General features: G+C 70.3%; 43 protein-coding genes, 1 tRNA gene and 11 pseudogenes (1 of these 55 running past the window's edge). 38 read left to right on the top strand and 17 right to left on the bottom strand.

Annotated elements, in window-relative coordinates:
• From LIU39_RS14620 to LIU39_RS14595, 6 genes are all read left to right on the top strand, one after another.
• Positions 1 to 384 carry the end of a lanthionine synthetase C family protein gene (locus tag LIU39_RS14620; RefSeq protein WP_227047129.1) on the top strand. The gene continues 834 nt to the left of window position 1, outside the view, so the window shows 384 of its 1,218 coding nt (coding positions 835-1,218); its start codon lies off the left edge, out of view; its stop codon occupies positions 382 to 384.
• Between the two features lie 400 nt (positions 385 to 784).
• The gene (locus tag LIU39_RS14615) at positions 785 to 2,407 is read left to right on the top strand and encodes a BCCT family transporter (protein ID WP_227047128.1); all 1,623 of its coding nucleotides are present in this window, start codon (positions 785 to 787) and stop codon (positions 2,405 to 2,407) included.
• A 372-nt stretch (positions 2,408 to 2,779) separates the two neighbouring features.
• Complete coding sequence (locus tag LIU39_RS14610; protein ID WP_227047127.1) at positions 2,780 to 3,763, top strand: ABC transporter permease; 984 nt, start codon at positions 2,780 to 2,782, stop codon at positions 3,761 to 3,763.
• Between the two features lies 1 nt (position 3,764).
• Positions 3,765 to 4,718, top strand: a complete 954-nt coding sequence (locus tag LIU39_RS14605; protein WP_227047126.1) for an ABC transporter permease — start codon at positions 3,765 to 3,767, stop codon at positions 4,716 to 4,718.
• A complete protein-coding gene (locus tag LIU39_RS14600) occupies positions 4,715 to 6,802 on the top strand; it encodes a dipeptide ABC transporter ATP-binding protein (protein WP_227047125.1) in 2,088 nt (695 codons plus the stop codon). The genes LIU39_RS14605 and LIU39_RS14600 overlap by 4 nt, the downstream gene beginning before the upstream one ends.
• A 92-nt stretch (positions 6,803 to 6,894) precedes the next feature.
• Complete coding sequence (locus LIU39_RS14595; RefSeq protein WP_264482776.1) at positions 6,895 to 8,568, top strand: ABC transporter family substrate-binding protein; 1,674 nt, start codon at positions 6,895 to 6,897, stop codon at positions 8,566 to 8,568.
• A 199-nt stretch (positions 8,569 to 8,767) separates the two neighbouring features.
• Here LIU39_RS14595 and LIU39_RS14590 read toward each other — a convergent pair.
• A pseudogene (locus LIU39_RS14590) lies at positions 8,768 to 9,597 on the bottom strand (IS5 family transposase).
• Between LIU39_RS14590 and LIU39_RS35570 the strand changes: the two are divergent.
• A pseudogene (locus LIU39_RS35570) lies at positions 9,586 to 9,819 on the top strand (helix-turn-helix domain-containing protein); the annotation flags it as partial. The pseudogenes LIU39_RS14590 and LIU39_RS35570 sit on opposite strands and share 12 nt — an antisense overlap.
• A 738-nt stretch (positions 9,820 to 10,557) precedes the next feature.
• Here LIU39_RS35570 and LIU39_RS14580 read toward each other — a convergent pair.
• From LIU39_RS14580 to LIU39_RS14565, 4 genes and pseudogenes are all read right to left on the bottom strand, one after another.
• Positions 10,558 to 11,125, bottom strand: a pseudogene (locus tag LIU39_RS14580) (IS630 family transposase); the annotation flags it as partial.
• A gap of 33 nt (positions 11,126 to 11,158) precedes the next feature.
• A pseudogene (locus LIU39_RS14575) lies at positions 11,159 to 11,560 on the bottom strand (integrase core domain-containing protein); the annotation flags it as partial.
• Positions 11,561 to 11,616: 56 nt separating this feature from the next.
• Positions 11,617 to 11,751, bottom strand: a pseudogene (locus LIU39_RS14570) (IS630 family transposase); the annotation flags it as partial.
• 68 nt (positions 11,752 to 11,819) lie between these two features.
• On the bottom strand, positions 11,820 to 12,560 hold the full coding sequence (locus LIU39_RS14565) for a hypothetical protein (protein ID WP_227047124.1): 741 nt from the start codon (positions 12,558 to 12,560) through the stop codon (positions 11,820 to 11,822).
• Positions 12,561 to 12,862: 302 nt separating this feature from the next.
• Here LIU39_RS14565 and LIU39_RS35565 point away from each other — a divergent pair.
• From LIU39_RS35565 to LIU39_RS14550, 3 pseudogenes are all read left to right on the top strand, one after another.
• Positions 12,863 to 13,271, top strand: a pseudogene (locus tag LIU39_RS35565) (transposase); the annotation flags it as partial.
• 267 nt (positions 13,272 to 13,538) lie between these two features.
• Positions 13,539 to 13,888, top strand: a pseudogene (locus LIU39_RS14555) (transposase); the annotation flags it as partial.
• Positions 13,889 to 13,978: 90 nt separating this feature from the next.
• A pseudogene (locus tag LIU39_RS14550) lies at positions 13,979 to 15,244 on the top strand (IS701 family transposase).
• A 409-nt stretch (positions 15,245 to 15,653) separates the two neighbouring features.
• Here the strand turns inward: LIU39_RS14550 and LIU39_RS14545 are convergent.
• Complete coding sequence (locus tag LIU39_RS14545; RefSeq protein ID WP_227047123.1) at positions 15,654 to 16,010, bottom strand: transposase; 357 nt, start codon at positions 16,008 to 16,010, stop codon at positions 15,654 to 15,656.
• Between the two features lie 367 nt (positions 16,011 to 16,377).
• Between LIU39_RS14545 and LIU39_RS14540 the strand changes: the two are divergent.
• Positions 16,378 to 16,988 (top strand): annotated as a pseudogene (locus LIU39_RS14540) (transposase); the annotation flags it as partial.
• Between the two features lie 523 nt (positions 16,989 to 17,511).
• On the opposite strand, the gene LIU39_RS14530 reads toward LIU39_RS14540, so the two are convergent.
• Positions 17,512 to 17,585: transfer RNA gene (locus LIU39_RS14530), tRNA-Gly, on the bottom strand.
• A gap of 577 nt (positions 17,586 to 18,162) precedes the next feature.
• Here LIU39_RS14530 and dcd point away from each other — a divergent pair.
• The 3 genes from dcd to LIU39_RS14515 all read left to right on the top strand — a co-directional run bounded on the left by dcd (position 18,163) and on the right by LIU39_RS14515 (position 21,085).
• Positions 18,163 to 18,738 carry a dCTP deaminase gene (gene dcd / locus LIU39_RS14525; protein WP_227047122.1) on the top strand — a complete coding sequence of 192 codons (576 nt, stop codon included), beginning with the start codon at positions 18,163 to 18,165 and terminating at the stop codon, positions 18,736 to 18,738.
• Between the two features lie 123 nt (positions 18,739 to 18,861).
• Positions 18,862 to 19,359, top strand: coding sequence for a phosphoribosyltransferase (locus tag LIU39_RS14520; RefSeq protein WP_227047121.1), 498 nt, complete (start codon positions 18,862 to 18,864; stop codon positions 19,357 to 19,359).
• Positions 19,360 to 19,513: 154 nt separating this feature from the next.
• The gene (locus LIU39_RS14515; protein WP_227047120.1) at positions 19,514 to 21,085 is read left to right on the top strand and encodes a ricin-type beta-trefoil lectin domain protein; all 1,572 of its coding nucleotides are present in this window, start codon (positions 19,514 to 19,516) and stop codon (positions 21,083 to 21,085) included.
• A 74-nt stretch (positions 21,086 to 21,159) separates the two neighbouring features.
• On the opposite strand, the gene LIU39_RS14510 is transcribed toward LIU39_RS14515, so the two are convergent.
• The 3 genes from LIU39_RS14510 to LIU39_RS14500 all read right to left on the bottom strand — a co-directional run bounded on the left by LIU39_RS14510 (position 21,160) and on the right by LIU39_RS14500 (position 25,146).
• Complete coding sequence (locus LIU39_RS14510; RefSeq protein WP_227047119.1) at positions 21,160 to 22,095, bottom strand: Yip1 family protein; 936 nt, start codon at positions 22,093 to 22,095, stop codon at positions 21,160 to 21,162.
• Between the two features lie 143 nt (positions 22,096 to 22,238).
• Entirely contained in the window at positions 22,239 to 22,706 is a 468-nt protein-coding gene (locus tag LIU39_RS14505; protein WP_227047118.1) for a GNAT family N-acetyltransferase, read from the bottom strand.
• Positions 22,707 to 22,863: 157 nt separating this feature from the next.
• Positions 22,864 to 25,146 (bottom strand): (Fe-S)-binding protein, encoded by a 2,283-nt coding sequence (locus tag LIU39_RS14500; RefSeq protein WP_227047117.1) that lies wholly within the window; start codon positions 25,144 to 25,146, stop codon positions 22,864 to 22,866.
• 333 nt (positions 25,147 to 25,479) lie between these two features.
• On the opposite strand from LIU39_RS14500, the gene dnaK reads away from it, so the two are divergent.
• From dnaK to LIU39_RS14480, 4 genes are read left to right on the top strand one after another with little or no spacing between them, the layout of a single operon-like run.
• Entirely contained in the window at positions 25,480 to 27,336 is a 1,857-nt protein-coding gene (gene dnaK, locus LIU39_RS14495) for a molecular chaperone DnaK (RefSeq protein WP_227047116.1), read from the top strand.
• A complete protein-coding gene (gene grpE, locus LIU39_RS14490; protein ID WP_227047115.1) occupies positions 27,333 to 28,010 on the top strand; it encodes a nucleotide exchange factor GrpE in 678 nt (225 codons plus the stop codon). The genes dnaK and grpE overlap by 4 nt, the downstream gene beginning before the upstream one ends.
• 45 nt (positions 28,011 to 28,055) lie before the next feature.
• Positions 28,056 to 29,243 carry a molecular chaperone DnaJ gene (gene dnaJ / locus LIU39_RS14485; RefSeq protein ID WP_227047114.1) on the top strand — a complete coding sequence of 396 codons (1,188 nt, stop codon included), beginning with the start codon at positions 28,056 to 28,058 and terminating at the stop codon, positions 29,241 to 29,243.
• A 1-nt stretch (position 29,244) separates the two neighbouring features.
• The gene (locus tag LIU39_RS14480) at positions 29,245 to 29,697 is read left to right on the top strand and encodes a heat shock protein transcriptional repressor HspR (protein ID WP_227047113.1); all 453 of its coding nucleotides are present in this window, start codon (positions 29,245 to 29,247) and stop codon (positions 29,695 to 29,697) included.
• Between the two features lie 74 nt (positions 29,698 to 29,771).
• On the opposite strand, the gene LIU39_RS14475 is transcribed toward LIU39_RS14480, so the two are convergent.
• The 3 genes from LIU39_RS14475 to LIU39_RS14465 are packed head-to-tail and all read right to left on the bottom strand — an operon-like array spanning position 29,772 to position 31,262.
• On the bottom strand, positions 29,772 to 30,176 hold the full coding sequence (locus LIU39_RS14475; RefSeq protein WP_227047112.1) for a hypothetical protein: 405 nt from the start codon (positions 30,174 to 30,176) through the stop codon (positions 29,772 to 29,774).
• A 59-nt stretch (positions 30,177 to 30,235) separates the two neighbouring features.
• A complete protein-coding gene (locus LIU39_RS14470) occupies positions 30,236 to 30,640 on the bottom strand; it encodes a TIGR03618 family F420-dependent PPOX class oxidoreductase (protein ID WP_227047111.1) in 405 nt (134 codons plus the stop codon).
• 49 nt (positions 30,641 to 30,689) lie between these two features.
• Complete coding sequence (locus LIU39_RS14465) at positions 30,690 to 31,262, bottom strand: Uma2 family endonuclease (protein WP_227047110.1); 573 nt, start codon at positions 31,260 to 31,262, stop codon at positions 30,690 to 30,692.
• Between the two features lie 238 nt (positions 31,263 to 31,500).
• Here LIU39_RS14465 and clpB point away from each other — a divergent pair, with 238 nt between their 5' ends.
• A complete protein-coding gene (gene clpB, locus LIU39_RS14460; RefSeq protein ID WP_227047109.1) occupies positions 31,501 to 34,152 on the top strand; it encodes an ATP-dependent chaperone ClpB in 2,652 nt (883 codons plus the stop codon).
• Between the two features lie 92 nt (positions 34,153 to 34,244).
• Entirely contained in the window at positions 34,245 to 34,775 is a 531-nt protein-coding gene (locus LIU39_RS14455; RefSeq protein WP_227047108.1) for a YbjN domain-containing protein, read from the top strand.
• A 72-nt stretch (positions 34,776 to 34,847) separates the two neighbouring features.
• Here the strand turns inward: LIU39_RS14455 and LIU39_RS14450 are convergent, their stop codons facing one another.
• Positions 34,848 to 36,032 (bottom strand): pyridoxal phosphate-dependent aminotransferase, encoded by a 1,185-nt coding sequence (locus LIU39_RS14450; protein WP_227047107.1) that lies wholly within the window; start codon positions 36,030 to 36,032, stop codon positions 34,848 to 34,850.
• A 168-nt stretch (positions 36,033 to 36,200) separates the two neighbouring features.
• On the opposite strand from LIU39_RS14450, the gene LIU39_RS14445 reads away from it, so the two are divergent.
• The 16 genes from LIU39_RS14445 (at position 36,201) to LIU39_RS14370 (ending at position 53,496) form a co-directional block, all read left to right on the top strand.
• Positions 36,201 to 36,431, top strand: coding sequence for a hypothetical protein (locus tag LIU39_RS14445; RefSeq protein ID WP_227047106.1), 231 nt, complete (start codon positions 36,201 to 36,203; stop codon positions 36,429 to 36,431).
• Positions 36,432 to 36,814: 383 nt separating this feature from the next.
• Entirely contained in the window at positions 36,815 to 37,333 is a 519-nt protein-coding gene (locus LIU39_RS14440; RefSeq protein ID WP_227047105.1) for a DUF2617 family protein, read from the top strand.
• A 146-nt stretch (positions 37,334 to 37,479) separates the two neighbouring features.
• Positions 37,480 to 39,186 (top strand): polyamine aminopropyltransferase, encoded by a 1,707-nt coding sequence (locus LIU39_RS14435; RefSeq protein WP_227047104.1) that lies wholly within the window; start codon positions 37,480 to 37,482, stop codon positions 39,184 to 39,186.
• 90 nt (positions 39,187 to 39,276) lie between these two features.
• Entirely contained in the window at positions 39,277 to 40,182 is a 906-nt protein-coding gene (locus tag LIU39_RS14430) for an SRPBCC domain-containing protein (protein ID WP_227047103.1), read from the top strand.
• 79 nt (positions 40,183 to 40,261) lie between these two features.
• Positions 40,262 to 41,176 carry an aldose epimerase family protein gene (locus LIU39_RS14425; RefSeq protein WP_227047102.1) on the top strand — a complete coding sequence of 305 codons (915 nt, stop codon included), beginning with the start codon at positions 40,262 to 40,264 and terminating at the stop codon, positions 41,174 to 41,176.
• Positions 41,177 to 41,263: 87 nt separating this feature from the next.
• The gene (pyrE, locus tag LIU39_RS14420) at positions 41,264 to 41,806 is read left to right on the top strand and encodes an orotate phosphoribosyltransferase (protein WP_227047101.1); all 543 of its coding nucleotides are present in this window, start codon (positions 41,264 to 41,266) and stop codon (positions 41,804 to 41,806) included.
• A 179-nt stretch (positions 41,807 to 41,985) separates the two neighbouring features.
• Positions 41,986 to 43,008 (top strand): class II fructose-bisphosphate aldolase, encoded by a 1,023-nt coding sequence (gene fbaA / locus LIU39_RS14415; protein WP_227047100.1) that lies wholly within the window; start codon positions 41,986 to 41,988, stop codon positions 43,006 to 43,008.
• 133 nt (positions 43,009 to 43,141) lie between these two features.
• Positions 43,142 to 44,863: a maltose/glucose-specific PTS transporter subunit IIBC gene (gene malX / locus LIU39_RS14410; RefSeq protein WP_227047099.1), complete on the top strand. Its 1,722-nt coding sequence runs from the start codon at positions 43,142 to 43,144 to the stop codon at positions 44,861 to 44,863.
• 1 nt (position 44,864) lies between these two features.
• A complete protein-coding gene (locus LIU39_RS14405) occupies positions 44,865 to 46,049 on the top strand; it encodes a MalY/PatB family protein (protein ID WP_227047098.1) in 1,185 nt (394 codons plus the stop codon).
• A gap of 62 nt (positions 46,050 to 46,111) precedes the next feature.
• Complete coding sequence (locus LIU39_RS14400; protein ID WP_227047097.1) at positions 46,112 to 47,644, top strand: MFS transporter; 1,533 nt, start codon at positions 46,112 to 46,114, stop codon at positions 47,642 to 47,644.
• Positions 47,645 to 47,716: 72 nt separating this feature from the next.
• Positions 47,717 to 48,130 (top strand): DUF3151 domain-containing protein, encoded by a 414-nt coding sequence (locus tag LIU39_RS14395; protein ID WP_227047096.1) that lies wholly within the window; start codon positions 47,717 to 47,719, stop codon positions 48,128 to 48,130.
• 266 nt (positions 48,131 to 48,396) lie between these two features.
• The gene (locus LIU39_RS14390) at positions 48,397 to 49,332 is read left to right on the top strand and encodes a tryptophan 2,3-dioxygenase family protein (protein WP_227047095.1); all 936 of its coding nucleotides are present in this window, start codon (positions 48,397 to 48,399) and stop codon (positions 49,330 to 49,332) included.
• Positions 49,325 to 50,539, top strand: coding sequence for a kynureninase (kynU, locus tag LIU39_RS14385; protein ID WP_227047094.1), 1,215 nt, complete (start codon positions 49,325 to 49,327; stop codon positions 50,537 to 50,539). The genes LIU39_RS14390 and kynU overlap by 8 nt, the downstream gene beginning before the upstream one ends.
• Complete coding sequence (locus tag LIU39_RS14380; RefSeq protein WP_227047093.1) at positions 50,536 to 51,375, top strand: alpha/beta hydrolase family protein; 840 nt, start codon at positions 50,536 to 50,538, stop codon at positions 51,373 to 51,375. Before kynU ends, LIU39_RS14380 begins: the two co-directional genes overlap by 4 nt.
• A gap of 127 nt (positions 51,376 to 51,502) precedes the next feature.
• Positions 51,503 to 52,843, top strand: a complete 1,341-nt coding sequence (locus tag LIU39_RS14375; protein WP_227047092.1) for a sensor histidine kinase — start codon at positions 51,503 to 51,505, stop codon at positions 52,841 to 52,843.
• Positions 52,840 to 53,496 carry a response regulator gene (locus LIU39_RS14370; protein ID WP_227047091.1) on the top strand — a complete coding sequence of 219 codons (657 nt, stop codon included), beginning with the start codon at positions 52,840 to 52,842 and terminating at the stop codon, positions 53,494 to 53,496. The genes LIU39_RS14375 and LIU39_RS14370 overlap by 4 nt, the downstream gene beginning before the upstream one ends.
• 153 nt (positions 53,497 to 53,649) lie before the next feature.
• Here LIU39_RS14370 and LIU39_RS35560 read toward each other — a convergent pair.
• Positions 53,650 to 53,757 (bottom strand): annotated as a pseudogene (locus LIU39_RS35560) (ABC transporter); the annotation flags it as partial.
• A 94-nt stretch (positions 53,758 to 53,851) separates the two neighbouring features.
• On the opposite strand from LIU39_RS35560, the gene LIU39_RS14365 reads away from it, so the two are divergent.
• Positions 53,852 to 54,364 (top strand): GbsR/MarR family transcriptional regulator, encoded by a 513-nt coding sequence (locus LIU39_RS14365; protein WP_227047090.1) that lies wholly within the window; start codon positions 53,852 to 53,854, stop codon positions 54,362 to 54,364.
• Positions 54,365 to 54,390: 26 nt separating this feature from the next.
• Here LIU39_RS14365 and LIU39_RS14360 read toward each other — a convergent pair whose 3' ends face one another.
• Positions 54,391 to 55,323 (bottom strand): hypothetical protein, encoded by a 933-nt coding sequence (locus tag LIU39_RS14360; RefSeq protein ID WP_227047089.1) that lies wholly within the window; start codon positions 55,321 to 55,323, stop codon positions 54,391 to 54,393.
• Between the two features lie 236 nt (positions 55,324 to 55,559).
• Between LIU39_RS14360 and LIU39_RS14355 the strand changes: the two genes are divergently transcribed.
• Entirely contained in the window at positions 55,560 to 56,846 is a 1,287-nt protein-coding gene (locus LIU39_RS14355) for an adenylosuccinate synthase (RefSeq protein ID WP_227047088.1), read from the top strand.
• 113 nt (positions 56,847 to 56,959) lie between these two features.
• On the opposite strand, the pseudogene LIU39_RS14350 reads toward LIU39_RS14355, so the two are convergent.
• A pseudogene (locus LIU39_RS14350) lies at positions 56,960 to 57,671 on the bottom strand (serine/threonine-protein kinase); the annotation flags it as partial.

The raw sequence follows: 57,671 nt of genomic DNA, 5'->3' as shown, positions 1-57,671 counted from the left end.
GCCTGGTGCTACGGCACCCCCGGCACCGCCTGCGCCCTTTACCGCGCAGGCCAGGCCCTCCAGCGCCCCGACCTCCAGCAGACCGCGGTCGACGCCCTCGCCACCGACCTCGACCACCCCCGCCGCGTGACGGACAACCCCCTCTGCCACGGCCGCGCCGGCCTCCTCCTCATCACCCACACCCTCGCCACCTCCAGCCACGACCCCCGCCTGACCACCCACCGCGACACCCTCGCCACCCAACTCCTCACCGACCACGCCCACCGCCCCGCCGACAGCCCCGGCCTCCTCACCGGCACCGCAGGCATCGCCCTGGCCCTCCACGCCTTCGCCACCGACAAGCCCCCCGCCAGCGGCTGGGACAGCGCACTCCTTCTGCGCTGACCGTCGCGCCGGCCCGTCCGCCCGTACGTCCGGCAAGATCCCCTGTCTCGGGGGAGAGACCTCTGTGGTGGGGCCGTCTGCAGCTCCTCGCCCGGAACGATCCGGCCCGCATTCTCCTCGCGGATTTCCCCGGACTGCCGGACGGGCCGTGCTCGGCGAGACGGAGTGATCCTCGTCAAGCGCCGCGCCCTTTTCATGGCGCAGATCCGCAGGTCGGAGTGGCCGTCGAGGGGTTTGGGGTGACTGTCCGGAATTTGACCACATCGCCCCATGGGTAGCAGCCTTCCCTGCGACCCGCGCACCGAGCGGTCCTGCGTCCCGTGAGCGCGTGCGTCCTTGCGGTGCGTCATGCCCGCTGCGCGATCGACCCCGCGCGAATGCCCCCTGAGCAAGGAACCTCATGCCGACTTCCCCTGCCCGAATCGCCACCGACGCGGCCGCCCCCACCGGGAGGGAGCCGGCCGCGGACAGCGGCGACGGGTGCCATACGGCGGCCACGCCGCCTCCCGGAGACCGCGGACGCACCGACATCCCGGTGCTCGCCGTCAGCGGCGGGCTGCTCATCGCCTTCGTCCTGGCCGCGCTGATCGCGCCCACGGCCACGGGCGACGCGGTGGCCGCCGTCTTCGCCTTCGTCGCGCGCTGGTTCGGCCCGCTGTGGCAGGTGCTGCTGCTCGGCACGTTCGGCGTCGCGCTGTGGCTGGGTTTCTCCCGGTACGGGAAGGTGCGGCTGGGCGGTGCCGGGGCGCGCCCGGAGTACGGCAGGTTCCAGTGGGTCGCGATGATCATGTCGACGCTGCTCGCGGGCGGCGGCGTCTTCTTCGCCGCCGGCGAGCCCGTGCAGCACTACGTCGAGACGCCCCCGTTCTACGACGGCGTCAAGAGCGGCACCCAGCAGGCGGCGAATGCGGCGCTCTCCCAGAGCTTCGCGCACTGGGGCTTCCTCGCCTGGGCCGTACTCGGCACCCTCGCCTCGATCGTGATGATGCGGGGCCAGGAGCGCGGCATGCCGCTGCGCCCGAGGACGCTGCTGTACCCCTTCCTCGGTGAGCGGATCCGGCACTCCCGGCTGGGAGCCGCTGTCGACATCGTCTGCGTCATCGCCGTGGTGGCCGGGACCGTCGGGCCGATCGGCTTCCTCGGACTCCAGGTCTCCTACGGCCTCTCCAAGGTGTTCGGCATTTCCGGCGGCTACCCGGTGCAGCTCGGCGTCATCGTCCTGCTGACCGTCGTCGCCGTCCTGTCCGTCGCCAGTGGCGTCAACCGCGGCATCCAGTTCTTCAGCAAGGCCAACATCTGGCTCGCGGTCGCCCTGATGGCCGTCTTCCTGGTGCTCGGCTCGCTCGGCTTCGTGCTCGATTCCTTCCTCGGCGGATTCGGCCAGTACGTGCGGGACTTCGTGCCGCTGGCGCTCAACCGGGGCGACCACGCGTGGCTCGGCTCCTGGACGGTCTTCTTCTTCGGCTGGTTCCTCGGCTACGGGCCCCTGATGTCCATCTTCGTGGCGCGCATCTCCAAGGGCCGTACGGTGCGTGACCTCGTGGTCTCCACCGCGGTCATCCCGCCGCTGGCCACCATGTTCTGGTTCACCGTGTTCGGGGGCACCGGCATCTTCCTGGAACAGCAGAGCCCCGGCGTCATCTCGGGCCCGCTCAAGGCCGTCGGCATGGACGCCGCCGTCATCTCCATGGCCGAGCAGCTCCCGATGGGCGCTGTGGTCGCGGTCGCGCTGCTCCTGCTGACCATCACGTTCGTGGTGACCACCACCGACTCGATGTCGTACAGCATCGCCGCCGCCGGAACGAAGTTCGGCGAACCCACCCGTGCGGTCCGCGCCTTCTGGGCCCTGCTCATGGGCGCGGCGGCCGCGGTGCTCATCCTCGTCGGCGACGGCGGCATCACCGCGCTGCAGTCGTTCATCGTCATCACGGCCGTGCCCGTCGGCTTCATCATGCTCCCGACGCTGTGGACCGCTCCGCGCATGGCCAAGGAGATGGCCCGGGAACAGGGCATCATCCCGTAGTGAATTCAGCACACCCATAAGGGAGTTGATGGGAGTTGAGTGACGAGGCAATGTGTGGGGCGGATCGGAATATTCTCCGATAGCGCGGCGGCCTAAAGCCGGGGCTGGATCCGGCACGGCTTCTCTCCTGCAATGCAGGCACGCGTCGTCCGAGGTCAGGTCGGGGAACTGACTATTTGCTACAGCGGCATGTCAGTCTCGTGGCGGAAATGGCCGAGATCTGGTGCCGTCACCGGAGTGCGGACCAGACTGAAGATCGCACGTTTGTGCTGGTATTCCGTCTCTCCAGAAAGCTCCGCGGCGCATGCATACGTCCCTCAGACCCGGCGCCTCCTCGGCGCGCCCCGTGCGTGGAAAGAGGAGGTGCCGGGCGTGCTGCGCTATGTGACGCGCAAGGCGACAGGGTGGCTCCTGATGATCGTGGTCGCGACGAACGCGACCTACTTTCTGGCCAGTTGGTTCCTGGACCCGCGGTCGAATTTCAAGGAGCTGCGGCCCGTACGGAGCGAGATCCAGATCGACCGGGCTCTCGCTCCGTACAACCTGGACCCGCAGGTGCCGATCGTGCGGCGGTGGTGGGACTGGCTCACCTCTGTCGTCCTCGACTTCGACTGGGGAAAATCCCCCACCGGCGTCTCCGTCAACGGGGAAATCGGCTACCGGTCCCTCGTCAGCGCGGAGTTGGTCGTCATCGCGACGATTCTGTCCGTGGTGATCGGCGTCATGCTGGGTGTCTACACGGCATCGCGGCAATACGGCTGGGCCGACCGGATTTCCCAGGCCGTTTCCATCGCGGTGTTCAACATTCCGACGTCCGTCGCCGCGCTCGCCGTGGTCTTCGTCGCCATCTGGCTGAACCAGCACGCCGGGCTGCACTTCCTCTACGTCGCCGGGGAGAACTCACCGAACGTCGAAGGGCTGCTCCCGACGATCGGGGACCGCCTCCTGCACCTGATCCTCCCGACCCTGACGCTGACCCTGATGGGGTACGTCGGATATCACCTGACGCAGCGTTCCCTCCTGCTCGACACGATCAACGCCGACTTCGTCCGCACCGCCCGCGCCACCGGGCTCACCCGGGCCCAGGCGATCCGCAGGCACGCGCTGCGGACCGCGCTCATTCCGACGGCGACATCCGTGGCGTTCAGCGTCCCGGCCCTCTTCACCGGCGCCGTCATCACCGAGACGATCTTCGGCTGGAACGGCATGGGCCGCTACTTCATCCAGACCATCAGCAAGAACGACGTGCACGGCACGGTCGCGACAGCCGCCTTCGCGGCCGCCCTGACCGCGGTCGGCGCGATTCTCGCGGACATCGCCACGGTCTTCCTCGACCCGAGAGTGAGAGTGAGCTGACGTGGCGACAGACGTGACCTACGGCGCCCCGTCCGGCGCGGCGGCCGACCGACCGCCGGAAGCGGCGCCCCCTGCGTGGAAGAACGGCCGGAACCTCGGCCTCGGCCGGCTCTACCTGCGGCGCTTCCTGCGCAACCGCCTCGCGGTCGCCGGCGTGGTGATCTTCGTCCTGCTGGTGCTGTTCAGCGCGTTCGGCGGCCTGTTCACGCCGTACACCCACTCCGACGCGGACTTCGCCGCACTCACTCAACCGCCGAGCGCCGCCCACTGGTTCGGCACCAACCAGGGCGGCAACGACGTCTACGCCTCCGCCGTGCACGGACTCCAGCGCTCCCTGGTGATCGCCGTGAGCGTCTCCGTCCTGACCATCGTCGTCGCCGCGGTCATCGGCTCCGGCGCCGCGTACTTCGGAGGCCGGGTCGAGCGGGCGACGCTCGCCGTCATCCACTTCCTGCTCGTCGTCCCCTCGTTCCTCATCCTCGCCCTGGTCTCCCACCGCCTGGCCGGCGACTGGCGGGTCCTCATCGTCGTCCTGACGGTGTTCGGCTGGATGTCCACGGCCCGGGTGATCTGGTCCGTCTCGACCTCACTGCGCGAACGGGACTACGTGACGGCCGCCGAGTTCATGGGCGTCGGCGCGCTGCGCATCATCCTGCGCCATCTCATCCCCAACCTCGGCTCGCTCCTGATCGTCAACCTGACGCTGGGTGTCGTCGCGACCGTACTGAGCGAAACCGCCCTGTCCTTCCTCGGATTCGGCGTCCAGACCCCGGACGTCTCCCTCGGCACGATGCTCGCGGACGGCGCGAGCACCGTCACGAGCGCCCCCTGGCTCTTCGCCTTCCCCGCGGGCCTGGTCGTCCTGCTGACCGTGTCGATGACCTTCATCGGCGACGGACTGCGCGACGCCCTGGACCCCACATCCGTGACCGGCGCCGCTGGAGGCCGACGATGACCCGTGCGACGACCCGGCCCAGGACATCCCTGCCGACCGGCACCCCCGCCCCCGTGCTCTCGGTGCGGGACCTGCGGATCTCCTTCCCCTCCGAGTCCGGGCCCGTCGAGGCGGTGCGCGGCGTCAGCTTCGACCTGCTGCCGGGCCGCACCCTCGGCGTCGTCGGCGAGTCCGGCTCGGGCAAGTCGGCCACCGCGATGGGCATCATGGGCCTGCTGCCGCCCTCCGCCGGCCTGCGGGGCCAGGTGCTGCTCGGCGGACGCGACCTGGCCGGCCTCGGCGACAAGGCGCTCTCCGACGTACGCGGCAAGTCCATCGGCATGGTCTTCCAGGACCCGCTGTCCGCACTCACGCCGATCTTCTCCGTGGGCAGACTGCTCGCCGACACCCTGCGGATCCACCAGGACCTGACGAAACGGGCAGCCTGGGAACAGGCCGTCGAACTGCTCGATCTCGTCGGCATCCCCGACCCGCGCAACCGGGCCGGATCCTTCCCGCACGAGTTCTCCGGCGGCATGCGCCAGCGCGTCGTGATCGCCCTGGCCATCGCCAACAAGCCGTCCGTTCTCGTCGCCGACGAGCCCACCACCGCCCTCGACGTCACCGTGCAGGCCCAGATCCTCGACGTCCTGCGACTGGCGCAGAAGGAGACGGGCGCCGGTCTCGTCCTCATCACCCACGACCTCGGGGTCGTCGCGGGACACGCGGACGACATCGCCGTCATGTACGCGGGCCGCTTCGTGGAACGGGCCGGTGTGGACGAACTGTTCCGCCGGCCGGTCATGCCGTACACCGCGCGGCTGCTCGCCGCCGTGCCGACCGTGGACAGCGGTGTCCACCGGCCGCTGGCCCCGATCGGCGGGGAGCCGCCCGCGCTCGTGGACCTCCCGGCCGGCTGCCCCTTCGCGAGCCGGTGCGCCGTCGCGCTCGACGCGTGCCGGGCCGCCGAACCCGAGCTGCGCGGGATCACCGGGCACGGCGATGTGGCCTGCCTGCGCGCCGACGAGATAGCCGACGGATCGCTGGATCCGGCCGGGACCGTCACAGGCGATGCCCAGGAGCCCCACTCCGGCCGCGCCGCGACCGGCGACGTGGTGCTCCGTGTCGAGGACCTCGTCAAGACCTTCCCCGTCACCAAGGGCGCCGTCCTCAAGCGCCGGGTCGGGACGCTGCACGCCGTCAACCGGGTGAGCTTCGAGCTGCGGGCCGGGGAGACCCTGGGCCTGGTCGGCGAGTCGGGCAGCGGCAAGACCACGACACTGCTGGAGATCCTCCGGCTCAAGCAGCCCGAGGGCGGCCGGATCGAGATCGCCGGCACCGACGTCGGTGCGGTCGGATCGGCCGCGCGGATACGGGAGTTGCGGCGGGACGTACAGATCGTCATGCAGGACCCGCTGGACGCCCTGGACCCGCGGCTGCCCGTCTTCCAGCTGCTCGCCGAACCCCTGCAGGCCATCGGGCGGGACCGCGAGTCGATCCGCTCCCGTATCCGTGAACTGCTGGCCCTGGTCGGCCTGGACGAGGCGGTGAGCGACCGCTTCCCGGCCGCTCTCTCCGGCGGCCAGCGCCAGCGGGTCGGCATCGCCCGCGCCCTCGCGACGGAGCCCAGACTGCTCGTCCTCGACGAACCGCTCTCGGCCCTCGACGTGTCGGTGCAGGCCGGGGTGATCAACCTCCTGGCCCGGCTCAAGCGCGAACTCGCCCTCGCCTACCTCGTGGTCGCCCACGACCTGGCCGTGGTCCGGTACATCTCCGACCGCATCGCGGTGATGTACCTGGGCCACATCGTCGAGACCGGCGACACCGAAACGCTCTTCTCCGATCCGAAGCACCCGTACACCCGCGCGCTGCTGTCCGCGATCCCGGTGCCCGATCCGCAGCGCGAACGCGCCCGGGAACGCGTCGTCCTGGAGGGCGAGCAGCCGAGCGCGACCCGGGTGCCCGCGGGGTGCGTCTTCGTGGACCGCTGCCCGCTCCACCGCCTCGCCGACGAGGAAGTGCGCCGGCGCTGCCGCACGGAACGCCCCGCGCCGGTCGACGTGGCCGGGCAGCCCGGCCACCAGTACGCCTGCCACGCCGTCTGAGACCACTCCGGCCTTCCGCGGTCCGGACATCCCGGCCCGCCACCAAGCTGCTTCCCTCCCCGCTCCACCGAACCAGAAGGAACCCTTTCGCCATGCGCGCACGGCTGGTCCTCCCCGTTGCCCTCGTCGCCGCCATCTCCGTCGCCGCCACCGCGTGCCAGTCCCCCGGCAAGGACGCGGCAGGGCCGGACAAGAACCCCAAGGCCGCATCCGCCGCCGTCGACTACAACCCCCAGCCGTACGACAAGATCAAGGACGGTGGCACCTACACCACCGCCGGGACCTTCGACGACCAGGGCAACCCGTTCAACGTCAATGCCACGCTGACCGCGTCCCGGGTCTGGGGCTGGTACAACGCCGACGCGATCACGTACGCGCCGACCGGCGAGGTGCAGTACAACCCCGACTACTACAGCGACGTGAAGGTCACCGTCGAAGGCGGCGACCAGAAGGTCACCCTGACGATCAACCCGAAGGCCACCTTCAACGACGGCACCCCGATCGACTGGACGGCGATCAAGGCCACCTGGAAGGCCAACAACGGCTCGGACAAGGACTTCGCCGCCTCGTCCACGGACGGCTACGACCGGATCACCTCGGTCGAGAAGGGCGCCGACGCCAAGCAGGCCGTCATCAACTTCAAGGGCGTCAACGCCTCCTGGCCGACCCTGTTCACCACCTTCCTGCACCCCAAGGCCGCCACCGTCGGCAACTTCAACAAGGCGTACGTCAAGAAGGCCCACCCGGAGTGGGGCGCGGGCCCGTACACGGTCGGCACGTGGGACACGCACTCCGGCAACATCACCTTCGTCCGCAACCCGAAGTGGTGGGGCAAGAAGGGCAAGCTCGACAAGCGCGTGTACGTCAACCTGGAGTCGACGGCGGCGGTCAACGCCTTCAAGAACGGCCAGCTCGACTACACCTCAGCCGTCGACGCGGAGAGCCTCAAGCAGATCAAGGGCCTCAAGGGCACGGAGATCCGCAGCGGCGGCAGCCCCTTCGAGTACTCGCTCCACCTCAACACGAAATCCTCGATCCTCTCGGAGACGGCCGTCCGCAAGGCCATCGTGGAGAGCATCGACCGCCCGCAGATCGCGAGAATCCAGTTCCAGGGACTCGACTACAAGGAGCCGCTGCCCGGCTCCGCCGTCCTCTTCAGCTTCCAGAAGGGCTACGAGGACAACGTGTCGGCCGTGCTGAAGCACGCGCCGGACGAGGCCGCCAAGACGCTCGACGCGGCGGGCTGGAAGCCCGGGGCGGACGGCATCCGCGTCAAGAACGGCAAGAAGCTCGAAGTCGGCTACACGCTCCTCGGCGACGACCCGCTGGGCAAGGCCACCGCCGGCGCCTTCGCCGCCATGCTGAAGCCCGTCGGCATCCACCTCGTCATCAAGAAGGGCGACGACGCGGACTTCGCCAAGATCATCAGTGACCGCAGGTTCGACCTCTTCCTCTCGGGCAACCGCTCCATGGACCCGTTCGGCGCCCGCTACCTGTGCGACTTCTACTGCTCGGACCGCGACGCCAACATCACCGGCTCCGGCACACCGGCCCTGGACAAGGAAGTCCGCGCCACCACCGAGATCGCCGACCTCGGCAAGCAGGCCGCAGCCGTCAACAAGGTCGAACAGAAGGCACTCCAGCAGTACGCCTTCCTGCCGCTCTACAGCGGCCCCTCGACCTACGGCGTCAAAAAGGGCCTCGCCAACGTCGGCGCAACCATCTTCTACACCCCCCTCCCGGAAACGGTCGGCTGGCAGAAGTAACCCACCCGGCCCGGGGCACACACGAACCCCGGCCCGCCCCCACACCACGGGAGCGGGCCGGGGGCTCCGGCATCGACTCACCTCCCGACCAGCAACAAAGCACCGGACCACAGAGGCGAATTCAAGGGGTCGTGGCAACACCGCGTCCGTAGGGAGTTGCAGTGGACTTCGAGCGCGGCCTAGGAGTTGTCTTCAAATGTCACGCCCACATCAGGAGCGATGCGAGGGTGATGGCTGCTTGGTAGGACTCGGCGGTCTTGTCGTAGCGGGTGGCGATTCCGCGCCATTGCTTCAGGCGGTTGAAGCAGCGTTCGATCACGTTGCGCTGCTTGTAGAGCTGTTTGTTGAAGGCCGGCGGGCGCCCGCCGTGGCTGCCGCGCCGGATCCGGTTGCGGATCTGATCGGCGCGTTCGGGGATGGTGTGGGCGATGCCTCGGCGTCGGAGCCAGGTGCGGATGGCCTTGGAGCTGTAGCCCTTGTCGCCCAGGACGTGGGCCGGCCTGATTCGGGGCCGTCCTGGGCCGGTGCGGGGCACTCGTATCGCCTCCATCACGGCAGTGAACTGGGTGCAGTCGTTGGAATTGCCGCCGGTGACGGTGAACGCCAGCGGGCGGCCACGTGCATCGCAGGCCAGGTGAATCTTGCTGGTCAGGCCGCCTCGGGACCGTCCGAGTCCGGGACTTTGGAGCCCCCTTTTCGGGCCCCTGCGGCGTGCTGGTGGGCGCGGACCACGGTGGAGTTGACCGACACGAGCCAGTCGATGTCCCCGGCAGCATCCGACCTCGCCTGGGCCGCCCGCAGCATCCGCTCGAACGTGCCGTCCAACGCCCACCGACGAAACCGGGTGTGCAGCGTGGCCCAGGGACCGTACCGCTCGGGAACATCCCGCCAGGCCGTACCGGTCCGGAACTTCCACACGATCCCGTTGAGCACGACGCGGTCATCCAACCGCTTCCTGCCCCGCAACGACACCGGCAACAACGGCCGGACGAACTCCCACTCAGCATCAGACAGTTCATGGCGACGTATCACCCCACCATGATCCACCACGCGAGATCATTTGAAGACACCGCCCAGGCCGCGGCCCGTGCCGTCAGAACGGCGAAGACGCGGTTGATCGAGGTCCGCGGCGACTCCCGGTATCTCGGCGAGGACGAGCGGATACACATCGCCGACCGGCTGCGGGAGAAAGCCACCGTCCGTGCGATCGCGGCCGAGCTTGGCCGCAGCCCGTCCACCATCAGCCGGGAGATCCGCCGCAACCAGCACCCCGTGAACGGCCAGTACCGGCCGCACGTAGCGCACGCCCGCGCACGGACCCGGCGGCCCCGTCCCAAGAGCGGGAAGATCGCAGCGTGTCTGCTGCTGCGTGACACCATCCAGTCGTGGCTGGGGCTGAAGTGGAGTCCCGAGCAGATCAGCCGGAGCCTGCGCCTGCACTTCCCCGACCAGCCGGAGATGCACGTGTCGCACGAGACGATCTACCAGGCCCTCTACGTCCAGGGGCGAGGCGAACTCCGCCGCGAACTCACCAAGGCCCTGCGGACGGGCCGCACCCTCCGCAAGCCTCAACGCCGTCCTGACCAGCGCGTTCCGCGATACCCGGCACCGATGCTTGGACCTGGGCCTTCTCGTCGACGCATAACACCACGGCCTTCTCAGGCGGGTGGTGATACAGGCCGACGACATCGGCGACTTTTGCGACGAACCTGCACCGACGCTAAGCCAGCCATTTCCTGGCCTCCACCGGCATTGCCTGCGCCTTCATCTGCTACTGGGGACTAACTAATTGAGATGAATTGTAAACCCGCGTCAGCGGCACGATGATAAAGAATCGGTGTAGGCGATGAGGGAAAGGCGAGGATATACCTATGATATCGAATAATCCGGGATCTTTCCCTGGTGAAAGGCCCTGGCAGTCCCCTCATGTGGCCACGAAAGAGGTACGCACGCTTGTTACTGAGGTTGAACTCGTTATATCGCCTGTGTTCAGGGGTTTATGGTCAGGCTGGTCTCAGCGAGGCAGCCGTTTATGAGGTCGGCGTGGTACTTGATGTGTCGTAGGCCGCGTCGGATGCGCTGGGTGAGGTGCTCGGGGGTGGTGAAGGCGACATTGGATAGCCACCCGCGCCGCAGCAGGGACCAGATCCCTTCGACGGGGGTTGAGGTCGGGCGCGTAGGGCGGCAGGTAGTGGACGGTCAGCCAGTCCCGGGATGCGGCGAACTCCCGCAGCCCGGCAGCTTTGTGGACATTGAGGTTGTCCGAGACGAGTACGATCGGGCCGCCGAGTTGTTGGTGTGCGGCGATCAGCAGGTCTCGGTAGTCGCGCCAGGAGAAGCTTTTGCGTTCGTCGCGTCGTCCGTCGTCCCTGCGCGGCCGGTAGATCAGCCGGGATCCGCGGCCGGGTTTGTAACAGGTCAGCGCGGCGATAGATATCCGTCTGCGCGAGCGGCCGCGCACCCTCACGACCGGCGTCCGGCCCCGCTGCGACCAGGTCTTGGCGTGCGGCGGTGTCATGGAGAAGCCGGCCTCATCTTCGAAGACGAGCCAGGCCTCAGGGCCTTGGCCCTTGATCGTGGACACCGATTGTCATGCGGCAGTGGCTGGCGTAAGTGATCGTTGCTCGAAGGCGATCGGGCTGATCTGGCCGAGTCGGGAGTGCCTTCTTCGGGTGTTGTAGCGGGTTGCCCAGCGGAAGACCGCGAGCCGGGCCTCGCGCGCCCCGGTCCACCGCTTCTTCCCCCGCAGCGTCTCCCGTTTCAGGGATGCGTGCAGCGATTCCGCGGCGGCGTTGTCCGCGCTGGTGCCCACCGCACCGCGTGACCTGTCCACACCGAGGTCCTCGCAGACCTGGGCGAACCGGTCTTGACCCGAGACAGCGTCCACCATTGAGCCTCCCAACCGTGCGCGGCCGGTCCCTTGGCCAGCTCCGCCGCCAGCTGCGCGAACTGCTTCTCGCTCAGCCTCGGCAGTGATACCGGCCCCTGCGATCGCAGAGCCCGCGGACCGCCCTCGTCCCACGCCTGCTGCCATCGCTGCACCGACCGGACACTGACGCGTAGTTCCCTCGCGGTCAGCCAGCTCGCCTCGCCCCGGGCGAACCGCTCGGCTGCCTGGAGCCGTAACTCCTCGCGGAACTGCAGCCGTTCGGCGGTCAGCCTGCCTCCTTGTGGATACCGCATGTCCGTGGTGATATCGCAGGAGCCACGAGCCATCAGCCCCTACGACATCACGAGTTCAAACTAAGTAACTACTCGGAGAACCTGATACGAACAGGTTTAGGCACCGGTTCACCCTTCTGAAGGCGCAGCGTCTTCACCGGTTTGTTTGCGACCCATGCGTTCCAAGCCTTGATGTAGATGCCCACATGGGCTCTTGTGTTTGTTCTGCGTTGCGACCTCTGTCCTCGCATTTGCTGCATGGCCTTGATGAATGCGAGCCTGGGGTCGACGGGGCCGAGATTTGCGCCAGAATATAGGCCATCCAGCCATTCTCCAGTTGGAGTCTCTGGTGCCGCCTCTCGTGTTAGAAAGTAAGCCGTAGCTCCGGCGGTCGGAATCATAGTAGTGCAATTTCCAAGATTCCTTCCGGTTCGCACGGCATCACGAAATCCGTCAGGGTTCTCACGGAAGATTTCCATGAGCTCATTGTTGGTGATACGGGACTTAGAGCCAGCCCATGCCCCAGAAGGCATCGTACGCAGCAAGTGTACGTGGCGGATCGTGGCGGCCAGGAGCATCGTGTCCTTCTCACCTGCCAGGGTGAGGACGTCCCCGCCGCTTCTCCGCTTTCCTGTGTCCAGAACAGTGAATGTCTCGGGTGGCACATCTTCAAACACGAACATCTCGACCGGAACCTCGGCGCGGATAATCGCTAGGAGGCGATGCTGGCCATCCAAGAGTTTTCCATCCTCGATGGTTCCATCCAGCGCGATACCTTGATGCGTGAGCTGAAAATCTCCGTTCGAGATCTGTTGCGTGATCATATTCACGACTCCGCTGTCCGGAGTTCGGTTTCGATCATTCCGGCGCAAGATCTCCTGTGCAAGTTCTGGAGTTATCAGAACCACTCGAGCGCGCGGGACTAGAGGGAGAGTGTCCTTATTCATTACCTCAGAGCTTCTACTAAGCAGCCGCCAAGGGCCAGCTCGCGACACCTGCTTAGCCCGAATGAGTGAAGCGAAGGATCGTCAGGTGACGCCGAAGGCTCACCAGATGCCCTCATCGACTCTTTGAATGCTCCGTTACTCATGCCGCGCACGTGTATTCGGCCATCCGGTGCTTCCAAGCCTGGGGTCGTCCGTGGCGAGATCACCGGCAGGCGATCAAAAGGGTGCCGTGGCGCCTGAGGGCGGGTGCGCCGTGGTGCGATCTGCCCGAACGGTATGGGCCGTGGCAGACGGTCCATGAGTGGTTCGTCTGTTGGGAGGAGGATGGGACCTAGGCCCGGCTGCTGGAGCGGATCCAGGTGCGGGACGACAGCGTCGTTGCGCTGGGGTGGACTGTGTCGTTCAGCTCCGCCGTCATCCGCGCACACAGCAGGCTGCCAGGGCTTCGCAAAGAGGGGGGACTGTGCGGGGGATGAACTGGAAGATCCAGCACGCGCGGCGTCTGGTGAGGCGCTCGGCAGGTCCCGGGGCGGGCTAACCACCGAGGGCCTAGTCTGCGAGGGCCGGGGATCTCCAAGGTCTACGACCACGACCACCTGCGTCGGTGGCTCCGTGGGCGAGGCATCGGCCATCGCGTCGTGCGTATAGAGGTCGACTGGTCCGTCTCCTGGCTGAGTGGGAGCCGCCGCTTCGCCAAATGAACATCTTAGTTAGTACTGCAACGACACTTCGTGGCGTTTTGGCTGTCACGTCGTTGATTGTTGCGTGGGTGAAGAGATAACTGACGGCTGGTCAGGTGCGTTCGATGACTTCGTGGCGAGGTTCGCGGGCCAGTTCGGCCGGGTGGAGCCTCGGCGATGGATGGTGTCCTACCTGCGGGGACTGCTCAGTGAGACGGAGCGGAAGAACGGCTGGACCCTGGCGGAGGCTGCCGGGGACGACGGCCCTCAGGGCATGCAGCGTCTGCTGAACCACTGCCTATGGGACGTGGACGCTATGCGTGATGACGTCCGCGACGCAGTGGTGGAGCACCTCGGGGATCCCGAGCGGGGAATCCTTATTCTCGATGAGACGGGATTCCTTAAAAAAAGGGGGTCCGGTCGACGGGCGTGGCCCGGCAGTATTCAGGAACGGCCGGGCGGATCGAGAATTCTCAGGTGGGCGTCTTCCTGGCGTATGGATCAGGGAAGGGTCGGGCGCTGATCGACCGCTTCTGCCCGGCCGGGACTCCACTAGTAGGGCTTGGTCAGGTTCATGGGCTGGTGGCGTGTCTTCTTGATGGGTTGTGTCGTTGTTCGGGTGTGCTGGGTGGGGAGTTGGCTGCGGTCCGGTGTGATCTGGAGGACTTCGCGGCGGAGATGTTCGAGGCGTTCGCGCGGGTGGATCAGCGTCGGTGGGGCGGGGTCTATCTGCGGGGGCTGTTGCAGGAGGGGCGTCGCAAGTCGGTGGAGCCGATGGCGGCACGGCTGGGCGAGGACGGCAACCGGTAGGCCCTGGCCCACTTCATCACCTCCAGTCCGTGGGACGCGGCGCATGTGCGGGCCCGTCTGGCCTGGCGGATGCAGCCGGTGATCAGGCCAACGGCGCTGGTCATTGACGACATCGGGTTCCTCAAGGACGGGGATGCGTCGGCGTGTGTGACCCGGCAGTACACCGGCACCGCGGGCAAGGTCACCAACTGCCAGGCCGGGGTCTCGCTGCACCTGGCGTCCGACGGTGCCTCGGCGGCGGTGAACTGGCGGCTGTTCCTGCCTGGCAGCTGGGATCCCGCCTCGCCGAAGGCCGATCCGGCCAAGGTTGCCCGACGCAAGCAGTGTGCGATCCCTGCCGAGGTGGGCCATGTCGAGAAGTGGCAGCTGGCCCTGGACATGATCGACGAGACGCGGTCCTGGGGCCTCGACGTGCCCCAGGTCATCGCCGACGGCGGCTACGGGGACACCGCTGCCTTCCGGCTCGGACTGGAAGAGCGCGGTCTCGACTACGTGGTGGGCATCTCGACCACGATCACCGCCCAGCCCGAGCGGGCACGGCCGTGCACCCCGCCCCGCAGCGGCCGGGGACGACAACCGGTGCCGGCCTACCCGGAGCCGGCGCAGAGGGTGAAGAGCCTGGTCATCGCGTCCGGCAAGTCCTCTGCGCGGTCGGTGCAGTGGCGCGAGGGCTCACGGCCCGGCTCCGGCCGCAGCGGCCACAAGCGGATGTATTCCCGCTTCGTGGCCCTGCGGATCCGGCCCGCTGGACGCGAGGTCCGCAAAGCCGCGGACGGAGCCGGGCTTCCGGTGCGCTGGCTGCTGGCCGAATGGCCCGCCGACCAGGACGAGCCCGTGCAGTTCTGGCTCTCCAACCTGCCCGAGACCACCCCGCTGCCTGTCCTCGTGCGCACCGCGAAACTCCGCTGGCGCATCGAGCACGACTACCGCGAGATGAAACAGGCCCTGGGCCTGGCCCACTTCGAAGGCCGCACCTGGCCAGGCTGGCACCACCACGTCACCCTCGTCTCGGCCGCCCACGCCTTCTGCACCCTGCAACGGCTGACCCGGTCCCCAAAAGAGACGGCGCCGGCCTGAGCCTCCACCGAGTCACCCGAGAACCGCAGTTACTTCTCGCAGCCTGGACCGGCGCCTGCCCCACCTGCCACCACAACATCCCCGACCCCGCACCAACCCGACCAAGCACTACTAGAAGAACTCGCGCAAATCGCGGGATGGTCGAGGAATGTTTCCAGACCGCGAAGAACGAGACCGGACTTGACCACTATCAGATCCGCGACTACACCGCATGGTACCGACACATAACCCGCAGCCGTCGCGGTCCGCACGGGGAGCGGATGGCGGGGATGCCGAGGACCAGGCTTGAACGCCTGGCTGTCGTGCAGGTTCGCACCGGACACTGCGACGGCCAGCGGCAGGCCCTGGGCCTCGGACAATACCTGTAGTTTGCTGCCCTTCTTGCCGCGACCAACCGGGTTCGGGCCGGTCAGAGTGCCCCCCTCGCCCGCACCGACGCGGCATCGACAATCGCGGACGTCCAGTCCAGCTCACCTCTGACACCGAGCTCATCCAGCACTGCCCGGTGCAGCCGCCGCCACAGCCCCGCCTCGCCCCACGCAGTGAACCGGCGGTGCGCGGTGGCCGGCGAGATACCGAACGACTCCGGCAGATACCGCCACGCACACCTGCTCGCCAGCACGTACACCACAGCCGTGAACACCGCCCGCTCATCCACCGGAGCAGTACCTCCGCCCTGCGGACGGGATGCGAACCTCGGCAACAACGGAGCCGTCAACTCCCATAGGCCGTCCGGAACAAGCCGACGCGACAGATCAACCCTCACGATGCAGCATCATGCCGCACCAGCGAACCACCACGTGAGACCCTCTCAGCCACGACTTACTCCGCCTTGAAGACGCAGGAATGTCGCTACGTGGTGAGGGGGCGAGGGGTAGCCGGTGAGACGTGCGAGAAGTTGGCCGCCTTGGACTCGGTGGATGCGGTAGTCGTCAAAGGGGGCGCCGCCGGTGTCAACTGCTATGGGCTTAGGGGTGATAGAGAGCACCACGAACCCTGGCGTTCGAAGCGGCTGACGTGGAGGGAAGTGTACTGGCGACGCAGGCGGGGCGGACGTTGACGGTGTGGGCGCATAGTGGACAGAGGATGGGTGTGCGGTCGCGTTGTCGTCGGTCGGCCCGGTGATGGCCGGCTGGTGCCTGCCGCTGGCGAAACGGGTGTTGCTAGCGGCCGTGTATTACCGTACGAACCTCACCCTTCGGCATCTGGCGCCGCTGTTCGGGATCTCGCCGGCAATGGTGTGCCGGGTGATCCAGCGGCTGCGTCCTCTCCTCGCCCTCGAGCCTGCTTCCCGTCCCTCCACTACGCCGGACTGCTTGTGGATCGTGGACGGCACTTTGATCCCGATCCGTGACCGCAAGGTGGGCGTCCCCTCACGAAACCACCGGTTCTCGGCGAACGTGCAGGTCATCATCGGCTTCGATGCACTCCTGGTCGTTGCCGCCGCCCGGCCGGCCCGGGAAAGCGGGCCGATGTCCAGGTCTGGCGGAACTCCGGCCTTACCTAATACAGCGAAGGCGTCACTATTCTCGAGGACGAGGCCTATATCAATACCGGCCTCGTCGTCCCGCACTGCAAACGCCCCGGACGTCGCTTGCTGCCCAAGAGGTTGACAACGCCGTACACCGCAGGTGTGAACCCGCGCCGAGCACACCTTCGCCCGTATGAAGCACTACAAGATCCTCCGCGGCTGCGCCAGCGCGGCAGCGGTCACCGCCACGTCGTCCAGGCCGTGGCCCACATGCCCTTACGCCCCAGTTCATGCACTTGGAAGGCACGCCCGGCCAGCGCATCGGCGTCTACACCGCCGCACCGGGCACGCCAGACCGCGACGCCCTGCTCCTACTCGGCATGACTGCACCTAAGCCGAATTCGCCCACCGAGCCGTCGAACTCAGGAACGTCCAACTCGCGGCCCTGGCACCACGAACACTCGGATATTCCGCAGCTTCTGACAGTCGGGCTTACCGACAGCTGAAGTGTCCTGAGAACAGGGGCGACGAGAGGGTGGCCCTGCCCTCGCCGTACCTGTCCAGGCCATCGCGACGCCAGGTGGGATTCGCAAGCGCGTCGGCGCTGCCCGCCTAGCGCAATATGTCGCAGCTCACAGGGAATTCATCTCGCGATTCGAGGTGACGGGTAATCAACTCACCTGGGGAGGGGTCTCGAGGGCTAACTCGGCCCGGTAGTCGTTCCGTTGTGGCACGCGACCCAAAATCGGTCCAGACAACAAACAAGCCCCAGGCCACCGACCTGGGGCTTCACATATGGAGCGGGTGACGGGAATCGAACCCGCGCTCTGAGCTTGGGAAGCTCATGTTCTACCATTAAACTACACCCGCGTAGGACCGCCCGAATTGAGGGCGATGCAGCTTCCCACACTCTACCCCATGACTCGATCGCGGTGTGTCCGGCCCGTGCAGAGGCGGGTGTGGTGCGGGGGGTGAGGGGGTGGCCTCGGGGGTGGGATGTGGCTGCGGGGCGCGGGAGTTGGGGCGTACGGTGGGGCGGCGGAGTGCCGCGTGAAAGGGCGCCCGGTTCATCCCCTAATGTGGCTTTCGTTGTCCACGCAGTTGGGAGAGGACTTGATGGAGCGCACCGTCGTACGTTGTGCCGAGGGCCACGTGTTCAGCACCGCTTCGTTCCCGATGCAGACCACCGACCGGCTCGGTCCGGGGCGGCTGTTGCGGTGCCCGCGCTGTGCTCGGCTGCGTAACGCGGTACCGGTGGAGTACGCGAAGCGGTAGTTCCACAGGCCGTGTGCGGCCGGCGGTCGCCGGTGGCGGCATGCGGCCGGTAGGCAGCGGAAGCAGGAGTGGCGGGCGAGGGCCCGGTCCCGGTGGGGCCGGGCCCTCGCTGTGTGTGGCGGCGGGGCCGTGCCGTGCGTCGTGGTGGGGGCGGGCGCGTATCCTCGTCCCCGTGCTTCTCTCAGACAAGGACATCCGGGCCGAGATCGACGCCGGTCGGGTGCGCATCGACCCCTACGACGAGTCGATGGTGCAGCCGTCCAGCATTGACGTGCGTCTCGACCGCTACTTCCGGGTGTTCGAGAACCACCGCTATCCCCACATCGACCCCGCCGTGGAGCAGGCCGACCTGACGCGTGAGGTCGTGCCGGAGGGGGACGAGGCGTTCATCCTGCATCCCGGTGAGTTCGTGCTGGCCTCGACGTACGAGGTCATCACGCTGCCGGACGATCTGGCCTCCCGGCTCGAAGGGAAGAGCTCGCTGGGGCGGCTGGGGCTGCTGACGCATTCGACCGCCGGGTTCATCGACCCCGGGTTCAGCGGGCACGTGACGCTTGAGCTGAGCAATGTCGCGACGCTGCCGATCAAGCTGTGGCCGGGCATGAAGATCGGGCAGCTGTGCATGTTCCGGCTGACCTCGCCCGCCGAACACCCCTACGGGTCGGCCCATTACGGCTCCCGCTACCAGGGCCAGCGCGGGCCGACGCCGTCGCGGTCCTTCAAGAATTTCCACCGTACTCAGGTGTGAAGGCACGCCCGGCCGGTGTGAGCGTGCCGTCGGGCGTGGGCGTATGGCGTGTGGGTGGCGGGGCAGCGGCCCCGGGGCGCGGCGCGCACAGGGCGTAAGAGACAGAAGGTCTGAGAGAGATACGTGAGTGACGTACGGGAGAACCTGACGTACGAGCGGTTCGGCGGGGCGATCCGCGAGCTGGCGCAGACGATCGCCGATGACGGGTACGAGCCCGACGTCGTGCTGTCGATCGCGCGCGGCGGCGTGTTCGTCGCGGGCGGGCTGGCGTACGCGCTGGACTGCAAGAACATCCACCTGGTGAATGTGGAGTTCTACACGGGTGTCGGGACGACGCTGGAGATGCCGGTGATGCTGGCGCCGGTGCCGAACGCGATCGACTTCTCGCAGAAGAAGGTACTGATCGCCGACGACGTGGCGGACACCGGCAAGACGCTGAAGCTGGTGCACGACTTCTGCCAGGGGACCGTGGCCGAGGTCCGCAGCGCGGTGATCTATGAGAAGTCGCACTCGCTGGTGAAGTGCGAGTACGTGTGGAAGCGCACGGATGAGTGGATCAACTTTCCGTGGAGTGTGGAGCCGCCGGTCGTCCGCAGGGACAACCAAGTGCTCGACGCCTGACGGGAGTTGGGAGGGGAAGGGCGGGGCTTTCCGGCGCCCGCCCCGTCCCCCCGCGCCCCGCCCGCGCCTTTCGGCCAATACCGCTCCGGGTGTTCCGCCGGTGTCTACCTCCGAGTAGAAACCGGCGGTAACAGCAGACCGGAGGGGAGACCCCATGGCGCGTGCGAGATCGGTGAGGCCCAGGCGGCGTACGGGGCGGCGGCTGGCGGCCGTTGTGGCGGCGCTGACCGTGGTGTTCGGCGGGGTCGGCGGGGCGGGTGCGGCCTCCGCGGCGGCGACTGCGGCGCCGGCTGCGACGGCGGTGAATCCCGGAGGTGCCGCGCCCCTGGCACCGGCGGTGGAGGCGGTCCGCGCGCGGCAGGCCACCGGCCTGTACGGCGACCCGGCCGTGCGGCCGCTCGATGAGCGCAAGACCTCGCTGATCTCGCTCGGTGACAGCGAGATCTCCGGCGAGGGGGTGGGCACCTACGAGCCGGGCACCGACGGGCCCGACAACTGGTGTCACCGGTCGCCCGACGCGGCGATCCACCGGACCGGCATCGCGGCGGACGTCACGTACAACGCCGCCTGCTCCGGCGCGTACAGCGGCAACATCGTGATCGGGGGCGCCAAGCAGTACCCCGATGAGCTGGTGCAGAGCGACAGTCTGGCGGTCGCGGCGCGCAACACCCGGCTGAAGATGATCGTGCTGATGGTGGGCGCCAACGACGACCTGCAGTTCGGACCGGTGATGACGGACTGCGTCACGCGCTGGTTCCTGCTCCAGGGCACCTGCGAGCCGAAGTACCAGCCGGGCTGGCAGGCGCGGGTCGACGGTCTTGTGCCCAAGGTCGAGCGGACGGTCGGCGACCTGCGGACGGTGATGCGCGACGCGGGGTACGGCGACGGCGACTACCGGCTGGTGGTCATGTCGTATCCGAGTCCGATCGGGCCCGACGTGAAGGACAATCCGCACTATCCGGGCAAGTTGCCTGGCGGTTGCACCGGTTACACCTCCGACGCGGCCTGGGGGCGGAACACCGCGGTCCCGGGGTTCGAGCGCGGAGTGCGCAAGGCCGCGGTGAGCGCAGGCGCGACATACCTCGACACCTCGCGGCTGTTCCACGGGCACGAGGTGTGCATGGAGGACACCTGGGCGCGCGGCCTGTACGTGAACGTCGCCAACCCCTTCCCGCCGGACGCCAATTCGGTGCGGCAGTCCTTCCACCCCAACGCCCGCGGCCACGCCGCCTTCGCGTCCTGCCTGACCCAGCTCTACGACGCGGGGCTGCGCGAGGCGTCCTGCGCCGACCCGGCGAGCACCGGGAAGCCCAAGCTGTACCCGGGGGCCTGGGACGACGCCTTCCGGCCGCTGCGGAACGCCGGCACCGGCAGCTGCCTGGACGCGACCGGCGGCGCCAGCGGCAACGGCACGGCCGTCGGCGGCTGGGACTGCAACGGGCAGCGCAATCAGGACTGGTGGCACGACCCCCAGCAGCGCTCGCTGCACGTCGGGCTGACCCACGACCGCTGCCTCGACGTGCCCGGAGGGCGGTACGAGCCGGGGGCCGCGCTGGTGCTGTGGAACTGCTCGGGGGCGGCGAACCAGCAGTTCACGGCGGGCGCCGGAGGGTCGTACCGGCCGGCCGGCGCACCCTCGCTGTGCCTGGCGCTCGGCGCCGCGAAGGACCCGCTGCGGCTCCAGCGCTGCGACGGGTCGGCGGCGCAGCGGTTCGGGGAGGCGTAGGCGCGTACGAGAAGGCCCAGGGCCCCGCTCCGGGAAGGGGAGCGGGGCCCTGGGCCGTACGTGTGGGGTGGCGGTTACAGCGTGCCGAGCTTCACCAGGGCGAGCAGGGCGATCAGCTGGATGGCGCTGGCGCCCAGCGCCTTGGGCCACGGCAGGTCGTGCGACTTGCTCACCATCGAGGTGAGGAGGTAACCGGAGGCGAGCCAGGTCAGCCAGCCCAGGACCGTGACGAGCGGGCTGTCGCCGCCGAGGAACATCGCGAACAGCAGCCGGGGCGCGTCCGAGATCGTCATGATCAGCATGGACAGGCCGACGGTCGGGGCCCAGGCGCCGTCGCCGCCGAGCTGGCGGGCGAGGGTGTGGGTGACCGCGCCGAGGATCAGGCTGCCGATGATGAACATCACGGCGGTGATCAGCACCCAGGGGATGCTCTGGCCGAAGGTGGAGTTGAGCACGTCCTCGCGGGCCTTGTCGAAGCCGAAGACCGCGAGCAGGCCGTAGAGGAACGTGACGATCAGCGCGGGGGCCCAGACCTGGTGGTCGCGCATCTGCCAGAACGTGGCGGTGGGGCGCAGCACGATGCCGGGCAGCAGCTGCTTCCAGTGCAGCCGGGGGCCGGCCGGTGCGGTGGTCTGGCCTGCGCGGTAGACGCCGCCGTCGGCGTAGCCGTCGTCGGGGCCCTGGCCGGGCGCGGCGCCGTACGGCTCGGCGTAGGCGTCCGGGGCCTCGCCCATGCTGAACTGCTGGGTGTGGCCCGGGTTGTTGTCGGCGGTGTACGGCGCGTACGACTGCGCCGGCTGGTAGCCGCCGTCGCCGAAGTACTCCGGTTCGCCGTGGCCGCCCGGCTGCCCCTGCGGCGGGCCGCCGTACTGCGGCTGCGGCGGCTGCTGCTGCCACTGGCCATGCGGAGGCGGGGGCTGCTGCCCGTACGGTCCTTGCTGTCCGTGCGGTGCCTGCTGCCCCTGCTGCTGCCCGTCCTGCGCGGAGCGGGGATCCCGTCCGCGACCCATCCTGAATCCAGCCACTCATCGAACGTACCTGCTTCGCGCGGCCCCCGGTGACGGCGTGGGTCCGCCGGAGGGGCTTTGCTGCCGAGCTGTGACATCCCCTAGGGGGAACCGGACAGCGCGACCTGCGGAAACCGGCCAGGCCCCTACGGGGTCCACCCCAGGGTCAGCTCGGGCAGGCCCTCCATGGTGCTGCTGCCGTCCCCGGTGGCGACGACGGTGAAGCCGTGGCGCGCGTAGAAGGCGCGGGCGGCGGTGTTGCGCGCGAAGACGTGCAGGGTGAGGCCGTCGGGGCGGTGTGTGCGGGCCGCGTCGAGGAGCAGGCCGCCGGTGCCGGTGCGGAGCGCGTCGGGGCGGACGTAGAGGTGTTCCAGCAGGTCATCGCGGACGGCGGCGTAGCCGATGAGGTCCGGGCCGCGGGTGGCCACCCAGGTGGTGCAGGTGGTGAACAGCGTCTCGCGGGCCCAGCGGGTGACGGCGGCGTGGTCGCGGCGCTGGGGCGGGAGGTAGGGCATGGTGGCGCGGCGCGATTCACGGTGGACGTGCGCGATCTGCGGTGCGTCGGCCGTGGTGGCGGGGCGTATCAGGGGGAGCGGGGCGGCGGGGCGGTCCATGGCGGCATGGTCGCGGAGCCGGGCGCCGTCGGGCAGGCAATTCCCTTGGGGAGGGCGGCAGTTGGCGACCGGGGGCCGGATGCGCAACGGCCACGGCCGGTCCCGCGCTGGGCGGGACCGGCCGTGGCCTGACGGGTGCCGGAGGTGCTCCGTGGTGTCACTTCACAGGTTCGGGCTCCGGTGCGTCCTCGGCAGCGGGCTCGCCGTCCGGGTCGGCGGGGGTCCTGACGGAGTCCAGCAGGAGCTGGGCGACGTCGACGACCTGGATGGATTCCTTCGCCTTGCCGTCGTTCTTCTTGCCGTTGACGGAGTCGGTGAGCATGACGAGGCAGAAGGGGCAGGCGGTGGAGACGATGTCCGGGTTGAGGGACAGCGCCTCGTCGACCCGCTCGTTGTTGATCCGCTTGCCGATGCGCTCTTCCATCCACATCCGGGCGCCGCCCGCGCCGCAGCAGAAGCCGCGCTCCTTGTGGCGGTGCATCTCCTCGTTCCGCAGGCCGGGCACCTTGGCGATGATCTCGCGCGGCGGTGTGTAGACCTTGTTGTGGCGGCCGAGGTAGCAGGGGTCGTGGTACGTGATCAGGCCCTCTACGGGGGTGACCGGCACCAGCTTGCCCTCGTCGATGAGGTGCTGGAGCAGCTGGGTGTGGTGGATGACCTCGAATTCGCCGCCCAGCTGCGGGTATTCGTTGGCGATGGTGTTGAAGCAGTGCGGGCAGGTCGCGACGATCTTCTTGGCCGACCTGGGCTTCTTCGTCGACTCGTCCACCTCGCCCTCCTCGTTGAGGGACTCGCCGAATGCCGCGTTCAGCGTCGCGACGTTCTCGGCGCCGAGCTGCTGGAAGAGGAACTCGTTGCCCAGGCGGCGCGGCGAGTCACCGGTGCACTTCTCGTCGCCGCCCATGATCGCGAACTTGACGCCGGCGATGTGCAGCAGCTCGGCGAACGCCTTGGTGGTCTTCTTGGCGCGGTCCTCCAGGGCACCGGCGCAGCCGACCCAGTAGAGGTACTCGACCTCGGTCAGGTCCTCGACGTCCTTGCCGACGACCGGGACCTCGAAGTCGACCTCCTTCGTCCAGGCCAGACGCTGCTTCTTGGCCAGGCCCCAGGGATTGCCCTTCTTCTCCAGGTTCTTGAGCATCGTGCCCGCCTCGGACGGGAACGAGGACTCGATCATGACCTGGTAGCGGCGCATGTCGACGATGTGGTCGATGTGCTCGATGTCGACCGGGCACTGCTCGACGCAGGCGCCGCAGGTGGTGCAGGACCACAGGACGTCCGGGTCGATGACGCCGCCCTCTTCGAGCGTGCCGATCAGCGGGCGCTCGGCCTCGGCCAGCGCCGCGGCCGGCACGTCGGCGAGCTGTTCGGCGGTGGCCTTCTCGTTGCCCTCTTCGTCCTTGCCGCCGCCCGCCAGGAGGTAGGGCGCCTTGGCGTGCGAGTGGTCGCGCAGCGCCATGATCAGCAGCTTCGGGGAGAGCGGCTTGCCGGTGTTCCAGGCGGGGCACTGGGACTGGCAGCGGCCGCACTCGGTGCAGGTGGAGAAGTCGAGGATGCCCTTCCAGGAGAAGTGCTCGATCTGCGAGACGCCGAACTGGTCGTCCTCGCCCGGGTCCTCGAAGTCGATCGGCTTGCCCGCGCTGGTCATCGGCTTCAGCTCGCCGAGCGCGACGTCGCCGTCCGCCTCGCGCTTGAACCAGATGTTGGGGAAGGCGAGGAAACGGTGCCAGGCCACGCCCATGTCGGTCTTGAGCGCGACCGTGATCATCCAGATGAAGGACGTCGCGATCTTGAGGCCGGCGAAGAAGTAGGTGAGGTTCTGCAGCGTGGCGACGTCCATGCCCCGCAGCCACGCGACCACCGGGTACGAGAGGAAGAACGACGCCTCGTAGCTGTCCACGTGGTGCTGGGCGCCTTCGAGCGCGTGCAGCATGAAGATGCAGACGCCGACGATGAGGATGACGGCCTCGACGAAGTACGCCTGGCCGAAATTGGAGCCCGCGAAGCGGGACTTGCGGCCGGCCTTGCCGGGCTTGCTGAGCTGCCGGATGACGATCAGGGCCAGGATGCCGAGGACCGTCATCGTGCCGATGAACTCGACGAAGACGTTGTAGGGCGCCCATTCGCCGATGACCGGCAGCAGCCAGTCGGACGTGAAGAGCTGGCCGATGGCGTTGACGATCGTCAGCAGCAGCGAGAAGAAGCCCACCGCCACGAACCAGTGCGCCACACCGACGACGCCCCAGCGGTTCATGCGGGTGTGGCCGAGGAATTCCTTGGCCACGGTGACGGTGCGTTGCACGGGTTCGTCGGTGCGGGTGCCGGCCGGTACGGGCTGGCCGAGCCGTACGAACCGGTAGATCTGCACGAGGGCACGGCCGAACAGCGCGACGCCGACCGCGATGAGGACCAGCGACACGAGGATCGCGGCGAGTTGCATTTGGGGGCTCCTCGAACCTGCGAGAGCGGAAATCTGAGCGGGACTACTAAGCGGTAACTTTTCAGGTCTGCGCTGAGGTTACCCAGTATCCGCGAGCCCATGAAGCCGCCCGGCCGGTGATCTGCGTCGCCCAGGCAACCCTGCGCGGTCGTCCCGGCGTTCCCGGTCGACCGGGATTCGGCCGGCATTCGACCGGGACGCCATGATGGAAAGCCCTGGTGACGATAAGCGCGACATAAAAGTTGAGCGGGTCCGACTCAGGTCTGTTGACAGGTTCGGATCCCGTGTTGCACTCTTGAGCCTGTTCCACTCAAGTCAGCTGGAGGAATCGAAATGGCACGTGCGGTCGGCATCGACCTGGGCACGACGAACTCCGTCGTCAGTGTTCTCGAAGGCGGTGAGCCCACCGTCATCACCAACGCCGAGGGCGCCAGGACCACGCCGTCCGTTGTCGCCTTCGCCAAGAACGGCGAGGTGCTGGTCGGCGAGGTCGCGAAGCGCCAGGCGGTCACCAACGTCGACAGGACCATCCGGTCGGTCAAGCGCCACATGGGCACCGACTGGAACATCGACATCGACGGCAAGAGCTTCAACCCGCAGCAGATGAGCGCCTTCATCCTGCAGAAGCTCAAGCGTGACGCCGAGGCGTACCTGGGCGAGAAGGTCGTGGACGCGGTAGTCACCGTCCCGGCCTACTTCAACGACTCCGAGCGCCAGGCCACCAAGGAGGCCGGTGAGATCGCGGGTCTGAACGTCCTGCGCATCGTCAACGAGCCCACCGCGGCGGCGCTGGCCTACGGCCTGGAGAAGGAAGACCAGACGATTCTGGTCTTCGACCTCGGTGGCGGCACCTTCGACGTCTCGCTGCTGGAGATCGGCGACGGCGTCGTCGAGGTGAAGGCCACCAACGGTGACAACCACCTCGGTGGTGACGACTGGGACCAGCGCGTCGTCGACTACCTGGTCAAGCAGTTCCAGAACGGCCACGGCGTCGACCTGGCCAAGGACAAGATGGCGCTCCAGCGCCTGCGCGAGGCCGCCGAGAAGGCGAAGATCGAGCTGTCGTCCTCCACCGAGACGACGATCAACCTTCCCTACATCACCGCCTCCGCCGAGGGCCCGCTGCACCTGGACGAGAAGCTCACGCGCTCGCAGTTCCAGCAGCTCACCTCGGACCTGCTCGACCGCTGCAAGACCCCGTTCCACAACGTCATCAAGGACGCGGGTATCAACCTGTCCGAGATCGACCACGTGGTCCTGGTCGGCGGCTCGACCCGCATGCCGGCCGTCGCCGAGCTGGTCAAGGAGCTGACCGGCGGCAAGGACGCCAACAAGGGCGTCAACCCGGACGAGGTCGTCGCCATCGGCGCCACCCTCCAGGCCGGTGTCCTCAAGGGTGAGGTCAAGGACGTCCTCCTGCTGGACGTCACCCCGCTGTCGCTTGGTATCGAGACCAAGGGCGGCATCATGACCAAGCTCATCGAGCGGAACACGACGATCCCGACCAAGCGGTCCGAGATCTTCACCACCGCCGAGGACAACCAGCCCTCCGTGCAGATCCAGGTCTACCAGGGCGAGCGCGAGATCGCGGCGTACAACAAGAAGCTCGGGATGTTCGAGCTGACCGGTCTGCCGCCGGCCCCGCGTGGCGTCCCGCAGATCGAGGTCTCCTTCGACATCGACGCCAACGGCATCATGCACGTGACCGCGAAGGACCTGGGCACGGGCAAGGAGCAGAAGATGACCGTCACCGGCGGCTCCTCGCTGCCGAAGGACGAGGTCGACCGCATGCGCCAGGAGGCGGAGCAGTACGCGGACGAGGACACCAAGCGCCGCGAGGCCGCGGAGTCCCGTAACCAGGGCGAGCAGCTCGTCTACCAGACGGAGAAGTTCCTCAAGGACAACGAGGAGAAGGTCCCCGCCGAGGTCAAGACCGAGGTCGAGGCCGCCGTCGGCGAGCTGAAGGAAAAGCTCAAGGGCGAGGACACCGCCGAGATCCGCACCGCCACCGAGAAGGTCGCCGCCGTCTCGCAGAAGCTGGGCCAGGCCATGTACGCCGACGCCCAGGCCGCGGGCGGTGCCGAGGGTGCTGCGGGCGCCGCGGGTGCCGAGCAGGCCAAGGCCGAGGACGATGTCGTGGACGCCGAGATCGTCGACGACGAGAAGCCGAAGAAGGATGGTGCCGCGTGACGGAGGAGACCCCGGGCTTCGAAGAGAAGCCCGACGTCCCCTCCGGCACCGAGTCCGCAGGAAACCCTGACGACGCGGCGCAGCGTGCCGAGTCCGCCGACAAGGCGGGCTCGGCCCCGGCCGGGGACGACAAGCCCGACACATCCGACATCGCGCTCACGGCGCAGCTGGACCAGGTGCGTACGGCGCTCAACGAGCGCACCGCGGACCTCCAGCGGCTCCAGGCGGAGTACCAGAACTACCGCCGCCGGGTCGAGCGGGACCGGGTCACGGTCAAGGAGATCGCCGCGGCGAACCTCCTGTCCGAGCTCCTTCCCGTCCTCGACGACGTGGGCCGCGCCCGCGAGCACGGCGAACTGGTCGGCGGCTTCAAGTCGGTGGCCGAATCGCTGGAGACCGTGGTCGCCAAGCTGGGCCTCCAGCAGTTCGGCAAGGAGGGCGAGCCCTTCGACCCGACGATCCACGAAGCCCTGATGCATTCGTACGCGCCGGACGTCACGGAGACGACGTGCGTGGCGATCCTGCAGCCCGGGTATCGCATCGGTGAACGAACGATCCGCCCCGCGCGGGTCGCCGTCGCCGAGCCGCAGCCGGGCGCCCAGGGCACCAAGTCCGCCTCCGAAGAGGACGCCAAGCCTTCGGACGAGGAAAACGGTGGCCCGGACGAGGGCTGACGTGCGGACGCAAGAGAAGAAGACGCGGAAGGAGGGACGTCGGGGATGAGCACCAAGGACTTCGTCGAGAAGGACTACTACAAGGTCCTCGGCGTCCCGAAGGACGCCACCGACGCCGAGATCAAGAAGGCGTACCGCAAGCTCGCCCGGGAGAACCATCCGGACGCGAACACCGGTGACGCCAGGGCCGAGGAGCGCTTCAAGGAGATCTCCGAGGCGAACGACATCCTCGGCGACCCCAAGCGCCGCAAGGAGTACGACGAGGCGCGGGCGCTGTTCGGCAACGGCGGCTACCGGCCGGGCCCCGGCGCGGGCGGCGGCAGCTTCAACTTCGACCTGGGCGACCTCTTCGGCGGCTCGCAGGGCCAGGGACAAGGGCAGGGCGGCGGCGCCGGCGGCTTCGGCGGCGGGCTCGGGGACGTCTTCGGCGGCCTCTTCAACCGCGGCGGCGCCGGGACGCGTACCCAGCCGCGCCGCGGCCAGGACGTCGAGTCCGAGGTGACGCTCAGCTTCACCGAGGCGGTGGACGGGGCCACGGTCCCGCTGCGGATGTCCAGCCAGGCGCCGTGCAAGGCGTGCTCGGGTACCGGCGACAAAAACGGTACGCCGCGGGTCTGCCCGACCTGCGTCGGCACCGGGCAGGTCAGCCGGGGCGCGGGCGGCGGCTTCTCGCTCACCGATCCGTGCGCCGACTGCAAGGGCCGGGGCCTGATCGCCCAGGACCCGTGCGAGGTCTGCAAGGGCAGCGGCCGGGCGACGAGCGCGCGCACGATGCAGGTCCGCATCCCGGCCGGGGTGTCCGACGGGCAGCGCATCCGGCTGCGCGGCAAGGGCACTCCCGGTGAACAGGGCGGCCCGGCGGGCGACCTGTACGTCGTGGTCCACGTCGACAGTCACCCCGTCTTCGGCCGCAAGGGCGACAACCTCACCGTCACGGTGCCGGTGACCTTCCCGGAGGCCGCACTCGGCGGCGAGGTGCGGGTGCCGACGCTGGGCGGCCCGCCGGTGACGCTGAAGATCGCGCCCGGCACTCCCAACGGACGCACCATGCGGGCCCGGGGCAAGGGCGCGGCCCGCAAGGACGGCACCCGCGGTGACCTCCTGGTCACCATAGAGGTGGTCGTTCCCCAGGAACTCGGCGACAAGGCGAAGGAGTCGCTGGAGACCTATCGCGAGGCGACCGCGGGAGAGGATCCGCGGGCAGAGCTGTTCCAGGCCGCGAAGGGAGCTTGAGATGGACAGCCGGGGCGGGCATCGTCGGAACCCGTATGAACTGACCGAAGATTCGCCGGTGTACGTCATCTCCGTCGCGGCTCAGCTCTCCGGCCTGCATCCGCAGACCCTGCGGCAGTACGACCGGCTGGGCCTGGTCTCGCCCGACCGCACGGCCGGGCGGGGCCGCCGCTATTCCGCCCGGGACATCGAACTGCTCCGCACGGTGCAGCAGTTGTCCCAGGACGAGGGCATCAACCTCGCCGGCATCAAGCGCATCATCGAGCTGGAGAACCAGGTCGCCGCGCTCCAGCAGCGGGTCGCCGAACTCCAGGGCGCCCTGGAGGGCGCGGCCAGCGCGATGCAGCAGCGCGAGGCGGCGGTGCACGCCTCCTACCGCCGCGACCTGGTGCCGTACCAAGACGTGCAGCAGACCAGCGCGCTGGTGGTGTGGCGCCCCAAGCGCGGCGAGTAGCCGCATCCGTCCGCGAGTGGGAAGGGCCGGGGCGACCCGGCCCTTTCGCTTGCCCGCGGCCCGTCGGGGTCTGCTCAGCAGCCGTTGTAGCCCGCCGTCGGCATCGACAGCCTGCGATGCACGCGCGACTTCATCGCCGGGGTGTAGACCGGCTCGTCGAGGTCGGCGGTCGCCAGCCGCACGCCGGCCGCCGCGCACCGCTCGGTGAAGGCGTCGGCGTCGTCGACGGCGTGCTCCAGCGCCCTGCGGTGCGGCGTCACGAACACGTCGACGAGCCCCTGCTCCACGTCGCGCCACAGCACCGCGTGGCCGGCGCGCAGCCGGTGCAGGCTGAGCCGGCAGGTCAGGTGGAAGTCACGGGCCGCCGCCCACCGGCCGCACATCTCGTGCTGGCCGCGGTCGTCGACCAGGAAGGGTTCCTCGTCCAGCTCGGACAACGGCATCAGGCAGGCAATCGCCGTGACACGGACCGCGTTCATCGTGCCTCCGGGGCGTCGCGACGGTGGGGGCGACGATACTCCCGCCCCGGGCCCCTGGCTCAGGCGCGGCCGAGCGCCTTGGTCACCGCGATCTCGATCATGACCCGGTCGGGGTTGGGGCCCGGCGTCCGGCCGTAGCGCTCGGCGTACCGGTGGACGGCGTCCGCCACCGCGTCGGCGTCCGTCCGCACCCGCGCGATGCCCTCCAGCGTCGCCCAGCGGCCCCGGTCGACCTGGCACACCGCGACGCTCGCGCCGTCCGTACCCGCGGCCCGGACGTTCTTGACCTTGGTGCTGTCCTTACGGGTGATGATCCGCGCGATCCGCTCGCCCGCGTCGTAGGTGACGCCGACCGGGACGACGTGCGGGGTGCCGTCCGGACGCAGGGTGGTCAGCGTCGGCATGAAGTACTCGCCCCAGAAGGCGAGGTACTCGGGACTGAGGGCGGCGAGGTCGTGGGCCATGGGGGAAGGGTAATGGGGGCCGCGGGCCGCGGGGAGGCCGTCGGCGGGCTCACAGGAAGTCGCCGGTCTCCAGGTCGAAGGAGAAGGGGGCGGGGAGGGGGAGGAGCTTGCCGAAGAGCGCGGTACGGCTGGTCAGGTGGTCGCCTTCCTCCGGTTCGCTGAACAGGGTGGTCGCGGACTTGTCACGGTCCACGAGGAGGTGGAGCGGGAGGCCGGCGCGGGCGTAGCCGTGGCGTTTGGCGACGCGGTCCTTGGCCGGCTTGCTCGACGTCACCTCGACGACCATCGCGACGCCGTCGCTGGGCATCCAGGGGGGTGCTCCCCGGAAGAGGCGCAGCGCGCGGGGGGCGATGGTGGCGTCGGGAATCACGTGATCCGCGGGCTGGGATCCTGCGCTGGAGAGGATGAGCCCTTTGTGCCCCGAGAGTTGCATGGGCGTCGCGGACCGCAGCACCACCTGTTCGAAGACGGTGCTCAAGTAGTCCTCGTGGTCGCCGTCCGGCGGCGGTGTCACAACGATCTCCCCCTCGATGAGCTCGGCCCTGAAGCCGGTTGGCGTGTCCAGGGCGAGAAACCCTTCGAGGAGGATGTCCGTCTGCGTAGGCATGGGCTCGTGTGCCATAGCCGTCGTGCTGCACCTCCTTGTGCTGGAAGGCCAGCTTCGGCGGCGTCCGCCGGTGGCGGAGGTGGATCCGGCCCGGTTCACTCGCAGGTGTGGGCCCGCGCGGCCGGAAAGCGGGGATCCCGGCCCCGAAACAACCTTGAGTGGAATAGACTCAACTTATCGCACGTTGGTGTGAGCAGACCGGCCTCGGGTCGGCCCAGGATCACAGGACGAGTACGAGGAGGATCGCGCGAACGTGGACGCCGAGCTGACCAACAAGAGCCGGGAGGCGCTGAGCGCCGCCAACGAGCGGGCGGTCGCCGCCGGACATGCGGACATGATGTCCGCGCACCTGCTGCTCGCGCTCCTGGCGGGGCAGGCCGACAGCAATGCGAACATCACCGACCTGCTGGCCGCCGTCGGTGCGGACGCCGCCGCGCTGCGGTCCGGGGCCGAGCGCAGGCTCGCCGCGCTGCCCAGCGTGCAGGGCTCGACGGTCGCGCCGCCGCAGCCGGACCGCGAGCTGCTCGCCGTCATCGCGGACGCCGCGCAGCGCGCCAAGGAGCTGGGCGACGCCTACCTCTCCACCGAGCACCTGCTCATCGGCATGGCGGCCAAGGGCGGCGCCATCGGTGAGCTGCTGGAGCAGCAGGGCGCGTCCGCCAAGAAGCTGCTGGCGGCCTTCGAGGAGGCGCGCGACGGCCGCCGGGTCACCAACGCCGATCCGGAGGGCACGTACAAGGCGCTGGAGAAGTTCGGTACGGACCTCACGGCGGCGGCCCGCGACGGCAAGCTGGACCCGGTCATCGGCCGGGACCACGAGATCCGCCGCGTCGTGCAGGTGCTGTCCCGGCGGACGAAGAACAACCCGGTGCTGATCGGTGAGCCGGGTGTCGGCAAGACCGCGGTCGTCGAGGGCCTGGCCCAGCGCATCGTCAAGGGCGACGTGCCCGAGTCGCTGCGCAACAAGCGGCTGGTCGCGCTCGACCTGGGGGCGATGGTCGCCGGCGCGAAGTACCGCGGCGAGTTCGAGGAACGGCTCAAGACCGTCCTCGCCGAGATCAAGTCCAGCGAGGGCCAGGTCATCACCTTCATCGACGAGCTGCACACGGTCGTCGGCGCGGGCGCGGGCGGCGACTCGGCGATGGACGCGGGCAACATGCTCAAGCCGATGCTGGCCCGCGGCGAGCTGCGGATGGTCGGCGCGACCACCCTCGACGAGTACCGCGAGCGGATCGAGAAGGACCCGGCGCTGGAGCGGCGCTTCCAGCAGGTGCTGGTCGCCGAGCCGACCGTCGAGGACACGGTGGCCATCCTGCGCGGCCTCAAGGGGCGCTACGAGGCGCACCACAAGGTCGTCATCGCGGACTCCGCGCTGGTCGCCGCCGCCACCCTCTCCGACCGCTACATCACCTCCCGCTTCCTCCCCGACAAGGCCATCGACCTCGTCGACGAGGCCGCGTCCCGGCTGCGGATGGAGATCGACTCCTCGCCCGTCGAGATCGACGAACTCCAGAGGTCCGTTGACCGGCTGCGGATGGAGGAGCTGGCGCTCAAGAACGAGACCGACGCCGGTTCCGTCCAGCGGCTGGAGAAGCTGCGCAAGGACCTCGCCGACAAGGAGGAGGAGCTGCGCGGCCTGACCGCACGGTGGGAGAAGGAGAAGCAGGGCCTCAACCGCGTCGGTGAGCTGAAGGAGAAGCTGGACGAACTGCGCGGCCAGGCCGACCGCGCGCAGCGCGACGGCGACTTCGACACCGCGTCCAAGCTGCTCTACGGCGAGATCCCGGGCCTGGAGCGGGAGTTGGAGGCGGCCGCCGAGGCGGAGGCCGAGCAGGAGGCGAGCAAGGGCGGCGAGGGCGCCATGGCGCCGATGGTCAAGGAGGAGGTCGGTCCCGACGACATCGCGGACGTGGTCGGCGCCTGGACCGGCATCCCCGCGGGCCGTCTCCTGGAAGGCGAGACGCAGAAGCTGCTGCGCATGGAGGAGGAGCTGGGCAAGCGGCTGATCGGCCAGCGCGAGGCCGTACGGTCCGTGTCGGACGCGGTGCGCCGCACCCGCGCGGGCATCGCCGACCCGGACCGCCCCACCGGCTCGTTCCTCTTCCTCGGCCCGACCGGCGTCGGCAAGACCGAACTGGCCAAGGCGCTCGCCGACTTCCTCTTCGACGACGAGCGGGCGATGGTCCGCATCGACATGAGCGAGTACGGCGAGAAGCACTCCGTCGCCCGGCTGGTCGGCGCCCCGCCCGGCTACGTCGGCTACGAGGAGGGCGGCCAGCTCACCGAGTCGGTACGCCGCCGCCCGTACTCCGTGGTGCTCCTGGACGAGGTCGAGAAGGCCCACCACGAGGTCTTCGACGTCCTCCTCCAGGTGCTGGACGACGGCCGGCTCACCGACGGCCAGGGCCGCACGGTCGACTTCCGCAACACCATCCTCATCCTGACCTCCAACCTCGGCTCCAACTTCCTGATGGATCCGCTGCTCAAGGAGGACCAGAAGAAGGAGAAGGTCCTGGAGACCGTCCGCGGCTCCTTCCGCCCGGAGTTCCTCAACCGTCTCGACGACGTGGTGGTCTTCCACCCGCTCGGCACGGACCAGCTCCAGCGGATCGCCCGGATCCAGCTCGACCACCTCCAGGGCCGCCTCGCCGACCGCAGGCTGACACTGGACGTCACCGACCGGGCCCTGACCTGGCTCGCCTGGCTCGGCCGGGAACCGGTCGCCGGCGCCCCCGCACCGGACCTGTCCTACGGAGCCCGCCCGCTGCGCCGCCTGGTCCAGACGGCCATCGGCGACCAGCTGGCGCGCGCCATCCTGGCGGGCGAGGTGCTGGACGGCGACACGGTGCGGGTGGACGTCGACGGCGACCGCCTCTCCGTGGAGCCGGCCCGCGCGGCCGTCTGAGCGGCGCCACGCTCCGCCCCGCCCCGTCCGGCTTGCCAGGACGGGGCGGGGATGGCGGAGAATGGCGCAGACCATACGAAGGGAATTCCACGGTGAGCATCGACCCGTCCTCGATTCCGAATTTCGGGGGCCAGCCCGAACCGCAGCCGTCGGGTCCTGAGGGGCCCGTCGTGCCCGACCAGGACCTGGTCAAGCAGCTCCTCGACCAGATGGAGCTGAAGTACGTAGTCGACGAGGAAGGCGATCTCGCCGCCCCGTGGGAGCAGTTCCGCACGTACTTCATGTTCCGCGGGGAGGAGGAGCAGCAGATCTTCTCCGTCCGTACGTTCTACGACCGCCCGCACGGCATCGACGACAAGTCGAAGCTGCTGGAGGCGATCGACGACTGGAACCGCCGGACGCTGTGGCCCAAGGCATACACCCACACCCACGACGACGGCACCGTCCGCCTGATCGGTGAGGCGTCGATGCTGATCGGCACCGGCGTCGCGCTCGAACACTTCGTGTCGAGCACCGTCAGCTGGGTCCGCGCGTCGATCGAGTTCGACAAGTGGATCGTCGAGCAGCTCGGCCTGGAGTCCGAGATCGAAGGCGACGAGAAGCCGGGCGAGGACGAGGGCTGAGACCCTCCCGCCGGCGCACGCGCGGGCCCCCGGAGCGACCGGCTCCGGGGGCCCGCGCGTGTTCCGCGGCCGTCAGCCGGCCAGGGTCTTCAGCCGTCCCACCGCGTCCTGGAGGACATCGGCGCTCTTGCAGAACGCGAAGCGCACGAACGGGGCGCCCTGCTCGCGGTGGTCGTAGAAGACGGCGTTGGGGATGGCGACGACGCCGGCCCGCTCGGGCAGCGCGCGGCAGAAGGCGAAGCCGTCGTCGAAGCCGAGGGGGCGGATGTCGGTGGTGATGAAGTAGGTGCCGGCCGGGCGGTAGACGAGGAAGCCGGCGTCGGTGAGGCCGCGGGCCAGGATGTCGCGCTTGGTGCGCAGGTCGTCGCGGAGCGCCGTGAAGTAGCTGTCGGGCAGCGCGAGTGCCTCGGCGACGGCGTACTGGAAGGGGCCTGCGGAGACGTAGGTGAGGAACTGCTTCGCCGAGCGGACGGCGGCGACCAGCTCGGGCGCGGCGGTGATCCAGCCGACCTTCCATCCGGTGAAGGAGAAGGTCTTGCCCGCCGAGCCGATGGTGACGGTCCGCTCGCGCATGCCGGGGAAGGACGCGAGGGGCAGGTGCTCGCCCTCGAAGACCAGGTGTTCGTAGACCTCGTCGGTGATCACGAGGAGGTCGCGTTCGCGGGCGATGCGGGCGATCTCGGCCAGCTCGTCGCGGGACAGGACGGTCCCGGTGGGGTTGTGCGGGGTGTTGAGGAGGATGAGGCGGGTGCGGTCGGTGACGGCGTCGCGCAGCTCGTCCAGGTCGAGTGCGTACGCGCCGCGCTCCGGGTCCGGGCGGAGGGTCACCGGGACGCGGGTGCCGCCGGCCATCGCGATGCAGGCGGCGTACGAGTCGTAGTACGGCTCCAGCGCGATGACCTCGTCGCCCGGCTCCAGCAGGGCCAGCAGTGAGGCGGCGATGGCTTCGGTGGCGCCCGCGGTGACCAGGACCTCGGTGTCGGGGTCGCAGGTCAGGCCGAGGTGGCCGTAGAACCGCTGCTGGTGCGCGGCGACAGCGGTACGCAGTTCGGGGATGCCGGGGCCCGGCGGGTACTGGTTGCCGCGGCCGTCGCGCAGTGCGCGCACCGCGGCCTCCCTGATCTCTTCGGGGCCGTCGGCGTCGGGGAAGCCCTGGCCGAGGTTGAGGGAGTTGGTCCGTACGGCGAGCGCCGACATTTCGGCGAAGATCGTCGTGCCGAACTCGGCGAGGCGGCGGTTGAGCAGCGGTCGGTCCATGCGCGCCATCCTCCGCCGAACCTCTGGACTTCCTCAACTGTGCATGGGGATCAGGGATGCCGGGAAGCAGCCCGGAATGTAAGGAACACCGGTGTCATTCGCCCTGGGGCGGGTGTGCCGGACGGGGCGGGTGCCTCGCTTCGGGGGAGTGGAAGGAGTGTGAGGCAGATGGGTTTCGTCGTCTTCATGGTGGTGTTCGGCGCGGTGGTGGCGCTGGTGTCCCTGCTGTCCCGCGGTGGTTCGGGTGGCGGCCGCGGGGGGCGCGGCTCGGGCGGCAGCTGGTGGGTCGCCGGCGGCGGCGACGGCGGCCTGGGCGGCGGGCATCACGGCGGTGGTCACCACGGCGGGCATCACGGGTGCGGTGGCGGTGGCGGCGGTTCCTCCTGCGGTGGTTCCTGATGAGCCGGACGTAGGGCGCCGGACGCCGGGCCGCCGGGTCTTCGCGGCGGCCCGCTCGGTGGTCCGGCGGGCGTCCGCCGGCGCGCACATGCAGATGGACCATGCCCGTGGCGCGTGCCGTTCGCGGGCTGTCCCGACCTGTTCAACACCCGCTGAACGCTTGGGTGTTGAACAACTGAACTGTAGGGCCCTCTGAGGGATGGAAACCCGGCGAAGATGGGTAAAAACGCTGTGGACGGCAGGGTATCCGTGATTCCCTCTCCCTTGAGAATCCCCCAGTTCTCGGACCCCACGTGGGCACGAGCCGGCAGGCAGTCATATCCCTGATCCTTCTCCGGGGCGGGCCGGCCCACCATCCACTGCGTGCTTGCGGAGCCGAACCCATGCTCACGACCCTGACAACGGCCTATACCGATACCCGTGCATCAGATCTCGCCTGGGCGCTGGGCAGGGAACCCCTGCCGGCCCTGGCGGTACTCGACCTTCGACTAGACGACGCCCAGGTGCAGTTGAGGCTTCTGGGGGCCTCGCATCAAGTCCTGCTGGAAGAGGAGCGTGGCACCTGCTCCGAGACCGTTGCCTGTATGCCGGGCAGCAGTACGCCGCTACCGCTCGGCGTGGCGAAGCAGCTGGGCGACTGGGAGTACGAATTCGCCGCGCATGTGGAGACACTGTCGCGCGACTCGTTCGCGGGGCGCGCGCAGGAACTGCTCGCGCTGGTCGCCGAACACCCCCACGGCCTGGCCGGGACGTTCCCCGGCTCGCCGCACGCCTTCACCGCGATGCTGGCGCAGCGCCGGCAGGGCCAGGTGCGCTGGCGTACCTGGCACGCCTATCCCCAGGAAGGACGCCTGGTCGCCACCCGGACCAGGGTGGGCGTGCGGGCCGTCGCGGCGGTCTGACCGCCGGCGCTCGGCAGGGGGCGCGGCGGGGTGCGGAGGCTGTCCGCCCGCCGCGCCCCGCCGCGCTCCAACTCCCGTGTGTAGAAAGCAGACTGCACTCGTGTGGGTGACAAATACGTACGGAACCGTCACGTAACGTTCATTTCATGATCGACCTGCAAGAGACCGTCAGTACCGGCGCTTTCGGGCCGCCGGAGGTCACCCAGCCGGTGCGGCTGCCGGTGCCGTCCGGGCTCGGGCGGCTGCTCGTCCTCGCCGCGGTCTTCGTCTGTGCCGCCTGCGGTCTGGTGTACGAACTCGAACTGGTGGCGCTGGCAAGCTACTTGGACGGCGACTCCGTCACCCAGTCATCCGTCGTGCTGTCCGTGATGGTCTTCGCGATGGGCATCGGCGCGCTGCTCGCCAAACGGCTGCGCTGCCGGGCCGCGGTCGGCTTCGGCGCCGTCGAGTCGTGCCTCGCCCTGATCGGCGGCTGCTCGGCGATGGCGCTGTACGCCTGCTTCGCCTGGTGCGGCCAGTCCCGCGCCGCGCTCGTCGGCTTCTCGCTGGCCATCGGCGTGCTGGTCGGCGCCGAGGTGCCGCTGCTGATGACGCTGATCCAGCGGGTGCGCCGGCAGGACGCGGGCGGCGCGGTCGCCGACCTCTTCGCCGCCGACTACGTAGGAGCGCTCGTCGGCGGCCTGGCCTTTCCGTTCCTCCTGCTGCCCCTGCTCGGCCAGTTGACCGGCGCCCTGGTGACCGGCGCGGTCAACGCCGCGGCCGGTGGCGCGCTGGTGCTGTGGCTGTTCCGCCACGACCTGACCGTGCGGGCGCGCTGGACGCTGCTGGCCGTCAACGTCCTGGCGCTCACGCTGCTGGCGGTGGCCGTGCTGCTGGCCGCGCCGTTCGAGCGCGCCGCCCGGCGGGCGGTGTACGGATCCGCCGCGCGGGTCGCCGTGCAGACCGGCGTCCAGGAGGTGGTGATGACGGGCGGCACGGACCCCGCGGGCGGTGCGGCGCACGGGAGGAAAGGTTCCGGCGCGCCGCTCGCGCTCTATCTGGACGGCCGGCTACAGGTCAGCGCCGACAACGAATCCCGCTACCACCGGGCGCTGGTGCACCCGGCGATGGCCGGCGGGCCGCACCGCCGGGTGCTGGTGCTGGGCGGCGGCGACGGCCTGGCCGTCCGCGAGATCCTCCGCTACCGCGCGGTCCGTTCGGTGACCGTCGTCGAACTGGACGCGGGGCTGGCCCGGTTGGCGCGTACGGACCCCGGTCTCTCCGCGCTCAACCGCCACGCGCTGGACGATCCCCGGGTGCGGCTGGTGAGTGCGGACGCCTTCGACTGGCTGCGGCGCGAGGCCGCCCGCGCCCGCGGCCGCCGCCCCGACCCGTACGACGTCATCGTCTCCGACCTCCCCGACCCCGGCATGACCGCCGGCACCAAGCTCTACTCGGAGGAGTTCTACGGGCTCGCGGCGCGGGCGCTGGCACCGGACGGGCGGATGGCGGTGCACGCCGGGCCGCCGGTGGAGCGGTCGCGGTGGTTCTGGACGGTGGATGCGACGCTCCGCTCGGTGGGCCTGCGGACCGTTCCCTACCGCTTCCCCGGACGGTTCACCGGCTACCGGACCGGCCCCGGCCCGACGGCGTACCCCCACGGCCCGGCCGCGGACCGCACACCGAGCGGGCTCGGCTACTGGGGGTTCATCCTGGCCGGGCGGCAGCCGCCGGACCCGGAGGCGGGGGCGGGCGCCACGAAGCTGACGGCCGCCGCCCGCGCCACCCTGCGGGCCGGGGCGCACGCGGTGGCCCACGACCGGCTGACCGGCCTGCCGCCCTCGACACTGATGCACCCGCGCTACCAGGGGTGAGCCGGGAGGCGTGAAGGACCCGACTCGAACACCGCAAGTCCCTGCCAAGGGATCCCCGCAGCACTCAAGAAGGAATTAGGCTCCCATGCCATGGAGCATGAGATGTACGTTCCGTTTCCCGTCCAGGCCGTGCGGCAGGCGCTCACCGAGCCGCCGCGGGTGGCGCGCTGCGTCCCGGGAGTCCAGCTCGACGCCGACACCGTCCCGGACCGTCCGCAGGGCCGGCTGCGGCTGCGCATCGGCGGCTCCACCATCACCTACCGCGGCTCGCTGAGCGTCTCCGGCGGAGCGACGGGGGCGGGGCCCGGCGCGGGGACGGTGACCATCGAGGCGCACGGTACGGAGGCGCGGGGCGAGGGCACCGCGGCGCTGACCCTTGAGGTACGCCTCGCCCCGTCCGCAGACCCGGGCCCCGGCACCACGCTGCGGTGTTCCGGCACGCTGCGCAGCGGCGGACGGCTCGCCGAGGCCGACGGTCGGGCGGCACAGACGGCAGGCCGCCGGCTGCTGGACCGGTTCGCCGCCAACCTCGCCGCCGACCTGGAGCAGCACCCGGCACCGGACGCCGATGCCGACTCCGGACCCGCTTGCGCCGACCGTCCGCACGGCGGTGTGTTCGACGTCGAGGTGCCGCCGCCGTCGCTCGATCCGTACAGCGACGCGGACGCGGCCGCCGGGCAGGACGAGGAGGCCGCGGCGACGTACGACGGCACGGTGTTCGACGGCGAGAACTACGACGGGCAGACGTACGACGGGGAGAGCTATGACGGCGAGGACGACGACGGGGCCACACCGGCCGAGGCCGCGCATGCGCGGCGCACGATGATCGGCCGCAGCGCGGAGGAGGTCGACCACGCCCCGCCGCGCGGGCGGTACGCGCCCGTCCCGGTGCCCGAGGCGCACGGGACCTCGGCGCTGCGCTGGGCGGCACCCGCGGCGGCCGTGGTGCTCGCGTCGGTGGTGGTCGTCGGCCGGGCGCTGCGCCGCCGCCGCTGAGGACGCCCGCCGGGTGAGCGCTCCCGCCGCCCGCCCCGTGCCGCGGCGGGCGGCGCCGCGCACCGTTAGGGTCGGTTCCGTGAGCACCGACGACACCACGCAGGGCGCGGCGCAGGCGCAGGACAGCGGTGTACGGCTGGCCGCCGGAGACGCCGAGCTGACCGTCCATCCGGACAACGGCTGCCGGATCGGCAGCCTGCGGGTCGGCGGCGTCGAACTGCTGCGGCAGGGCGCGAAGTACGGCTGTTTTCCGATGGTTCCGTGGTGCGGCCGGATCGAGCACGGCCGGTTCCGCAACGGCGCCGAGCTGCACCGGATGCCGGTCAACTCCCCGCCGCACGCCATCCACGGCACCGGCCGCGATGTCCGCTGGAAGACCGCCCGCGCCGACGCCGCATCGGCCGCCTTCACCTACGACCTTGCGGACCCCGCCGCCCCCTGGCCGTACCCGGGGACCGTCACCCAGCTGGTCGAACTGGCCGATGACGGCGGCTCGCTCACCCTGACCATGGGGGTCGAGGCGCTCAGCGACTCGTTCCCCGCACAGGCCGGCTGGCACCCCTGGTTCGTACGGCACCTCGGCGTGGCGCCCGGTGACGAGGCGGCCGGCGGCAGCAGCGCCGGTGTCCGGCTCGACTTCGCGGCCGCCTGGCAGGAGGAGCGCGGGGACGACCACCTTCCCACCGGCCGCCGGATCGACCCCTCGCCGAGCGCCCTGCTGCGATCGGGCAACGGATCCCCCACTCCCGGCCTCTGGGACGACTGCTTCGGGATGCCGCAGGGCGTGGACGTGACCGTGACCTGGCCCGGCCGGCTGGAGCTGAAGATCACCAGTCGCGCGGAGTGGGTCGTGGTCTACGACGAGCAGGAGGCGGCGGTCTGCGTCGAGCCGCAGTCCGGGCCGCCCAACGGCCTCAACACCCTGCCGCGCCTGGTCACACCCATCGATCCGCTGGAGATCTCCACCACCTGGAGCTGGCGGTCGCTCGGCTGAGCCCCGTCCCGGCCGCGCCGGTGGCTGCCCTGGCCACCGGCTCGTGCGGCGGCGGCCCCTCGGGAGCGCTCCTCTAAGCTCGTGCGCATGACCGAGGACGTACGCGGCGCGCTGCTGCAGCAGATCAAGGACAAGGCCGTGGTGCACGGCAAGGTGACGCTTTCCTCCGGCAAGGAAGCCGACTACTACATCGACCTGCGCCGGATCACCCTGGACGGCGCGGCCTCGCCGCTGGTCGGTCAGCTGATGCTGGACCTCACCGCCGACCTGGACTACGACGCGGTCGGCGGCCTGACGCTCGGCGCGGACCCCGTCGCGGCCGCCATGCTGCACGCCTCCGCCGCACGCGGCCGGCGCCTGGACGCGTTCGTCGTCCGCAAGGCGCAGAAGACGCACGGCATGCAGCGCCGTATCGAGGGCCCGGACATCAAGGGCCGCCGGGTGCTGGTCGTCGAGGACACCTCCACCACCGGCGGCTCGCCGCTGACCGCGGTCGAGGCGGCCCGGGAGGCCGGAGCGGAGGTCGTTGCGGTCGCGACGATCGTCGACCGCGGCGCGGGTTCGGCCATCGCCGAGGCCGGCGTGCCCTACCTCACCGGTTACCGGCTGGACGACCTGGGCCTCGCCTGACGCTGCCGGTAAGTGCCGACGGGGCGGCGGTTTCACGTGAAACCGCCGCCCCACCGCGCCGTCCCGCCCCGCAGGTGAGGTGGAGCAAACCGCCGCGTCTGGGAAGATGAGGACGGCGATGCCGTCGCCCCCTGGTCAGGGCCAAGAACGCACACCCGTACATCACAAGGAGCGGACAGATGCCCATCGCAACTCCCGAGGTCTACAACGAGATGCTCGACCGGGCGAAGGCGGGCAAGTTCGCCTACCCGGCCATCAACGTGACCTCGACGCAGACTCTGCACGCAGCGCTGCGTGGTTTCGCCGAGGCCGAGAGCGACGGCATCATCCAGATCTCCACCGGTGGTGCGGAGTTCCTGGGCGGGCAGCACAACAAGGACATGGTGACCGGCGCCGTCGCGCTCGCCGAGTTCGCGCACGTCGTGGCCGCCAAGTACGACATCACCGTCGCGCTGCACACCGACCACTGCCCCAAGGACAAGCTGGACGGCTATGTCCGTCCGCTGATCGACGTCTCTGCCGAGCGGGTCGCCAAGGGCCGGAACCCGCTGTTCCAGTCGCACATGTGGGACGGCTCGGCCGAGACCCTGGCCGACAACCTGGCCATCGGCCAGGAGCTGCTCGCCAAGGCGGCCGCCGCCAAGATCATCCTTGAGGTCGAGATCACCCCGACCGGTGGCGAGGAGGACGGCGTCACCCACGAGATCAACGACGAGCTGTACACCACCGTCGACGACGCGCTGCGCACCGCCGAGGCGCTGGGCCTGGGCGAGAAGGGCCGCTACCTGCTGGCCGCGTCCTTCGGCAACGTCCACGGCGTCTACAAGCCGGGCAACGTCGTGCTCCGTCCCGAGCTGCTCAAGGACCTCCAGCAGGGCGTGGGCGCCAAGTACGGCAAGACGGCACCGTTCGACTTCGTCTTCCACGGCGGCTCCGGCTCCACCGAGCAGGAGATCGCCACCGCGCTGGAGAACGGCGTGGTCAAGATGAACCTGGACACGGACACCCAGTACGCCTTCAGCCGCCCGATCGCGGACCACATGTTCCGCAACTACGACGGCGTTCTGAAGGTCGACGGCGAGGTCGGCAACAAGAAGTTCTACGACCCGCGCAGCTGGGGCAAGCTGGCCGAGGCCGGCATGGCCCGGCGGGTGACCGAGGCGTGCGCCAACCTGCGTTCCACGGGGACCAGGATCAAGTAAGCGCCCACAGCAGGCGAAGGGCTCCGCATCCGTCCGGGATGCGGAGCCCTTCCGCGTACCGGACGGCGACCTGCGACCCTGTGGCTCCGCTCGGCAACGGGCGCCGGGCCAGGGGAAGGGCGTGGGAGAAGCCATGGGATCTGCGCGGGACACGGCGGTGCGGGACGCGGACGGGCGCGGCAGGCAGCCGCAGCCGTCCGGTGACGGGACGTCAGGAGCCAGGCCGGGCACGGCCCGGCGCGGCGGCCGGGCCAGGGCGGCGCTGTGGGAGTTCTTTCAGGGGCTCGGCAGGACCTTCATGCTGCCGGTCGCGCTGCTGGCGTTCTGCGGCATCATGCTCGGCGTCGGCAGCTCGCTCTCCAGCGACTCCGTCACCGGCAACCTGCCCTTCCTGAAGGCCGACGCCTGCCGGATCGTCTTCACGTGGATGGCGCACACCGGGCAGGTGGCTTTCACGTTCCTGCCGGTGCTCTTCGCCATGGCGATCCCGCTCGGCCTGGCCCGCCGGGACAAGGGGGTCGCGGCGTTCTCCGGCTTCGTCGGCTTCGCGTCGATGAACCTCGCGGTGAACTTCTTCCTGACCGCCAAGGGCGTGACCTCCGACGCCGACAAGGCGCACTACGGCGTCGCGGAGGTGCTCGGCGTGGAGTCGATCGACACCGGACTGCTCGGCGCGGTCGCGGTGGGCATCGTTGTCAGCCTGCTCCACCGGCGCTTTCGCACCCAGCGGATGCCGGACGCGCTGGCCTTCTTCGGCGGTCTGCGCTTCGTGCCGATCGTCTCGGCGCTGGTGCTCAGCATCCTCGGGCTGCTGGTGCCGCTGGTGTGGCCCACGCTCAACGGCTGGATAGCGGATCTCGGCGAGGGCATCGGGCACACCGGCGTCTTCGGGCCGTTCTTCTTCGGCATGGGGGAGGTGCTGCTGCGGCCGGTCGGTCTGCACCACATCCTCGTCGCGATGTTCCGCTTCACCGACGCGGGCGGCGTGGGAGAGGTCTGCGGCAAGCACGTCAGCGGCGCCCTGAACCTCTTCTACGCCCAGCTGTCCTGCGCCGCCCCCTCGGGCGCCGCACACACCGCCACGCACTTCCTCTCGCAGGGCAAGATGCCCGCCTACCTGGGCGGACTGCCCGGGGCCGCGCTGGCGATGTACCACTGCGCGCGCCGGGCGATGCGCCCGGAGGTCAAGGCGCTGCTGATCTCCGGTGTGGTCGCCTGCGCGGTGGGCGGGGTGACCGAGCCGCTGGAGTTCCTCTTCCTGTTCCTCGCGCCCTGGCTGTATCTGCTGCACGCGGTCCTGGTCGGCCTCGGCTTCCTGACCGCGGCCGTACTCGGCGTTTACATCGGCAACACCGACGGCAACCTGATCGACCTGTTCGTCTTCGGCGTCCTCCAGGGCACCACCACGAAGTGGTACCTCGTGCCGGTCATCGCGGCCGTCTGGTTCGGCGTGTACTACGTCCTCTTCCGGTGGGCGATCAAGCGGTTCGATCTGCGGACGCCGGGGAGGGAGGAGCCGGACGGCGGGGTGGCCGCGGGCGCATCCGGCCCGGCCGCCGGCGGGCCCGGCAGCGAGGATCCGGCGCCGCCCGCCGCGCCGCTGGTGGCGGGGAAGTACGACCCGGTGGCGATCCTCGCGGCGCTGGGCGGGGCGGACAACATCCGGTCGCTGGACAACTGCATCACCAGGCTGCGGATGTCCGTGGAGGATGCGGAACGGCTGGACCAGGCGCGCCTGAAGAAGCTCGGCGCGGTGGGGGTGGTCACGCTCGACCGGCACACCGTGCAGGTGATCATCGGCCCCCAGGTGCAGTCCGTGAAGGACGCCGTCGCCCTCCTCATCCCGGCGGGCTGACATGACGCAAGGACACGGGCGCGGCGCCCGCTACGACTTCGGCACCCCCGTCGACCGGCACGGCACCTGGTGCACCCAGTGGGACTTCGTCGAGGACCGCTTCGGCAAGCCGGGGCTGCTGCCGTTCACCATCTCCGACATGGACTTCGAGACCGCCCCCGAGGTGCTGGCCGCCCTCCGCGGCCGCCTGGAACACGGCGTCCTCGGCTACAGCCGCTGGCGCCACGACGACTTCCTCTCCGCGGTCTCCCACTGGTACGCGACGCGCTACGCCACCGCCGTCGACGAGGACCGGATCGTCTACGGCCCCTCGGTGATCTACCAGGTGTCGCAGCTGCTGCGGATGTGGTCGGAGCCCGGCGACGGCATCGTCGTCCACACCCCCGCCTACGACGCGTTCCCCAAGACCATCGCCGCGCACGGCCGGGAGCTGCGCGGCTGCCCGCTGGGCGACGACGCCGAACTGGCGCGGCTGCTGGCGCTGCCGGACTCGTCGGTGCTGCTGCTGTGCTCCCCGCACAACCCGACCGGGCACGTCTGGACAGAGGCCGAGCTGACGCGGATGGCCGGCCTGTGCGCGCGGCACGGCGTCGCGGTGATCAGCGACGAGATCCATTCCGACCTGGCCCGCGACGGCCATCCGCATCTGCCCTGGGCCCGGTTCGGCAGCGGTCGCTGGGCCCAGGTCACCTCCGCCTCCAAAGCGTTCAACATCCCCGCGCTGACCGGCTCCTACGCCCTCGTCGGCAGCGACGCGGACCGCGACGCGTATCTGCACCGTCTCAAGGACGCGGACGGACTGTCCTCGCCCGCGGTCCTCTCCGTCGTCGCCCACATCGCGGCCTACCGGCAGGGCGCACCCTGGCTGGACGCGCTGCGCGGCTACCTGGACGGCACGCTGCGAAGCGTCGCCGAGCGGCTCAACGGGGCCTTTCCCGAGCTGGCCTGGGAGCCGCCGCAGGCCGGCTATCTGGCCTGGATCGACCTGCGGCCGCTGGGCGTGGACGGGGCGGCGCTGCAGCGCGAGCTGATCGAGCGCCAGGGGGTGGCGATCATGCCGGGGGAGACGTACGGGCCGGCCGGCGCGGGGTTCGTCCGGCTCAACGCGGGCTGCCCGCGCGCCAAGGCGGAGGCCGGTACGGAGGCGCTGGTGCGGGCGCTGACGGCGCTGCGCGGGAGCGGCTGAGCGGCCGAAGACGCGTCGGGCCCGGGGGAGCGGCGGCCCTCGGATCCGGGCATGCTCACGGTATGAGTGAGCCGAGCCTGCCCGGCGGTGTCCGCCTGGCGTCCTCCCAGGGCCGCTGGGTGCTGCTGACCGCCGTACTCGGATCGGGCATGGCGATGCTCGACAGCACCGTCGTCAACGTCGCGCTGCCGCGGATCGGCGTGGACCTGGACGCGGATCTGGCGGTCCTGCAATGGACGGTGACCGCGTACATGCTCACCCTCGCCTCGCTGATCCTGCTGGGCGGGGCGCTGGGCGACCGCTACGGCCGGCGGCGGGTCTTCGTGACCGGCGTGGTGTGGTTCGCGGTGGCGTCGCTGCTGTGCGGTCTCGCGCCGAACTCGGGCGTGCTGATCGCGGCCCGCGCGCTCCAGGGCGTCGGCGGTGCGCTGCTCACGCCGGGGTCGCTGGCGCTGATCCAGGCGGTGTTCCACCCGGACGACCGGGCGCGGGCGGTCGGCGCGTGGTCCGGGCTCGGCGGCGTGGCCGCGGCGGTCGGCCCGTTCGTCGGCGGCTGGCTGGTGGACGGGCCCGGCTGGCGCTGGGTGTTCTTCCTGAACGTGCCGCTGGCCGCGGTGTGTGTGCCCGTCGCGCTGCGGCACGTACCGGAGACGCGGGAGCGGGGCGCGGCCGGGCGCCGCGGGTTCGACGTGCCGGGCGCGGTGCTGGGGGCGCTGGCGCTGGCCGGGGTGACCTACGCGCTGATCGCCGCGCCGGACCGGGGCGCGTCGGCCTGGGTGATCGTCCCCGCGGTCGCCGGGGTGCTGCTCGGCGTGGCCTTCGTGCAGGTGGAGCGGCGGCGGACGGATCCGATGCTGCCGCCCGCGATCTTCGCCGTCCGGCAGTTCTCCGCGATCAATGCCGTGACGGTCTGCGTCTACGCGGCGTTCGGCGGCTTCTTCTTCCTGTCGGTGCTCCAACTCCAGGTCGTGGCGGGCTATTCGGCGCTGGCGGCCGGCACGGCGCTGCTGCCGACGACCGTGCTGATGCTGCTGCTGTCCGCCCGCTCCGGCGAGCTGGGGGCGCGCATCGGGCCGCGCATCCCGCTCACCGTCGGGCCGTTGCTGTGCGCCGGCGGCATGCTGCTGATGATGCGTGTGGGGGTGGGGGCGTCGTACGTGGCCGATGTGCTGCCCGCGCTGCTGGTGCTGGGGGCCGGCATGGTGACGCTGGTCGCGCCGCTCACCTCGACCGTGCTGGCGTCCGTCGACGTGGACCGGGCGGGCCTGGCCAGCGGCATCAACAACGCGGCGGCGCGCGCCGCGGGCCTGGTCGCGGTCGCCGCGCTGCCGCTGCTGGCCGGGATGGGCCCCGAGGCGTACCGCTCCGCCGACGAGTTCGCGGCGACCTTCCGGCGGGCGATGCCGCTGTGCGCCGGGGTGCTGCTGGCCGGCGCGGTGATCGCCTGGCTGACGGTGCGCGGTGACGTGCTGCACGGCGCCGAAGCGGCGACGCAGGAGCCGTGCCACGCGGAGTGCACCTACCACTGCGGGGTGAGCGCGCCGCCGCTCGACCCGGGAGAGGCGCCGCACACGGCGGACGGGGACGGGCGATAGGTTCCGGCCATCGGCCGCCGGGGCGGGGCGGGCGCGCGACGGGCCCCCGCACGGACCAGGCAGACTTGGCGCATGGCCATTCACGAGAACCTGCTCGGGGGACCGCCCCCGACCCACCTGCCCGACGACCCGGGCCCGCGCGAACTGCTCGCATCCGGCACGGCGCCGGCCGATGTCGCAGCGAAGTACCCCACCTCTTCGCTGGCCTGGGCACAGCTCGCCGACGACGCGTTCCAGGGCGGCCGGACCGTCGAGTCCTACGCGTACGCCCGCACCGGCTACCACCGCGGCCTGGACGCGCTGCGCCGGGCCGGCTGGAAGGGGCACGGCCCGGTGCCGTTCGAGCACGAGCCGAACCGCGGCTTCCTGCGCGCCCTGCACGCGCTCGCCCGTGCGGCACAGGAGATCGGCGAGGAAGAGGAGTACGAGCGCTGCTCGACGTTCCTCCGCGACTCCTCGCCGACGGCGGCGGACACGCTTTCCTGAACCCTGCCGCCGCGGGGGCCCCGGCCGGCGTGGCCGTGGCCCCCGCGGGGCCGCCGGGACCGGAATTAACGCACGTTTCCCGGGCGGTGCCTGTGCCGGACGGTGCAGGACCTGACGGCTGAGTGGAATCGGCTCTTGCGTGGCCGGTGTGCAAGGCCGATGATGCGAGAGGGGCGGGTGAACCCGCGCCCGAGGGGACCGGGGCTCCCGAGCCGACCAGGAAGGGGCGGACCGCTACCCGGAGTTCGCAGCCTGAGGAGTCCCTCATGTCGCATCCTTCGCTGTCCGGGAACGGGCAGCCTTCGCCCTCCGGAAACGGCGCCCCCGGATACGCGCCCGCAGCGCCCGGGACCGGCCCGTCCGAGGCCGAGCCGTCCGCGACCGAGCCGTTCGCCCCCGATCTGAGCATCGGCAGCAGCGCCACCACCCCGTACGAGGACTACGTCCAGGCCGGCGTCCTCACCCATCTGCAGCATCCGCTCTCCGACGACCCCGGCGAGATGGTCTTCCTGGTGACCACCCAGGTCATGGAGCTGTGGTTCACCGTCATCGTGCACGAGTGGCACACCGCGGCCGAGGCGCTGCGGCGCGACGACCTGGTGGTGGCACGGGATGCGCTGGAGCGGTCCACCCATGAGCTGGAGGCGCTGAACGCCGCGTGGAAGCCGCTCGCCCGGCTCACCCCGGCCCAGTTCAACGCGTACCGCAGCGCCCTCGGAGAGGGATCGGGCTTCCAGTCCGCGATGTACCGGCGGCTGGAGTTCCTGCTCGGCGAGAAGTCCGCGTCCATGCTGGTGCCGCACCGCGGTGCGCCCCGGGAGTACGCCGAGCTGGCGAAGGCCCTCCAGGAGCCGAGCCTGTGGGACGAGGTGCTGCGGCTGCTGGCCCGCCGCGGCTACGCCGTGCCGGCCGCCGTCCTGGAGCGCGATCCGGCCGAGCGCTACGAACCCGACCCGGCGGTCGAGGCCGTCTGGGCGGAGGTCTACGCGGGCCCGCAGGACTCCGAACTGGTCGTGCTCGGCGAGATGCTCACCGATGTCGCCGAGCTGGTCTGGCGATGGCGCAACGATCATCTCGTCGCGACCCGGCGGGCCATGGGGGCGAAGATGGGCACCGGTGGTTCCGCCGGTGTGGCCTGGCTGGAGAAGCGGGCCCGCAAGAACGTCTTCCCCGAGCTCTGGACGGCCCGCAGCCATGTCTGATCACCGCGCACAGGCCGCGGCACACGATGCCGCCGACCCGCTCGCCCCGCTCCGTGAGCAGTTCCTCCTCGACGACACGGTCTACCTCGACGGCAACTCGCTCGGCGCGCTGCCGCGGACGGTGCCGGGCCGGCTGGCGGACGTCATCGCCCGCGAATGGGGTGAGATGCGGATCCGCTCCTGGACCGAGAGCGGCTGGTGGAGCGCCCCGGAACGGGTCGGCGACCGGATCGCGCCGCTCGTCGGCGCCGCCCCAGGACGTGTCGTGGTCGGCGACTCCACCAGCATCAACGTCTTCAAGGCGGTGGTCGCCGGGGTACGGATGGCGGGCCGCGGCTGCACGGAGATCCTCGTCGACGCCACGACCTTCCCGACCGATGGCTACATCGCCCGCTCGGCGGCCCGGATGACGGGCCTCGCGGTGCGGCCGGTGGAACCCGCGCGGATCGCCGACGAGGTCACCGAACGGACCGCGCTGGCGCTGGTCAACCACGTCGACTTCCGCACCGGCCGGCTCAACGACCTGCCCGGCATCACGGCGGCCCTGCACTCCGCGGGCGCGCTGGCGGTCTGGGACCTCTGCCACAGCGCGGGGGCGCTGCCGGTCGGCCTGGACGCGCACGGCGTCGACCTCGCCGTGGGCTGCACGTACAAGTACCTGAACGGCGGGCCCGGTGCGCCCGCGTACCTGTATGTGCGCGAGAGCCTCCAGGAGCGGTTCGACTCGCCGCTGCCCGGCTGGAACTCCCACACCGAACCGTTCGGGATGGAACCGGAGTACGCCCCCGCCGACGGCATCACGCGCGGCCGGGTCGGCACCCCCGACATCCTGTCGCTGCTCGCGCTGGAAGCGGCGCTCGACGTCTGGGACGGCGTCGCCATCGAGGACGTACGGGCCAAGAGCCTGGCCCTGAGCGACTTCTTCCTCGACTGCGTCGCCGGGTACGTACCGGCCGGGCGGGTCCGCTCCCGCACGCCTTCCGAGCACCGGCGGCGCGGCAGCCAGGTGTCCCTGGAATGCGCGGACGCGGGCGGCGTGATGGCGGAGCTGACCCGGCGCGGAGTGGTCGGCGACTTCCGCCACCCCGACGTGCTGCGCTTCGGATTCACCCCGCTCTACACGTCGTTCGCGGACGTGGAACGCGCCGCCCGGGTGCTCGGCGAGGTCCTGCGGGAGCGGCCGGATGCGGGGGAGGACGCCGGGTGAGCGGCGCGGACGAGGAGGCGGCGCTGCTGGGGCTCGCCCCGGTGGCGCCGGTCCGTACGGTGGCGTACGGACCGCATCCCGATCAGGTCGTCGACCTGTACCCGCCCGCGGCCGGTGCGGCGCGCGGGCCGCTGGTCGTGCTGCTGCACGGCGGTTTCTGGCGGGCCGCCTACGACCGGCGGCACCTTTCGCCGCTCGCCGCCGAACTGGCCGGACAGGGGCTGCCGGTCGCCCTCGCCGAGTACCGCAGGGTGGGCGGGGGCGGCGGCGGGGCGCGCACGTTCGACGATGTGACGGCCGCGGTGGCGGCTTCGGCGGCGGCCGTATGGGACGTGGAGGACGGGGCCGGGGCGGATGGGACGGGGGCCGGCGGGGCGGTGCCCGAGGGCGCGGCGGCTGGTGTCCGGCCGGTGCTCGTCGGGCATTCGGCGGGCGGCCAGCTCGCGCTGCTCACCGCCGCCCGGCTCGGCCCCGGCGCCGTCGGCCGGGTCGTCGCCGTCGCGCCGGTGGCCGACCTCGCGGCCGCGCACCGGCTCGGCCTGAGCGACCACGCGGTCGCCGCGCTGCTCGGCGACGAACCCGGACTCGCGGAACGGATCGCCGCCGCCGACCCGGTGCGCCATCCGCCCGCCGGCGTCCCCGTGACGATCCTGCACGGCACCGACGACGGTGAGGTGCCACCGGAGCTGTCCCGCCGTTTCGCCGCCGCCGCGGGGCGCCAGGCGGCGACGCTGCGCGAGCTGCCCGGGGTGGGCCACTACGCCCCGGTCACCCCGGGCACGCCCGCCTGCCGCACCCTGCTCGGCGAGCTGCTCGCGGGCGCGCGCACCGGCTGACCGCGGGCGGCCGGCGCGCCCCGCACTCCGCGGGAACCGGGCCCGGCTCGTAGTACTTGAGGCGGACCCCGGCAGATCCCCACTGGTGAGGACGCCTTCGGCCGGGCGGCTGCTTACCGTTGAGGACGTGAACGAGACCCAGACGCAGGGCAGCCTGCGCTCCGAGGCCCGAATAGTCCGCGGCGCGCTGCACCGCCTGCGCCAGGACCTGTTCATCGACGCCTTCGCCTTCCGTCCGATGCTGCCGCTCGACGACGCCCGGGTGAAGGGCTGGCGGCAGTGGGTGCCGGCGCGGCTGCGGCGGCAGGTGCGCTGGGCTCCGCACATCGCGGTGACCCTCTTCGCCGCGATGATCTTCCTGCTCGGGCTCAGCGTGACGGTCGACATCGGCACCTTCTCCTCACTCCTCGGCATCGGCTTCTGCCTGCTCGTCGCGCTCCCGGTCGTGATCACCCTGTTCCGTCCGGTGGGCGCCTTCTGGCTGTCGCTCGCCACGCTCTGCATCGCCGTGCTGGCCGACGCCGTCGGCTCCGGCTCGTCGTGGACCGCCGTCTCGTTCACCACGCACCTCGCGGTGATGACCCTGGTCGTGCTGCGCACCCGGCCGCGGCTCGCCCTGGAGATGTGGGGCGTCACCCTCGGCGCCGGGGGCGTCTTCGCGGTGGGGTCCGAAGCGGGCCTCGGCAACATGGTGCCGATGGCGTTCTTCTCCGCCGTCGTCCTGATATCGGCGGCCGCGGTCCGCGCCTGGCGTGAGGAACGTCGGCAGGTCGTCGAGACGCAGACGGTCACCGCCGAGGAACGCTCCCGCCGCACGCTCCTGGAAGAGCGCGCCACCATCGCCCGCGAACTCCACGACGTCGTCGCGCACCACATGTCGGTCATCGCCATCCAGGCCGAGGCCGCCCCCTACCGCGTCGAGCACACCCCGCCCGAGCTGGCCACCTCGTTCGCGACCATCCGCGAGAACGCGGTCGCCGCGCTCACCGAACTGCGCCGGATCCTCGGCGTGGTGCGCTCCGAGGACCCGGACGCGTTCGTGGGGAGCGACCCGGAGGCCCCGCAGCCGACCCTGGCGCACCTCGAATCGCTGCTGGACAGCGTCCGCGGCGCGGGCCTGAACGTCGAGGCGGTGATCACCGGCGCGACCCGGCAACTGCCGCAGGGTGTCGAGCTGTCCGCGTACCGGATCGTGCAGGAGGCGCTGAGCAACGCACTGCGGCACTCGCCGGGCGCCGAGGCGCGGGTGGAGATCTCCTATGTGCTGGGCGGCATCGGGCTGCGTATCGTCAACGGCAAGCCCAGTCGGCTCGCCACCCCGTCACCGGGGGCGGGCCATGGTGTGCTCGGGATGCGCGAACGGGTCCAGATGCTGGGCGGGGAGATGACCGCCGACCACACCGAGGACGGCGGCTTCGAGGTCGCGGCGTACCTTCCGGTGTCCGCGACGGGGGAGGCAACGGCATGATCCGGGTACTGATCGTCGACGACCAGGTGATGGTCCGCGAGGGCTTCTCCGTTCTGCTCAACGCCATGCCGGACATCGAGGTGATCGGCGAGGCGGTCGACGGCCGGCAGGCGGTCTCGAAGGTCGCGGAGCTGCGTCCCGACGTGGTCCTGATGGACATCCGGATGCCGGAGATGAACGGCCTGGAGGCGACCCGCGAGATCGTCGCCGCCGACGCGGACGCCAAGGTGCTGGTGCTGACCACCTTCGACCTGGACGAGTACGTCTACCAGGCGCTCAGGTCCGGCGCGAGCGGCTTCCTGCTCAAGGACGCGTCCGCCGGGCAGCTCGCCGAGGGCGTCCGCATCGTCGCCTCCGGCGAGGCGCTGCTCGCCCCCACCGTGACCAAGCGGCTGATCTCGGAGTTCTCCCGGCTGGGCACACCCCGTGCGCCCGCCCAGGAACGCATCGGCGATCTGACGGAGCGTGAGACGGAGGTCCTGGTCCTGGTCGCCCAGGGCCTGTCGAACGGCGAGATCGCCGAGCATCTGGTCGTCGCCGAATCGACGGTGAAGACCCACGTCAGCCGCATACTCGTGAAACTCGGCCTGCGCGACCGCACCCAGGCAGCGGTCTTCGCCTACGAGGCACGGTTGGTGACGCCCGGGGGGTGAGTGGGGGGCAGGCTCTGGCCCTGGGGGCGGGCCGGAACCCCGCCCTCTGGATCCCGTCCCGGCCCGTGCGGGCGTGGCGGTTCTCATCCACAGCCTGTGGACAACTTTGATGCCGGGGCGGTGCGCCCGCCTCCGGGCCGCGTCGGCGAGCGTTCCGCCTTCCCGCGTCGGGTCGAGGCCGTCCAGTGCGTGGGTGCGGCCGAAAGACTTGCGGAGCCCGGTGACCCGGATCGCGGGAGCGGGGGTGGTTGTCTGCGTCATGATTTTGAAGATACGCGTGCTTCACGAATTTGTGAAGATAAAAAACCGTATAAAGTTGGGGTAGGTGGCTCTGAGCAGGGGAGATGATGCGGAAATGACCGAGCAGCGAGAGCAGAAGGCGGGCACGCGCGACGACGAGGCGGTCTCGACGTTCGTCGAGCGGTTCGCGGCGCAGATGGTCGACGCAGGCATGCAGCGCATGTCCGCCCGGGTCTTCGCCTGCCTGCTGGCCGACGACTCCGGCGTCCTGACCTCCGCCGAGCTGGGCGAGCGCCTCCAGGTCAGCCCCGCCGCCGTCTCCGGCGCGATCCGCTCTCTCTCCCAGGTCGACATGGTCAGCCGGGAGCGCGAGCCGGGCTCCCGCCGCGACCGCTACCGCGTGCACAGCGACCAGTGGTACGAGGCGCTGGCCCGCCGCGACAGCGTCGTCACCCGCTGGGAAACCACCCTGCGGGAAGGCGTCGACCGCCTCGGCGAGGACTCCCCCGCGGGCCGCCGGATGCGCGAGACCCTCGCCTTCTTCGAGTTCCTGCACGAGGAAATGCCCGGCCTGCTGGGACGCTGGCGCGAGCACCGCGACCAGATGCGGGCCGACCAGGCCGGTTGACCACGAGCCGCCGGGCCGCCCGCCGGTCACTGCCGGGGCAGGGTCAGCCGCCACGCCCCCGGCTGGACCGTCCAGGTACGGGTCCTGACCGGCCCGCCGGCCATCGCGTCAGCGAAGTAGCGGAAGTCGGTGCCCGACACCGTCACGGCCTGCGCGCGGGCGCGGATCGGCCGGTCGGAGCCGGGCCAGTGCACCACGACCTCGGCCAGCCCGTCGGCGGACCCACCGACGGGCCGCGGCCCGTCCGGCACGCCGTCGACACCCTGCCGCCCGCCCGGCACCACGGAGACCCGGCGCACCGGTCGGTCCAGGTCGGCGAGCACCACGCCGTCCGCCTCGATCCGCAGCCGCTGCGCCGGGACGCGGGCACGCCGGACCCCCAGCCCCCCGGCCGGCACCGCCAGCAGGGACAGGGCCGTACGGGCGGTACGCGCGGCCGGCTCCCACCACGGGTGGTGCGCGTCGTCGGCAGGCGGGGAACCGTCCGCGCCGGCCGGTGTGCGGGCCGCCCCCGGAGCCTGCGCCCCGTGTGCGCGGCCGGGTTCGCCGCCGCCACAGGGCAGGTGCAGCCCGCCCAGCACGATGCCGTCGCTGTCGTCCGTGAGCAGGTCGAGCGTGCGCTCGTCGCCGTCCAGCACCGCGCGCGCCGCGGCCACGGTGCCGGGCGGCAGGCCCAGCGCGTGGCTCAGCGCGACGGCCTCCGGCGCGCCGACCGGGATCGCCGACACGGCGACGTGCGCCAGCTCACGTTCCTTGTGCAGCAGCCGCACGGCACGCAGCAGCGCGAGGTCGTCGCCGATGACCACCGGGCGGCGCTGGCCGCGCCGGGAGAGCGCGCGGGCGAACTCCTCCGGCCCGTCGGGAAGGCAGATTTTCGCCCCCGCGCCCGCGCACAGGACGTCCTTCGCGATGCGTACGGACTCGCCGTCCGTGCTGCGGGCGGCGGGGTCGATGACCACGAGCAGGGGGTTCCCCCGGACGGAGTCCGATGAAGAGTGCCCAGAAGGCTGCGCCGACACCTCGGTCCTTCCTCAGGTAGCATCTCGGTGCAAGAGCCCCTTGCGCTATTGCGCCAGGGGCTTCGTCTATTCCGGGGCACCGGTTCGACGGCTGCAGTGATGACGTACGCGTGCGACCGCATGCTCACGCCATCCACGCACGTTGGACATGCCCCGCCCGGAAGGGGTGTACGCCTGTGCCCGCACTTGTGCTGCTCGGTGCTCAGTGGGGTGATGAGGGCAAGGGAAAGGCCACCGATCTGCTCGGTGGGTCCGTTGACTATGTGGTGCGCTACCAGGGCGGCAACAACGCCGGCCACACGGTTGTCGTTGGCGACCAGAAGTACGCGCTGCACCTTCTCCCTTCCGGAATCCTCTCGCCGGGGTGCACCCCGGTCATCGGCAACGGCGTCGTCGTCGACCCTGCGGTCCTGCTCTCCGAGCTGAGCGGACTCAACGAGCGCGGCGTCGACACGTCCAAGCTGCTGATCAGCGGTAACGCTCACCTGATCACGCCGTACAACATCACGGTCGACAAGGTGACGGAGCGCTTCCTCGGCAAGCGCAAGATCGGCACCACCGGCCGCGGCATCGGCCCGACCTACGCCGACAAGATCAACCGCACCGGCATCCGCGTGCAGGACCTCTTCGACGAGTCGATCCTGCACCAGAAGGTCGAGGCGGCCCTCGACTTCAAGAACCAGGTGCTGGCCAAGCTCTACAACCACCGCGCGATCGTCGCGGAGCAGGTTGTCGAGGAGATGCTCAGCTACGCCGACCAGCTCAAGGGCTTCGTCGCCGACACCACGCTGCTGCTGAACAACGCCATCGACGACGGCAAGGTCGTCCTCTTCGAGGGCGGCCAGGGCACGCTCCTGGATGTCGACCACGGCACGTACCCCTTCGTCACGTCCTCGAACCCGACCGCGGGCGGCGCCTGCACCGGCGCCGGTGTCGGACCGACGAAGATCAACCGCGTCATCGGCATCCTCAAGGCGTACACCACCCGGGTCGGCGCGGGCCCGTTCCCGACCGAGCTGTTCGACAAGGACGGCGAGGCGCTGCGCACCATCGGCGGCGAGCGTGGTGTCACCACCGGCCGCGACCGGCGCTGCGGCTGGTTCGACGCGGTCATCGCCCGCTACGCGACCCGCGTCAACGGCCTGACCGACTTCTTCCTCACCAAGCTCGACGTGCTCACCGGCTGGGAGCAGATCCCGGTCTGCGTGGCCTACGAGATCGACGGCAAGCGCGTCGAGGAACTGCCCTACAGCCAGAGCGACTTCCACCACGCGAAGCCGGTCTACGAGATGCTGCCGGGCTGGTCCGAGGACATCACCAAGGCGAAGTCCTTCTCCGACCTGCCGAAGAACGCGCAGGCGTACGTCAAGGCGCTGGAAGAGATGTCGGGCGCGCCGATCTCCGCGATCGGCGTCGGCCCCGGCCGCGACGAGACGATCGAGATCAACTCGTTCCTGTCCTGACGTGACGTCCCGGGGCCCGTTCCCCGGGGACAGCAGGTGACCCGGCCGGCGGATCTCGTGTCCGCCGGCCGGGTCATGTTTCACGTGGAACATCGCGCGGGCCGCCACACGTCTCAGTCCGCCCGGGAGTACGTCCGCGGCCGCGGATCCCGGCCGGGGAACTCGCGGCGCAGGCCGCCGTCGCCGTCGAGGCGGAGCACGGACGTGCCGCTCGGGCGGCAGTCCGGAGCGGGCCGGTCGACGACCGTCGGGCCGACCGTCAGCTTTCCGTCGGCCGAGTAGAGGTCGGCGTGTGCGGTGCAGCGGCCGCTCCCGCCCTCGGTGACGAGGGTGAGGATGCTGCTGCCGACCGGCGCCCGCTTGACCGTCAGCCGCTGGCTCTGCAGACCGTCGTCGGCCTGCCACTGCCAGGTGCCGGGATAGCCGTCAGGGACGGTCTCGGCCGCACGGGTGGAGCGGTGCAGCGTCGCGGTGCGGCCGGCCGCCGCCCATTCCAGGGTGCCGCGGGGGCCGGGGCGCAGGGTGTGCTCGCCGAGCGCGGCGCAGCGGCCCGCCGGGAGGGACTTGACCACCTTGGTGTCCAGGCGCAGCCGCTCCCGGCCGTCCCCGTCCGTCACCGACACCAGCTTGGCGTCGCTCCGGCACTCGTACGTCCGGCCCAGGCTGGTGCTGTTCGCGACGACCTCGCCGACCTTGCCGTGCGAGATCACGAAGCGGCGCTGCTGGCCCGTGGGGGTGCCGTCCCGCAGCACTTCGCCCGTCCAGGTGCCGACGTACCGGTCGGAGATGTCCGACGAGTCGTCGCCGTCCCCCCAGCCCCCCCTC

It is taken from the genome of Streptomyces pinistramenti (genome assembly GCF_020564935.1).
Taxonomy (GTDB): Bacteria; Actinomycetota; Actinomycetes; order Streptomycetales; family Streptomycetaceae; genus Streptomyces; species Streptomyces pinistramenti.
The sequence above is the reverse complement of the archived record's forward strand: the minus strand, read 5'-3'. Positions and strand labels throughout refer to the sequence as shown.

Excerpts from the sequence above, each read along its gene's own strand:
- LIU39_RS14510 (WP_227047119.1), bottom strand. The coding sequence starts at position 22,095 with ATGGGTCGCGGACGGGATCCCCGCTCCGCGCAGGACGGGCAGCAGCAG.
- LIU39_RS14440 (WP_227047105.1), top strand. The coding sequence starts at position 36,815 with ATGCTCACGACCCTGACAACGGCCTATACCGATACCCGTGCATCAGAT.
- kynU (WP_227047094.1), top strand. The coding sequence starts at position 49,325 with ATGTCTGATCACCGCGCACAGGCCGCGGCACACGATGCCGCCGACCCG.
- LIU39_RS14435 (WP_227047104.1), top strand. The coding sequence starts at position 37,480 with ATGATCGACCTGCAAGAGACCGTCAGTACCGGCGCTTTCGGGCCGCCG.
- LIU39_RS14505 (WP_227047118.1), bottom strand. The coding sequence starts at position 22,706 with ATGGACCGCCCCGCCGCCCCGCTCCCCCTGATACGCCCCGCCACCACG.
- LIU39_RS14595 (WP_264482776.1), top strand. The coding sequence starts at position 6,895 with ATGCGCGCACGGCTGGTCCTCCCCGTTGCCCTCGTCGCCGCCATCTCC.
- LIU39_RS14445 (WP_227047106.1), top strand. The coding sequence starts at position 36,201 with ATGGGTTTCGTCGTCTTCATGGTGGTGTTCGGCGCGGTGGTGGCGCTG.
- LIU39_RS14500 (WP_227047117.1), bottom strand. The coding sequence starts at position 25,146 with ATGCAACTCGCCGCGATCCTCGTGTCGCTGGTCCTCATCGCGGTCGGC.
- LIU39_RS14400 (WP_227047097.1), top strand. The coding sequence starts at position 46,112 with ATGAGTGAGCCGAGCCTGCCCGGCGGTGTCCGCCTGGCGTCCTCCCAG.
- LIU39_RS14395 (WP_227047096.1), top strand. The coding sequence starts at position 47,717 with ATGGCCATTCACGAGAACCTGCTCGGGGGACCGCCCCCGACCCACCTG.
- LIU39_RS14430 (WP_227047103.1), top strand. The coding sequence starts at position 39,277 with ATGGAGCATGAGATGTACGTTCCGTTTCCCGTCCAGGCCGTGCGGCAG.
- LIU39_RS14365 (WP_227047090.1), top strand. The coding sequence starts at position 53,852 with ATGACCGAGCAGCGAGAGCAGAAGGCGGGCACGCGCGACGACGAGGCG.
- dnaK (WP_227047116.1), top strand. The coding sequence starts at position 25,480 with ATGGCACGTGCGGTCGGCATCGACCTGGGCACGACGAACTCCGTCGTC.
- dnaJ (WP_227047114.1), top strand. The coding sequence starts at position 28,056 with ATGAGCACCAAGGACTTCGTCGAGAAGGACTACTACAAGGTCCTCGGC.
- LIU39_RS14515 (WP_227047120.1), top strand. The coding sequence starts at position 19,514 with ATGGCGCGTGCGAGATCGGTGAGGCCCAGGCGGCGTACGGGGCGGCGG.
- LIU39_RS14615 (WP_227047128.1), top strand. The coding sequence starts at position 785 with ATGCCGACTTCCCCTGCCCGAATCGCCACCGACGCGGCCGCCCCCACC.
- fbaA (WP_227047100.1), top strand. The coding sequence starts at position 41,986 with ATGCCCATCGCAACTCCCGAGGTCTACAACGAGATGCTCGACCGGGCG.
- pyrE (WP_227047101.1), top strand. The coding sequence starts at position 41,264 with ATGACCGAGGACGTACGCGGCGCGCTGCTGCAGCAGATCAAGGACAAG.
- LIU39_RS14390 (WP_227047095.1), top strand. The coding sequence starts at position 48,397 with ATGTCGCATCCTTCGCTGTCCGGGAACGGGCAGCCTTCGCCCTCCGGA.
- LIU39_RS14370 (WP_227047091.1), top strand. The coding sequence starts at position 52,840 with ATGATCCGGGTACTGATCGTCGACGACCAGGTGATGGTCCGCGAGGGC.
- LIU39_RS14450 (WP_227047107.1), bottom strand. The coding sequence starts at position 36,032 with ATGGACCGACCGCTGCTCAACCGCCGCCTCGCCGAGTTCGGCACGACG.
- LIU39_RS14600 (WP_227047125.1), top strand. The coding sequence starts at position 4,715 with ATGACCCGTGCGACGACCCGGCCCAGGACATCCCTGCCGACCGGCACC.
- LIU39_RS14475 (WP_227047112.1), bottom strand. The coding sequence starts at position 30,176 with ATGAACGCGGTCCGTGTCACGGCGATTGCCTGCCTGATGCCGTTGTCC.
- LIU39_RS14405 (WP_227047098.1), top strand. The coding sequence starts at position 44,865 with ATGACGCAAGGACACGGGCGCGGCGCCCGCTACGACTTCGGCACCCCC.
- LIU39_RS14470 (WP_227047111.1), bottom strand. The coding sequence starts at position 30,640 with ATGGCCCACGACCTCGCCGCCCTCAGTCCCGAGTACCTCGCCTTCTGG.
- LIU39_RS14465 (WP_227047110.1), bottom strand. The coding sequence starts at position 31,262 with ATGGCACACGAGCCCATGCCTACGCAGACGGACATCCTCCTCGAAGGG.
- LIU39_RS14480 (WP_227047113.1), top strand. The coding sequence starts at position 29,245 with ATGGACAGCCGGGGCGGGCATCGTCGGAACCCGTATGAACTGACCGAA.
- malX (WP_227047099.1), top strand. The coding sequence starts at position 43,142 with ATGGGATCTGCGCGGGACACGGCGGTGCGGGACGCGGACGGGCGCGGC.